Genomic DNA, 42,459 nt, shown 5'->3' on the forward strand with positions numbered 1-42,459 from the left:
CCTTGACGCGAACCTGCTCGGGTCACTGAGCGCCCCCCCCCCCCCGGGGGCCACCGCTACCCGCCGCCGGACCCGGGTCCGGCGGCGCTTCCCGTGGCGTCCGGCGGCTCACTGCACCGGTTCGGCGGGCTCCACCGGGGCTTCCCAGACCACCAGCATCAGCGCGCCCTTCTCGGTGCGCGGGGCGTGCACACTGCCCGGTGGCAGGACCAGCATCGAGTGCGCCGGGTGGACGCCGTCCTCGGTGATCAGCTCGCCCTCGAGGACCTGGATGATCTCGTAGCCGGTGTGCCGGTGCGGGGCGGCGGCGGCCCCCGGGTGGTAGCGGACGAGCGAGGCCGCCGGGCCGCCGGGGCCGGTCTGCTCGGTGGTGTAGAGCGGGAACACCTCCACACCGACCCGCCCGTCGGCGGTCAGCGGCGTGAACTTGAGCCTGCGCTCCAGCTCCCGCGGCCGGTCGAGCCCCTCGATCACCAGGGAGGCCGTGCTCTGGGTCGGCTTGCTCGTCATGCCGTCAACTCCTCGTCCGTGTCAGGCGATGTGCTGCGTATCCGGTCGCGCACCTCTTGGCGGCGCACCTTTCCCGAGGTCGTCCGGGGCAGTTCGGCGGTGAACTCGACCCCGGCCGGACGGCCCACGGGCGACAGCGTCCTGGCGCAGTGGGCCAGCAGCTCGGCGGCCAGCTCGGGGCCCGCTGTGCGGCCGGGGGCCGGGACCACCACGGCGAGCGGCAGCAGGCCCGCGGTCGCGTCCGGCACCGGGACGACGGCCAGGTCGGCGACGGCCGGATGGCTGCGCAGAGCCGCCTCCGCCTCGTACGGGGAGACCCGGTGGCCGTAGGACTTGAACACGTCGTCGCGGCGGCCAAGTACCTTGATCCAGCCGTCGGGGGAGCGCTCCGCAAGGTCCCCGGTCGCGTACCAGCCGCGCCCCAGGGCCTGTTCGGTGCGCTCGGGATCGTCCAGGTACCCCGCCATCACTCCCACGGGCCGCTCGCCGTCGAGCTCCACGCAGATCTCCCCGCTGTCACCCGGCTCCCCGGTGCGCGGGTCGCGCAGGCTGATCCGGTAGCCGGGCAGCGGGGTGCCGAGCAGCCCGGGCCTGGGCTCGGTCCCCGGTGCGGTGCCGATCAGCGCGGTCGTCTCGGTCTGCCCGTAGCCGTCCCGCACGCGCACGCCCCAGCTGTGCAGCACCTCCTGGGCCAGCCCCGCGGCCAGCGGCTCACCGGCGCTCGTCGCCTCCCTCAACGCCGGCCGGGCCGAGTCGAGATGGGGCCGCAGCTGCTGCCACACACTGGGCGGTGCGCAGAAGCTGGTCGCGCCCTGGTCCCGCAGGATCCGGGGGACCGCGGCCGCGTCGAGCGGCCCTTGGGGCAGCGCGACGACGGTGGCCTCGGCGTTCCACGGGACGAAGAGGCTGGACCAGGAGTGCTTGGCCCACCCCGGCGAGGAGACGTTGACGTGCAGGTCCCCGGGGAGCAGCCCGTTCCAGTAGAGGCCGGACAGATGCCCGACCGGGTAACTGGTGTGGGTGTGCGCCACGAGCTTGGGCGCCGAGGTGGTGCCCGAGGTGAAGTAGCAGAACGCCACGTCGTCGGCGGGGGTGGGCCGGTCGGGGACGAACCGGGCCGTCTCCCGGTCGCTGTCGCGGTAGTCGATCCAGCCGGGCACGTCGCCGGGGACAGCGATCCGTGCCCCCGGCACGTCCGTGCCCGCGAACGCCTGCACCGCGTCCGCCCGGCACACCAGGTGCCGGATGCGCCCGCGCCGCACCCGGTCAGCGGCCTCCGCCGCCGTCAGTTCCGGGTGGCAGGGCACCACCACGGCGCCGATCTTCAGCGCGGCGAGCAGCACCTCCCACAGTTCCCGCTGCGTGCCCAGCACCACCATCAGCCGGTCCCCACGCGCCACGCCAAGGCGGGTCAGCCACACCGCGACCGCGTCGGAGCGCAGCGACAGCTCCTCGTAGCTGATGTTCTGCGCGCCGCCCGCCCGGTCGAGCAGCCGCAGCGCGGGCGCGGTGTTCCTGGCCGCCACCACGTCGAACCACTCCAGCGCCCAGTTGAAATGGGCCGGGCGCGGCCAGCGGAACGTGGCCACGGCCGCCCCGGGGTCGCCCCGGTGGCGCAGCAGCAGGTCGCGCGCGGCCCGGAAGGCGTCGGACGCGGCGGTGTGCCGGGCCGCGCCGTGTGCGTCGCTCGTCAGCGCACCGGTCATCAGTGCTCGCCTCCCCGCTCGGCGTCCAGCAGGGTGCGCCACCGCTCACCGAGCACGAGGCCGCCGAGCCGCACGCCCCGCTCGGCCCCGGCCAGGGCGTCCTCGGCGATCGCGTCGGCGTCGGCGACGAACTCGCCCCGCACCCCGGGCCGTCCGCTGCCCACCTGGGTGAACCAGCGAGTGAACTCGCTGGGGATGCCAAGGACGTACAAGCCGGTCTCGGCCTGGCCGTCGGCGCCCACCGGGTGGTACGGCGACGCCGTGACGTCGACCCCGCCGGTGGCGAACTCGGTGCCGTCGGGGCCCCGGTTGACGTACGCCGTGAGCAGTCCGGCGTCACGCAGCCTGGCGGACAGACCGGTGTGCGAGCGCCGCAGGTCCGGCTCGGGTATCCGGGCGTCGATCACCGAGTCGATGAGCCTGCGGCTGCCGGCGACGTGCGGGGACTCCACGAAGAACCGGCCGGCGTCGGGGGCCGCGCCGAACCGGGCACCGGGGCCGATGATGTGCAGCACGCCCGCCTCCACCAGGGCGATTACCTGGCGCACCCGGACCGCGGGCGGCCCGGTGGTCAGCCGGGACGCGAGGGGGACGAAGTCCCGCAAGAAGTCATCCCGGTGGGAGTCGGGGGTGAGCCCGGAGAAGTCCACGGCGGTACGCATCACCCCGCGCACGTCGCGGATGGTGTCCAGGCACGCCTTGACCGGTCCGTCCTCGTTGCCTTCGGCCGCGAGCCGCAGGTCCTGGTGGAGGAACGCGGTCAGCGCCTGCCGGAACTCCCCGGCGTCGGCGAAGGACCGCCCCCGGAACGGCAGGGCCCACGCCTCCAGGTCGAGCGGCTCCAGGTTCTCCAGACCGCACCGGGCCGCCACCCGGGCCACGGCCTGCTGGGGCGCGGCACCCGCCGCTGTCGCCTGGCGTGCCGCTTCCGTGGCCCGGCCCAGGAACCGCGCGGCGATGTCGGGACCGTAGGCGCGGCGCAACTCGGCGGCGCAGCGCACCAGTTCCACCTCGGCAAGCAGCCAGGGCAGCACATCGCGGCGGAAGTCCAGCCTGCCCTTGCGCCGGGCCTCGCGCATCCGCTCGTGGGTGAACAGCCGTGGCCGGTAGGAGTGCCGGGGGGCCTTCTGGTTGAGGCCCCGGGCGAACAGCGGGGCACCGCTGCGGGAACCCGCGGTGATCACCGGTTCCCGCCCGCTGGGCAGATAGCGCAGTTCGCCCGCGGGGCCTTCGGTGAATCTTCCGCCGCGTCCCACCGTGAGGGCGGCGGTCACGTCGTAGAAGGAGAGGCCGAGCCCCAGGACGCCGACGTCCGCGCCCGCCGGGATGCTCTCCAGCGGCATGTCGATCGCCGAGTCGCCCCGTATGTAGCGCAGACGCGGGCGCCGCTGCGCGAAGTCGGCCAGTGCCTGCTGGTCGGGCCGCAGGCCGGGCAGCGGGTGACCGGTCGTCAGGACCACCCGGTCGGCCCGCAGATGGCGGCCGTCGTTCAGGGAGAGCAGGAACCGGCCGTCGGCCTCCTTGGCGAGCGTCTCGACGCGGATGCCCGCGAAGCGGTGCAGGCGCAGCACCTCGGGGGGCAGGGTCTCCTCGATCCGGTCGAGGGCATGGCTCAGGTACTGCCCGTAGAGGGCGCGCGGCGCACAGACGCCGGGGTCCGCGGCCACCGGGTCGACGGTCCGCCACCACTCGTACAGGGAGGGGCCCGCACCCGCCCGGTCCCGGCCGCCGTCGGGCGGTCCGGAGAAGATGGTGACCTCGCCCGCCACGGTGTTCATCAGCGACCACCGGGGCTGGTCCGTGCGCCAGATCCGCCCGGGACCCACCTGGGCCGCGTCCACCGCGTACACCTCGACGGGACGGTCCGCGGGCCGCTCGGCGAGCCGCGCCACCAGCCGTTCCAGCACGGAGGTGCCGCGCGGCCCGGTGCCCACCAGGGCGATCCGGTAGGGCGCCGGGGGCAGTTCCTGGGGCGGCTCGTGCGGCTGCTCCTCCCAGTCGGACGCCGGTGCGGCGTCGAGCGCCAGCAGGTCGTGCCGGTCCGCGGTGTAGCGGAGCATCTGGAGCAGCCGCCCGGACGTGACCTTGCCTCCCACCGCCAGGCGGCTGGACGGGGGAAGCGGCAGGCGGCCCGTCTTGGTCCAGCAGAGCCGTCCCTCGCCGTCGACGCCGGCCTGGGTCAGCCCCCGGTTGTCCTCGTGCAGGCAGAACGGCACGTCGAGCACGCCCGAACGGAACGCCCTGATCAGCGCGGTGCCCACGTCGTCGTGATGGTCGAGGGTCGCCTCGATCAGCGCACGTGCCTCGCTGAGCACCTCGCCGGGGTCGACCTCCCGGGCCCAGGGCACCTGGCTCTCGCCGCGGGCCTGCGCCGCGACGCGCGCGGCGGAACGCAGGGCGGCGACGTTCTCGGCGACCGTGGGCAGCCTGATGGCCTCGACCGGTGTCTTCACGATCAGCCGCTGGGCGCCGCCCCTGACGGCGAGCTCCGCGCTCCGGTCCATCAGGAGCTGCGCGCCCTGGGGGCTGCCGGGGAAGACCCCCATGTAGGCGTAGAGCACGATGTGGTGGTCGATTCCGGCGGGCAGCCACTCGTCGGCGAGCAAGCGCAGCGCGGCGAGCGCCTCGACGTCCTGCCGGGCGTCCGTCTGCTGCGCATAGCTGAACGACACGCTCTGAACGCCCTGTTGGGCGAAGAACAGCCCCTCGAGCAGGCTCACCGCGATGAGCATGGACGGCGGGCACAGCTGCCCCATCAGGCAGCCGCCGAAGGTCTCCAGGTGAGCCCGGAGCTTGCGGCTGCGGGTGAGTGCGGCGAATTCGGCGCTGCTCTCGCGCCAGTTGGCGACCGACTCGGCCAGCGGTGTCCTGCCGTAGGGCAGGCAGTACGAGACCGGGCCGCCCTCGCTCGCGGTGAGCCCCGCCTCTGCCATCGTGCGGAAGATGGCCAGGGGGACGGCGGATCCGTGCCGGACCTGGACGGGCCGCCCGGCGGCGGCCGAGGCGACCTCGGCGGCGATGTCCGGGCCGTGCACCACGATCGGGAATCCGTTCAGCTTGCTGCCCGAGGCCAGCGCGGCGCGTGCGTGGTCGTGTTCGCCGACCCGGGTGTAGGCGTCCAGCGTGATGGTGCCGACCGTGCGGTGCGGGACGGCGCCCACGGCGCGCAGCCCCGCCGCCATCGTGTCCGGTTCGGCCATCCCCATCCGGGGCTGGACCACCAGTTCGTTCGCGGCAGCGGCCCGGCGCACGTAGGTGCCGAGATCGGCGGAGAGCGACGCCGGCAGATTCGGCTCGGTCATGCCTGCCGGCCCTCTGTGGTCCGGTGCGCTCGGGGGAGCGCGTCGGACGACTGCTCGGGTGCGGCGGAGAGGGCCGCCGTGCGGGCTGCGGGCAGAGCGGCGATCAGGCGGCCGAAGACGGCGGTGTCGGCGGTGTCGGAGAAGACCGCGTCGAATCCCGCCTCGATGAGCGACTCGGACGTGGAGTCGCTGGTCTCGCCGATGGTCCCCAGCTTGCCCCCGATGATCACGGGGATGTCCCGGGCCACGGGGTCGGCGCGCAGCTTACGGATCGCACGGGCGCCGTCGAGCTCTCCGTGTCCGTTCACGGTGCTGATGACGACCGCGTCGGGACGGACCCTGCGCGCCGAGTCGATCAGCAGCTGGTCCGGTACGCAGGGCCCGAGGTTGACGACTTCGTGGCCCGATTCCTCCAGGAGAAGCTGCAGAAAGACCAGATTCCAGGTGTGGGCGTCCGAGGAGACCGTCGACAGCAGGATGCGCCGCCGTCCGTCTCGTTGAGCCACTGTCCTCATACCGTGTTCATCTCTCTCTCGTAAGGACCAGGGCGGCATGGGGAAGGGTCAGCGCAGGGTGACCAGTTGCCACATGCCCTCGAACGCGCGCTTGGTCAAGGTGGTGCGGTTGCTGATGAAGCTGGTCATCAGGTAGCGGCCGGGCTTCAGGGAGAGCGAGAGGACCGCGGAGGCGCCGGGGGAGATCGGGGTGAGTCCGGTGGGCATGCCGGTGAAGGGGAAGAGGGGCGGCTCCTTGCCCTGGCGCAGCGCCTCCATGCAGGCCGTGACGGTCTCGGTGGTGGCTTCGGCGGTCGCCTTGTAGAGCATCACTTCGTTCAGCTGCGCGGAGTGGTTGACGACCTGGAAGGTGCCCTTGGCGGTCAGGACCGACGCGGTCAGGAAGCGGCCGTCGGGACCGTCGTCGTAGGGGGCGATGACCTGCGTCGGGGACCACGGCTGGAGGGGCCGGCGCTCGGGCGGGCCGACCCGCAGTGTGCGCGTCCCGATCTCGGGGCTTGCGGGATCGACCGTCGTGTAGTTGATGAGGTGGTAGGTGCCGGGGGCCAGGATCCATGACACGGAGACGGTGCCGCTGGCGGAGGTGACCGCCACCCCGCCGAAGTAGTGGGCCTCGGAGTCGATCTGCGCGAGCGCGGCCCGGCGTGTCGCCGGGTCCGTGGCGGTCGCCGCCGTCTTGTAGTGGACCAGGAAGGTGTCCAGGTCGGTGTCGGGGCGCAGCCGGATGAGGCCGAGCGGCTGTTGCTTGGGCTCGGTGGTGGAGGCCGAGAGGGTGACAGGACCCGCCGGCACCGTCTGCGTGCTCAGTTCGATGCCCGTCGCGGAGGCGACGGCCTGGATGGTCGGTCCGGCGGGCAAGCGCTGCTGCCGGGGTGTCGCCGATGCCGTGGCCGTGGGGACGAGAACGGCCGCTGCCGTCAGTCCGGCCAGCATCCCGCGGCGCGCGAGACGGCCGTTCCCAACGGCCGACGAGTCCGGGTGGCTTGGGGTCGCGTGCATGACGGGTTCCTCCTCGGTCCCGGAAGCGAAGGCCGGGACGGTGCACCGCACCGCGGGCGGTGCGAATTGGATTGATCCGAGGCTCGGCATGCTCCGCAGGGCGACTCAAGAATGGCTGCAGTGTGTATCGAAGGCGCGGGCAACCGCGGGTGACGGCGGGGCTGCCCGGCGGGCGGGGCCGCGGTGCGACAGGGAATGCAGGGGCACTCGAGTGGTGGTGGGCACGCTGCTCAGGGCCGGTGAGTCTCCGGCCCCATGCCCGAGCAGGAGGCCTTCCCATGACCACCCGTACCGCTGTCATCACCGGCTCGAGCAGCGGGATCGGAGCCGCCACCGCGCGCAGGCTCGCCGCGCAGGGGTACCGCGTGGTGCTCACCGGGCGCCGCAAGGACCGCCTGGACGCGCTCGCCGAAGAGCTGACCGGGCAGGGGCACGAGGCGCTGGCCCACCCCCTCGACGTCACGGACCGGGCCCAGGCCGAGGCCTTCGCGGCCGCGGTCGGCGCGGTCGACGTGCTGGTCAACAACGCGGGCGGGGCGATCGGCACGGAGACCGTCGCCGAGGCCGACCCCGCCGACTGGGCGGCCATGTTCGAGGTGAACGTGCTCGGCGTCCTGAACGTCACCCAGGCGCTGTTGCCCGCGCTGAGGGCCTCGGGCGACGGCACGGTCGTCGTGCTCTCCTCCACCGCGGGGCACACGGCGTACGAGGGCGGAGGCGGCTACGCGGCGGCCAAGCACGGTGCGCACGCGCTCGCCGCCACCCTGCGCCTGGAGCTGTGCGGGCAGCCGGTGCGCGTGGTCGAGATCGCGCCGGGCCTGGTGCGGACCGAGGAGTTCGCGCTCAACCGCTTCCGCGGCGACGGGCGCAAGGCGGCCCAGGTGTACGAGGGCGTGGCCGATCCGCTCACCGCGGCCGACATCGCCGACACGGTGGCCTGGGCCGTGACCCGCCCCGCGCACGTCAACGTCGATCTGCTGGTGGTACGGCCCAGGGCCCAGGCGGCGCAGCACAAGATTCACCGGACCCCGTCACCGGCTGCACCGTCGCTCTAGCGATCACCGAGCGCACTCCGGGTGAATGCGGCGTACAGACAGGCATGGGGAGACAGGCGGCGGCTTCGGCGGCCGGGCGGAGGAGACACGGTGCTGACGCGCAGACAGATATTCAAGGCGGGAGCCGCCACGGGACTTCTGGCGGTCGGATCCGGCGCCGCGCTCGCTCTCGGTACGACGGGGACGGGGTCCAAGGCGGTCGCGGCTGAGCAGGTGTTCCGTGTGCCGCTGCGGGTGCCGCGCGCGCTGCGTCCGGCCCGCACCACGGGCCGTCCCATCGCCGGGTTCAAGAATTACGACTACTACCGGCTGGCGACGCGCGAGGTGGAGACGACCATCCTGCCCGGTACCACCACCAGGATGCGCACCTTCAACGGGGAGCTGACCCCCCTCATCCGGGCCACCCGGGGGCGCCCGGTGGTCATCGAGCAGATCAACGAGCTGGACGTGCCGTTCTCCATGCACCTGCACGGCGGACACGTGCCGGCCCGGTACGACGGCCACCCCGACAACGAGAACGCGCCGGGCATGAACCGGGCGTTCATCTACCCCAATACGCAGCGGGCGTCGACGATGTGGATCCACGACCACTCGCACGAGGCGCACGCCGAGAACATCTACCGGGGTGTCGCCGCAGGCTATGTGCTGACCGACGAGTTCGAGGAGCGGCTCCCGCTTCCCAAGGGCAAGTACGACGTCCCGCTGTATCTGCGGGACGCCAAGTTCGAGGCCGACGGAACACTCGTCTACGACATGGAAGGCTTCGAGGACCGGCCGACCGTCCTGGTGAACGGCGCCCCGCGCCCGTTCTTCGAGGTGGCGGCGCGCAAGTACCGGTTCCGGCTGACCAACACCTCCAACGAGCGCGCCTTCGTGCTCCAGCTGGGGGAGAGCCACGAGATGACGCACATCGCCTCCGACGGCGGTCTGCTGCCCGCCCCGGTAGCGTCCAAGACGGTGGAGATCTGGCCGGCCGAGCGGCAGGAGGTCGTGATCGACTTCTCGCGCTTCCCGGTCGGCTCGAAGGTCGTGCTGCGCAACCTGATCGCCTTTCCCGGCGAGGCCCCCGAGATCATGCGGTTCGACGTGGTGCGGACCGCGGACGACCCGAGCCGGGTTCCCGATGTGCTGCGCCCCGCCCCTGACCTGGGCAAGGCCACCGTGGAGCGCAACTTCGTCATGTCCTTCGACCCGGCCACGGGCCACCACCTCATCAACAACAAGCACTTCGACGTCAACCGGGTGGACCTGAGGCCCAAGATCGGTGACACGGAGATCTGGACGATCGAGAACACGGACACCCGGTTCGGCATCCCACACTCCCTCCACACGCACCTCGAGCACTTCCTGGTGGTGGACCGGGACGGCCGGGCACCCGCGCCGGGCGAGGCCGGGCTGAAGGACACCATCACGGTGATGCCGGGCAAGAAGGCCCGAGTGAAGATCAAATTCACCGACTACACCGGCAGGTTCATGTACCACTGTCACCTGATGGGCCACCTGACCATGGGCATGATGGGGCAGATGGAAGTGGAGAACTGACATGGCGGACGACACCGGTGGTGAACTGCGCTTCCCCTTCCAGCCCGACCAGCTCTTCGACCCGCCACAGGAGTTCGCCACGCTGCGGGAGACCGCTCCGGTGGCCCGCGTGCAGCTGCCGACCGGGTACGAGGCCTGGCTGGTCACCCGGTACGAGGACGTGCGCACCGTCCTCTCCGACCAGCGCCTGAGCCGGGCGGCCACCACACGGGAGGGCTCCGTGCGTCTGGGCCCGGCCAGGCCCGAGCCCGACTCGCTCATGGCGATGGACCCGCCCGACCACACCCGGCTGCGCCGGCTGCTGGTGCCCGCCTTCTCCAGCCGCCGCATCGAGCGGCTCAAGCCGAGGATCGCCCGGACGACCGAGGCGCTGCTGGACGCGATGGAGGAGACGGGTTCGCCCGCGGACCTCGTCACCCACCTGTCCATGCCGCTGCCCATCATCACGATCTGTGAACTGCTGGGCGTGCCCCCGGCCGACCAGGACTCCTTCCGTGCCTGGACGGACGCGGCCCTCACGCTGGAGCCCGGGGCGGGCGAGGCGGTGGCCCAGGCCAGGGAGCGGCTCGCGGACTATCTGCGGGACCTGGTCGCCGAGAAGGCGCGGCGGCCGCCGAAGGACCCGGACTCCGCCGATCTGCTCTGCGCGCTCATCTCGGCCCGGGACGACGACCGGCTGAGCGCCGCCGAACTGGTCACCGTCGCCGGGACGTTGATCACCGCCGGGTATCACACAGTGGCGCACTCCCTGGCCAACTCGGTGCTTGCGCTGCTGCGCCACCCCGAACAGCTGGAACCGCTGCGCGGCGGCGAGCTGTTTCCGGCCGCGGCCGTGGACGAGCTGCTGCGCTGGACGCCGGGACCGGTCAGCGGCGGCACCATTCGGATCGCGACCGAGGAGTTCAAGATCGGTTCCACGGTCGTGCGTCCGGGGGACGGCGTCATCCCGTCCACGGCCTCGGCCAACCGGGACGCCGCCGTGTTCCCCGAGCCGGACCGGCTCGATCTGGGCCGCACGGCCAATCGGCACATCGCGTTCGGCCCCGGTATCCACCACTGCCTGGGGGCGCCCCTGGCCCGGGCCGAGCTCCAGGTGGCGCTCACCGTGCTGCTGCGGCGCTTTCCCGCGCTGAGGCTCGCCGTCGCCGAGGGCGAGGTGGTCTGGGGCAGGGGAATGATCAGGGGCGTCAGCTCGCTTCCCGTCGCCTGGTGAGGGCGGACCCGCCCGCCCGCGCCGGCGGCCGGGCCAGCAGCTGCCGGGTCGTCTCCCGCAGGATGTCGTCGACCCGGCCGGTGAATCCGGCGACGAGGGCGAGCTGTTCGTCGTCGTATGCCTCCGGCGCGGTGCGCATGACCTCCCTCGTCGGCGCGAACGCCTGGGCCGGCTCCTGCTCCCTGAGGCCGGTGGAGAGACGATGACCCGGCGCCGGCCGCCGAGGTGCCCATACCGGTGATCTCGGCAAGCGGTCGGCCGTTGCCCGCTGCGGGCCAGGCGGGCCAGGCGGGCCAGGCGGACCGTCGACGCCGTCGACGCCGTCCTGGCCACGCTCGCGAGCGGCATCGGCTGCGCCGTGCTCCCGGCCGCCTTCGCGGCCCGTCCGCCGGCGGCGTCCGCGCCGCCTCCTGAAACCACAGCCATCCGGGTCTTCATTCCCCCGCGGACCCGGGTGGCTGTGCCCTGTTCGCCTGCTGCGCGCAGCGCTGCTCCGGCGCGGTGTCAAGGTCCTCTCGAGCGCCTCCCGAGCCTCCGGTGTGAATCTCTGCCGCAACCGACGGCCGAGTGGCTGCGGCACGAGGAGGCTTGAATGACCAAGGAACGAGCGGGGCGCGTACGGGCCACGCGCGGAGCGCTGCTGGGTTCCGCGCTGGCGCTCGTCGCGGCCACCGCCGCGCCCGCGCCCGCCGCGGAGAAAACCGGAAAGGCCGCCGCGTCGGCCGAGGAGACCCTGCTGGTCAGTGTGGGCCGGGGCGGTGCACCGGCCAACGGCCCCAGCGAGCGGGCCTCGATCAGTGGTGACGGCCGCCTCGCCGTCTTCGCGTCGCACGCCAGCAACCTGGTGAGCGGGGACCGCAACGACTGCAGCGACATCTTCCTGCGCGATCTCGACGCGGCCAGGACGACCCGTGTCAACACCGGGATGCACGGCGACGAGTCCAACGGCTGCACCAGCATCGACCCGATCATCTCCAACGACGGGCGTTACGTCGTCTACGCGGCCGACTCGACCAACCTGGCCCCCGGCGCCCGTGGCGGCAAGTCCCAGATCTTCCGGGCCGACCTGCGGACCGGGAAGACCGTCCTGGTCTCCCGGGACAAGGACGGCAAGGAGGGCGACAACGACAGCATGCGGCCGACCGTCAGCGAGGACGGCCGCTACGTCGCCTTCACCACCGCGGCCACCAACATCCTGGGCGGCGACACGCCTGACACCTGGGACAGCGTGGTGCGCGACATGCGGACCGGAACCGTGGTGCGCACGAGCAGGAGCTCCGAGGGCACCCCGGGCAACGCAGCCACCGACGGTACCCAGATCAGCGCCGACGGCCGCTTCATCACCCTCTTCTCCAACGCCACCAATCTGGTGGAAGGGGACACCAACGGCAAGGTCGACGAGTTCCTGCACGACGTCCGCACCGGCCGCACCACCCGGCTGAGCGTCAACGCCGCGGGCGTCGAGTCCGACCAGATCACCATCGGCGGCACCATCAGCGACGACAACCGCTACGTGGTGCTCAACTCGCACGCCACCAACCTGACCGCGGAGAGCCCGTCCACCGGGCAGAACCACGCGTACCTGCAGGACCTTGAGGAGGGCACGCTGACTCTCCTGGACAAGGGGGCCGACGGCGTCCCCGCGCCCGGCGGCACGTTCTGGGCCAGTATCAGCGGCGACTCCAAGCACGCACCGATGTCGTCCGCGGGCCCCAACCTGGTCCCCGGTGACACCAACAAGGTGCGTGACATCTTCGTCGCCGACCTGCCCGAGGGCGGTCTGCGCCGTATCAGCGTGGGCAACGAGGGCCAGGAGGCCGACGAGGCCAGCTACTTCCCGGACTCCGACTTCACCGCGCGCTCCGTCGTCTTCACCTCCTACGCGACCAATCTGGTCGCCGGTGACACCAACAAGCAGCCCGACATCTTCGTCCGGCGCCCGCAGTCGTGACCCCAACCCGCCCCCGTACACCGTCGACACAGAAAGGACCCACCATGGGGATCGCCCTCCGCAGCAGGCGCTCGGCCTCGTTCGCCGGCGTGGCCGCGCTGCTCCTGGCCGGAGTCGCCGTCGGAGTGACCCAAGGCGCTTCGGACTCCCAGGCCGCCGAGAGCGCCACACCGGGAACCGTCGTGCACAAGCAGGACGCGCACGGCGAGGTCCGGGTCGCGGACCCGTCCGTACGCGACAAACGCCAACTCGTCGATGCGGCCAAGAAGGAGCGCAAGGAGCGTCAGAAGGCCGCCGCCTCCCAGGAGACCGCAGCCGGTACGGCAGCCGGCACGACGGGCGGCGGCACGGGCGAGACGACGGGTGGTACGGCCGGTGGCGGCACGGGCGGCGACAGCGGCGGGGGCGGCGACAGCGGCGGCCACGGCGACCAGTCCGGCTTCCCGACCCGTGACCAGTGGCTTGACTCCTCCAAGTCGGGCCGAGTCTCGCCCGCGGGCGGGGCCCCCGGGGAGATCTCCGCGGCCGGGTCCAGCTTCGTCAAGGTCCCGTTCATGGAGTACTACGCCATCTTCACCGACACCAAGTCCGATGTGGCCTGGCTCGGTGGCCGCCCGTTCAACGCGGACAGCATCAAGCACACCGACACGTGGCGCATCGGCTCGGTCGGCGCTCCGTTCTTCGTGGTCGGGGCCCCGGAGGGCGCCGCGGTCAAGAGCACCGGCAGCTCGGCGGAGGCGAGCTGGAGCACCGACGTGGAGCGGAACTGGTACAGCCAGCACTCCTATGACCAGGTCGCGTTCTACCCGCCCAACGAGGCCGACTACTCCAATGTGTTCCGCATCAGCCACTCGGTGTCCGGGACCTTCCAGTTCGGCTCGTCCTTCTTCACCGTGACGAGCCAGGACAGGGCCTACAGCTGATGGGGACGGATTCTCCTGGCCCGCACCGCTTCCGGAAGGCAGCGGTGCGGGCCTGCTGCGTCGCCCTGCTGGTGGCCGTCACGGGCTGCGGTTCCGGTGGACCCTCCGGGGTGCGGGACGCCGGTGCGGGTGCGCCGCGCGTCGACGCGCGGCAACTGCTGCTTGACTCCTGGGTGAGCGAGGGGAAGCGCGGCTACTTCGTGGACGGCGCCCAGTCCACGGCGGGTTCGCCCTTCTCGCTGTACGAGACGACCTGGCGGCTGCGCACAGCCAAGCTCGCGGGCTCCCGCGGCGTGCACGTCGAACCGGACCGGATGCGGCCGTGGGCCTCCGCGGCGGAGCAGGGCCTCCTGGAGTCCTCGGGCCTTCCCGCGATCGCCCAGATCGAGTTCGCCGTCCAGGCCCAGCTCGCCGCGGGCGGCAGCCCCGACCGGGCACGCGTCGCCCGCTCCCTGGAAGGGCTGCGCAGCGGCGATGGCTACCGCACGGCGAGGTCGGCCAAGGCGGCCGACCAGGGCAGCACCGCGGTGGCCGTGCGGGTGCTGGCCCGGCTCAAACTGCCCGTGCCCGCGCAGGTGCGGACCCGGGCGGCGGGCCTGCTGGCCTCCCTGACCCCGGCCGGTGTCACCCGGGACCCGGGTGCCGCGATCTCGGTCCTGCAGACCGCGGGCGCCTTGCGCCTCACCCCGCCCCCGCGGACGGCGGCGCTCGCCGCGGCCGCCCACCGGGCCCTGGCCCAGCGCGGCATGGACGCCGTCAGGCTCGCCTCGGAGGACGCGCTGCGCACGGCGGCGGGCCAACTCGGCGCTCCGCTGCCGGCGTTCGACCCGGCGTCCTGCGCGGCGGCGGTACGGCCCGACGGCGGTGTGGCACTGCCCGGCGGCACGGCCGGCGATCCGCAGGCCACCTATCTGGCCCTGCGCCTGGGCTGTGCGGGTGCCAAGGCGCCCGCGCCCGGAGCGCACTCCCGCATGGGCTGGCCCGGGAAGGAGGCGCGGGAGACCGCGCTCGGCTCCTCGGCCGCCGCGATGGCGGTCGCCGGGCGCACCGGGTACACCGAGCCGTTCGCGGCGGGGCTGGCCCGCCAGGTGCGCGAGGTCTGGCTGCCGGCGGCCTCCCGCCACAAGGCCCCCTACGACACCGCGCAGTTGGCGGTCCGGGTGAACCTGCGCCAGCTCGCCCGGACGCTGGGCGCCCCCCTCGTCCGCACGGTCGACGCCGGGCTGCCCGCGCCGACGGCGGCCTCTGTCCCCGCCGCCGACGAGGCCCGGCTGCTGCTGAGCGCCCTCGACCTGGGGGCGTCAGCCCGGGGCCGGGACCGGCTGTGTGCGCCGAGTTCGGCGCTGCGTACCGTCAAGTCCCGTTCGGGCAAAGGCGGTTCGGGCAAGGGGGGTTCGGCCGGTGGAGGTTCGCTGACCCGTGCCGCGCGCCTGGCGGCCGTCGCCGGCGCGTGCGACGACGCGCGGCTGCGGCAGCGGGCGGTACGGGAGTCGGGGGCGTCCCGGGTCGGTGAGGGCGTGTACTCCAGCGGCAAGGGCGCCTCCTTCGAGTCCTCGGTGGCCGGGGTGTGGATCACGCGCCCGGGCACGGACGTCGAGGCGGCCTGGCGGCGGGCGGGGCTCTGTGCGGGGGACCGCTGCGCGGAGAGCGGGGACCGGCTGAAGTCGGCCGACCACACCCCGCTGCGCACGCTCGCGGTGCTGCTCGCCGTCCGGGCGGGGGCGTACGACGGGCTCTTCCCGATCGCGTTCTGAGTGCGCGTCAAAGCACCCCGGGCGGCCGCTGAAGCGGCCGCCCGGGGTGCTTTGACGTTGCGGGCTTGACGGGCCGAAAAAGTCTCTCTAAATTAGAGAAGCGCGAAGATAGAGAGAATTTGCTCGAGAAGGGACAGTCATGTGCGCCACCACGGTCAACCCGGCAGAACTCGACGTCCGCACCCTGATGCAGGAGCTCAGCGACCGCTGGGACCACGCGGACGGCGAGGGTTACGGAGCGCTCTTCGCCCCCGACGCCACCTACGTCCAGTTCAACGGGACGCTGCTCAGGGGCCGCCAGGAGATCGCGGACCTGCACAGCCTGATGTTCCGCACCATGCTGTACGGGACGAGGCTGGTCACCCACGAGATCGAGAGCGTCCACGTGCTCCGCGACGACGTCGTGGTGGTGGTCGCCACCGGGGCCGCGCTCTACCCCTGGCAGCCCAGGGTCGTGCCCAAGCGGCTCTCGCGGCAGACGCTCACGCTGGTCAGGAAGGACGGCCACTGGCTCGTGGAGACCTTCCACAACGGCCGCATCAAGCCGTTCCCGACCAGCGGGCCGCTGTTCTCGGTGGGTGCCAAGGCCGTCAGGATGCGTGTCGACAGAACGCGGCGGGCCGCCTGAGAGCGACCGCCGCACGACGGAGCGGCCCCGGCAGGGCAGTACGCTGCTGTTCTCGGTCACCTGACAGGAAGGGCAGCTCCGACATGCGTCTTGACGGTGCGGCGGACAGTGCGGACGGCCCCGGACCCGGGCTGCTGGCGCTGGCGACGGCGCTGCGGGTCCAGGCCGCCAGGACCGTCCTGTTCCAGTCGGCGGTGGCCCAGGCCGTGGGGCTCAACGCCACCGACTTCAACTGTCTGAGCCTGCTGGACCTGGAAGGGCCCACGACCCCGGGACACCTTGCCGAACAGGTCGGTCTCAGCCGCGGCGGCGCCATCACCACGGTGATCGACCGGCTCCAGAAGGCCGGATTCGTCCGGCGCAGGCCCGACCCGGTGGACCGCAGGCGCGTCATCGTCGAGGCCGTGCCCGAGGCCTTCGCCTCACAGGTCGACGTCCTGCTTACCGACTACCGGGCGGCGTTCGGCGAGCTCCTGCTCGGGCTCACCGAGGAGCAGCTCGAGCTGCTCGTGGAGATCACCGACCGGAGCAACGAGATCTTCCACACCGAGACCCAGCGGCTTCAGGCCAAGTAGCCGCCGCGCCCCTCCACCGCCCGACCCGGACTCAAGCAGGAAACGGCACCCTCGGCGACCGGCAGTTCCTCTGCCGTTCCCAGCGAACGAGGTGACCGGGACCATGCTGTCCGCTCATTACTCCATCCCTCTTCCCGCCGACTACGACATGACCCGGATACGCGACCGGGTGGCGGCCAAGGCCGCGCCCTGGGACACCAGGGCAGGACTGCTGCTGAAGGCCTTCTGCGTCACCGAGGCCGAAAGCGGTGACGGACACAACAGCTACGCGCCGTTCTACGTGTGGGCCGACACCGCCGAGTTCAGCTCCTTCCTCACCGGAGCCGAGTACGCCGGACTGTGCTCCGCGTTCGGCCCGGTGCCCGTGCGGACGGGCGCCGTGATCCAGCTGAGCATCGGTACGGGACCCGTCGCACACCTGGTGGCCGAGTCCGAGGAACTGGGGCCCGTGACGGATCTGCGCGCGGTGGCCGAACTCGAGCAGGAACGGCACCGCGCCGCCCTGCGGGACCCGGCGGTCCACTCGCACATCACTGAGCTCGACCCGGTGACCATGACGGTCACCCGGCGCACTCTGCTGCGCGCGGGACAGGACGCCCCCGAGCCCAAGAGCGGGGCCCGGGTGCTGCGTGTGCTGCACCTGTCCCTGCCCCCCACCCCTACGAACTGACGCCCAGTCAGCTCTGCTCGCGCTCGAGCACGCCTCAGGCGATGCTCGAGAACGCTGTGGATCCCTGGGTGAGTGACCCAGACAAGGAGCGCACGGTGACCTATACGCCCGCCCACACGCAGGAGAATCGCCCGGCGCCGCCGCCTCCACCCCGCAGAAGCGTCCTTGAGCGCACCGCCGGCTTCGCCCAGCGCCACCGGTGGACGGCGCTGGTGCTGTGGCTGGTGATCCTCGTCGGTGTCTGGGCGGGCGCGTCGGCAGCCGGTGACCGCTACCGTGACGACTTCTCACTGCCGGGCACCGAGAGCCAGCAGGCGCTGGACGTCATGAAGGAACACGGGTCCGCCGACGCGGGCGACTCCGTGGACATCGTGCTGCACGACAAGGACGGTCTCACCGCGGCGACCGTGAAGCAGCGGGTGACCGGCATGCTGGCCGAGGTGGCCGACCTGCCCAGGGTCGCCCAGGTGCGCAGCCTTTACCAGGACCAGTCCGCCCTCTCCAAGGACGGCACGATCGGTTACGCCACGGTCGTCCTGGACGGCAAGGCCGAGGACATGGAGAAGGCCGACACCCAGCGCATCCTGGACACCGCCCGCACGGCGCAGTCGGACGGTCTGCAGGTCGAACTCGGCGGCGACGCGGCCAGGAAGCTGGCCGAGCAGGAGAGCGGCGCGGCGGAGGGCGCCGGCATGCTCGCCGCACTGGTGATCCTCGGCATCATGTTCGGCACGGTCATCGCGGCCGGACTGCCGGTCATCACCGCGGTGTTCGCGGTCGGCAGCACCCTCGGCGCCATCATCGTCCTCTCGCACACCTTCACCATCGCCAGCTACACCCCGTACATCATGATCCTGGTGGGCTTGGGCGTCGGCATCGACTACGCACTGCTGATCTTCGCCCGCTACCGGGCCGAACTGGTCAAGGGCGCCTCACCGGAGGATGCCTCGCGGCGCGCGCTCGACCTGGCCGGACGCACCGTCTTCTTCGCGGGGTGCACCGTCATCGTCGCCCTGCTGGGCCTGGTGGCCCTGGGGCTCGGTTCCCTGCAGGGCACCGCCGTGGCGCTCGCGCTCACCGTGCTGGTCACCATGCTGGCCTCGCTCACCCTGCTGCCCTCCCTCCTTGCGATCTTCGGCAAGCGCTTCGCCCGCCAGTTCACGGCCAAGGCCCAGAAGCGGACCGACAAGGGCAAGCCCGCCCCGGGCACCGGCTGGCGCCGCTGGGCCGGGTTCGTCCAGCGCCGGCCGCTGGCCGTCCTGGTGCTGGCCGTCGCCGCGCTCGGCGCCCTTGCCGCCCCCGCCCTGGACATGCGGCTCGGCTTCGCCGACGCGGGCAACGACCCGGCGAAGTCCACCAGCCGAAGCGCCTACGACCTGCTGGCCGAGGGCTTCGGCCCCGGCTTCAACGGCCCGCTGGTCGTGGTGGCCGAAGGCAAGGACGAGGCTGCCCAGGCACTGACCGTGAAGCTCAACGACACCAAGGGCATCGCGGCCGCCACCGGCCCCATCCCCGCAAAGGACAAGGGCGCGTTCACCGTGATCGCGTTCCCCGACTTTGCTCCGCAGGACGGCGAGACCTCCGACCTGGTGCACGTGCTGCGCGACGACGTCCTTCCGGCGCTCGGCGAGCGGACCGGCGCCGAGTACCTGGTCGGCGGATCGACCTCGGCCGTCGTGGACTACTCCGACACCGTCGCCAAGCGGATGCCGCTGTTCATCGCGATCGTGGTGGGACTCTCGCTGATCCTCCTGGTCATGGTGTTCCGCTCGGTGCTTGTTCCGCTCAAGGCCGCGCTGCTGAACCTGCTGAGCATCGGAGCCGCACTCGGTGCGATGACGCTCGTCTTCCAGAAGGGCATGTTCGGCATCGAGTCAGGACCGATCGAAGCCTTCCTGCCGATCATGGTCTTCGCGATCGTCTTCGGCCTGTCCATGGACTACGAGATCTTCCTCGTCACCCGGATCCGCGAGGAGTGGGACCGTACGAACGAGCACGGCACCGCCATCCGCGAAGGACTGGCGCACACCGGCGGAGTCATCATCGCCGCCGGCGCCATCATGGTCGCGGTCTTCGGGGCCTTCATGCTCAACGGCGACCGCATGCTGCAGCAGTTCGGCTTCGGGATGGCCGTCGCCGTCTTCGTCGACGCCGTCATCATCCGCCTGATGATCGTCCCCGCCGCGCTGCAGCTGATGGGGCGGGGGGCCTGGTGGATCCCGGCAGGCCTGGACCGGATGCTGCCGAAGCTGAACCTCGAGAAGCACTGACCCCCGAAACGGGAGTCCGGGCGCCCCTGACGGCGTCCGGACTCCGTCCTGCGGCCCTCGCACCGGCCCATCCATACGCTCGGCTGCACAAGGAGAGACCCTCGTGGACGACGTGCTCACCCTCGCACGGCTCCAATTCGCCCTCACCGCCATCGCGCACTACCTGTTCGTCTCGCTCACCCTCGGTCTGGTCACCTTCCTCGTCGTCATGCAGACGCGCTGGGCGATCACCGGCAAGGAGAAGCACCGCGCCCAGACCAGGTTCTGGGGGCAGCTCTATCTGATCAACTACGCCCTGGGAATCGGCACCGGCATCGTGATGGAGTTCCAGTTCGGGCTGAACTGGAGCGGCCTCACCCATGCCGCGGGCAACGTCTTCGGCGCACCCCTCGCGGTCGAGACTCTGGTGGCGTTCTTCGCCGAGTCCACGCTGCTCGGCCTGTGGATCTTCGGCTGGGACCGGTTGGGCCGCACCGCGCACACCGTACTGATCTGGCTGGTGGCCCTCACCGCGTACGCCTCGGTCTTCTTCGTCATGGCCGCCAACGGATTTCTCCAGTACCCCGCGGGCACGCGGACGGTCGACGGCGAAATGGTGCCGGTCAATGCCGCCACCCTCTTCCAGAACTCCAACGCGAGCTCCGCGATGGCGCACGTCCTGACCGGCGCGCTGACCACCGGAGCCTTCTTCGTCGTCGCGGTCAGCGCCTGGCACCTGCGACGGCGCACCGCACACACGGAGTTCTTCTGGTCGTCGATGAAGCTGGCCCTCCCCGTCGCCGCGGCCATGGCCATGATCACCGGCGTCATGGGCGCCAGCCTGTTCCAGGTGGTGGCCGACCAGGCCCCGACCAAATTCGGTGCGGGGGACAAGGGCGCGGTGGCCCAGGCCAAGGAGTTCACCGAGAAGTTCGGGCCCGACAACTACTACGGTCCCGACTACGTCAAGTCCGCGGAGAGCTTCATGATCTCCAGCTGGGGCGTGATGATGGGCGTCACCCTCATCGCCCTGCTGTTCCTGATCAAACGGAACCTGATCCGCCGCCGCATCCTGCTGTGGCTGCTCAGCGCTTCCGTGGTCCTGCCCTACCTCGCCAGCACCGCCGGATGGATCTTCCGTGAGTCCGGGCGCCAGCCCTGGGCCATCTACGGAGTGCTCAAGACCGAGGAAGCGATCACCCCCGGACTGACCGTCGGCGGCGCGCTCGCCTCACTCCTCGTCTTCGGCGTACTCGTCGCGGCCCTCACGCTCATCGACTGGGCCCTGCTGCTGCGTTTCGCCCGGCGGGGACCGGACGCGGCACACCTCGGGAGGGCCCCCAGCCCGGCCGAAAAGCCCGCAGACGAAGCCACGTTGACCTACTGAAAGGCGCACACCATGTGGGACAACATCTGGTACGCCCTGCTGGCACTGCTGGTGACGGGCTATCTCGTGCTCGACGGCATCACCATCGGCAGCGGGATCGTGGGCCGCCTCGTCGCCCGCACCGACGCCGAGCGCCGCACCCTCGACGCGGCCACCGGGCCGTTCTTCCTCGGCAACGAGGTCTGGCTGGTGGCCGCCGCGGGCATCACGCTCGGCGGATTCCCCGGCCTGGAGTCCACCGTCGTGAGCGGCATGGCCCCGCTGGTCGTCGTGGCTGTCGCCGCGCTGCTGCTGCGGCACGCCGCGATCCAGTTCCGCCGCCGCGTGCCGTCCCCCGGCTGGCGGCGGCGCTGGGACGCCGTGGTGCAGACCGCCTGCGTGGCGCTGGCCCTCATGTGGGGCGCCCTGGGCGGCGCGGTGCTCGGCGCGCTCCCCGTCAAGGACGGGCACCTGAGCCCTTCCCTCGACCTGTTGCTGCGCCCCGTACCGGTGGCCTCCGCGCTGACCGCCGTCGCCGTCCTGGCACTGCACGGCGCCGTGTTCCTGGCCCGCAGGACGACGGGCCCGGTCGCCGAACGGGCCGCGAAGCTGACCTCCTGGCTGGGCACCGCGGCGGCGGGGCTCGGACTGCTCACGCTCTTGACTGCCGCCCTCGACGCCAGGACCCGGGACGGAGTGCCCAACGCGCTGCCTGCCGTGCTGGTCGCCGTGGCCGCGATGGCCGCCGCGCTGCTGGCGGCACGCCTCGTGGCGTCCAACAGCGCGGGCGCCCCGCTGTTCAGCGGCCTGGCCGCGTGCCTTCCCGTCCTGGCGATCGGCCTCGGCCGCTTTCCCCAGACGGTGGTGAGCACGTACCAGGGAGAGAACCTCTCGCTCGCACAGGCCGCCGCACACCCCGACACCCTGAGCCTGGTCGGCCCCGTGATGCTGCTGGTGCTGCCGGTGCTGCTCGCCTTCCAGGCCATGCAGTGGTGGGCGTTTCGCACCCGGACCGACGAGCGGTCCCCGGTGTACTTCTGAGCCCCGAGGCGGTCTTGAGGCGGCCTTGAGCCGTCCTCGGTGCACCCGTACGAACCTCGCTCCCTGCCCCGGAGACGTACGGAGGAACCATGACGATCGCCCCGGTCCGGCCCGAGGCCGCCCAGCAGTCCGCAGAGACCGGGCTGCTGGGACGGCCGCGCTGGTTCAACACCCTGTTCGGCACCGACGTGTGGGAGCGGTTCAGCTTCTACGGGATGACGGCGATCCTGGTCCTGTACGCCACGCAGGACAAGTCCGGCGGCGGCCTGGGCATGAGCAAGGCCGACGCCACGCTCCTCTTCGGTCTCTACATGGCCTCGGTGTTCATCACCTCCGTGCCCGGCGGCTGGCTGGGCGACCGCATCCTCGGCTCCTACCGGGCGGTGCTCCACGGCGGGGTGACCATCGGGCTCGGCCACCTCTGCCTCGCCGTTCCCCACCCCGGGTTCTTCTACCCCGGTCTGCTGCTGATCGCGGCGGGCACCGGGCTCCTCAAGCCCAACATGGCCAGCCTCCTCAGCGCGTTCTACCGCCCCGACGACCGCGCGGGCAGGGACGCGGGCTTCTCGATCTTCTACATGAGCGTCCAGGTCAGCGCACTCCTCGCACCGATCGTGGTGGGAGTCGTCGGTGAACGCGTCAACTGGCACCTGGGCTTTGGCCTCGCGGCGGCCGGAATGGCCGCCGGCCTGCTGCAGTACGTCCGCGGCTCCCGCCACTTCGGCGACGTCGGCCGGGTGCCCGAGCGGGCGGCCACCCCCCTGCAGCGCGACCGGGTGCGGCGCGCGTCCCTGACCGGCGGCGCGCTGCTCGTGCTCGTGTACGGCACGGACGCGGCCCTGGGCTCGTTCCGGATCGGCCATGTCATGGCGCTCATAGGCCTGTTGTGCGTCGTCCTGCCCGTCTACTGCTTCACCCGTCTCCTCCGCAACCCGCTGCTGAGCGCCGACGAGCGGACCCGGGTCAAGACGTACATCTGGCTCTTCGCCGCCTCGGCGGTCTTCTGGGCGATGTTCCTGCAGGGCGGCTCCGTGTTCACTCTGTTCGCCAAGGAGTCCACCGACCGCGAGGTGTTCGGCACCACCATCCCCGCCAGCTGGTTCCATGCCGCGATCCCGCTCTTCGTCCTGATCACCGCCCCCTTCTTCGCCTGGCTGTGGACGCATGCCGGATCCCGCGTCGCCACCGCCGTGAAGTACGCCATCGGCATGTCCTGCACCGGCACCGCCTACCTGGTGATGTCCCTGGCGGCCCTGTCCGCCTCGGGCGGCGAACGGGTCTCCCCACTCTGGCTGATCGTGGCCTACCTGCTCCTTGCGGCGGGCGAGGTGTCCTTCGCGCCGGTCGGCATGAGCGCCACCACGGCCATCGCCCCCGCGACGTTCGTCAGCCAGATGGTGTCCCTGTTCTGGCTGTCCGGCGCACTGGGCGGAGGTCTTGGCGGCAACGCACTGAAGATCTCCGGCGACGACGTCCCCGGCCCCGGCTACTTCCTCACGCTCGGCCTCGTGGTGCTCGCCGTCGGCGCGGGCCTGCTCCTGGCCCGGCGGCCGCTCACCCGGCGCCTGGGCGTCTGACCCATCAGCCCAGGTGGGGGAAGAGGCGGACCGTGTTCTCCCGCAAGGTGGCGGGCCCGACGCCCAGAAAACGCGGATCGGCGAGGTTCTTCGTCAGCGCCCCCACCGAGTGCGGCGGCACGAACGGGTAGTCGGAGCCGACCAGGATGCGCTCCGTGCCCACCAGGTCGCGGACAAGGCGCAGCCCGTGGCCCGCACCGCAGCTGGCCGTGTCGAAGTAGATCCGCTTCAGGAAGTCGACGGAAGTCTCCTGCGCGGCGCCCGGCGTCGTCCGGCGCACGTTCTCGATCCGCTGGACGATGGCCGGCGCGGTGCCGCCCGCGTGGGCCACGATCAGCGAGACATCGCGATGGCGGCTGAGCGTGCCCTGCACGATCATCTGTGACAGCGCCCTGGCTGTGTCGAACACGAACTCGCCGTACCAGCCCGGCAGCCCCAGCCCGGGGGCAGGGTTCACCGGCGGCTCGGCCGGATGCAGATAGGCGACCGCCCGGCGCCGGTCCAGCTCGGCGAACACCGGCTCGAAAGCGGGATCGCCGAGGTACCGGCCGGCCACATTGGTGTAGAGCCCCACACCGTCCAGGCGGTGCACGTCGAAGATCCGGTCGATCTCGGCGAGAGCGGCGTCGACGTCGGGCAGGGGCAGCACCCCGAACCCGCCGAAGCGGCCGGGGTGTTCCTTGATCAGCTGGGCCAGGTGGTCGTTGCACCGGGTGGCAAGATCGGCCGCCGCCGCCCGATCCCCGAAGTACACCCCCGGCGGGGCGATCGAGAGCAGCGCGCGCTCGATCCCGGCGCCGTCGAGCATCGCCAGGCTCTCCCCGGGCGTCCACGGCGGTATCGGCGCGCCGCCGGAGAGCACATGACCTGCCCGCTCGGCGAGGTCGCGGTAGAACTCGGGGATGAAGTGGTGATGCACATCGATATGCCGTACCTGGCTCATCGGATCGGTCCCTTCCTGTAATCAGGCGAGCGGCCGATTCTTGTGGCACCGGATCGAGGATCACTCGTACGCGAGCTCAGCTCGTGCGCTGGCCTCAGGCCAGCGGCCGGGCCAGCGTGTAGACCGTGCGCAGCACCAGAACCCCGGAGAGCAGCAGCAGGTGGTAGCCGATCAAGGCGTACAGCCCAAGACCGGTGGCGACCTCGGGCCCGCCCTTCGAGCCGAGGAGCAGCAGCACCCCGGCGATGCCGAAGAAGACCGCGAGGAACGCCAGCAGCACCCGGCTGAGCAGCTCGCCTATCACGCGCTGGTCCCGCGGGTCGGCGAGCAGCCGGACGTTGACTCCCAGCCGGCCCTCCTCCAGCGCCCCGCTGATCCGGTCCAGACGCCGCGGCAGCCGGCGCAGCACCGGCAGCAGCGCGACCAGCTCGTCGCGCGCCGTCTCGCCCGCCGTCCCGGGGCTCAGCTGCCGGGCGAACTGCGTTGCGGCGTACGCACGGGACGCCTCCACGATGTCGAAGCCGTCCGAAAGGCGGGTCAGGGTGCCCTCCATCGTGGCCAGTGCCCGGAACACGGCCGCGATCTCCGGTGGGACGGCCAGCCTGAAGTCCGTCATCAGCCGGAACAGTTCGGTGAACATCACCGCGTCCTGGGCACCGCCATGGACGAGGTAGCGGGCGCTGAAGTGCCCCAGCGCCCGCCGCAGCCGCTGCTCGTCGACCTGCTCCGGCCGGTTGGTCACCTCGAGCAGTGCATCGCACAGCGCGGTGGGATCCCCCCGGTCGACCGCCAGGAACAACCCGGCCATGGAGGCCCTCAACCCCGTGTCGATGCGGCCCACCGAACCGAAATCCAGCATCGCAGGGGTGCCGTCGGGCAGCACCATGATGTTTCCGGGGTGGGGGTCGGCGTGGAACACCCCGTCCTGCATGATCTGGTTGAGCAGCGCCGTGAGCAGCGTGCTGGCCAGTTTCTCCCCGAGCTCCGCGGTGCCGGGCGCCACCCGGCCCAGGGGCACACCGTCGATACGGCTCATCACCAGCACCCGTGCGGTGCCCAGCTGTTCGAACACCTGCGGCACGGTGACGCTCCAGTCGCCGCGCGCCTCGGCCGCCATCCGCACGGCTGTCATGTTCCGTGCCTCGATGCGGAAGTCGAGCTCTTCGCACAGCGCGACCGCGAACCCCCGGGCCAGGTCGGTCAGGCCCAGGCTCCGGCCCCAGTTGGTACGGCTCTGCAGCGTGGCCGCCAGCCTGTTCACGATGTCCAGATCCCGCTCGACGAGCTCCTGGATGCCGGGCCGCTGGATCTTGACGACGACCCGGGTCCCGTCGTGGAGGACAGCGGCGTGCACCTGCGCGATGGAGGCTGCGGCGAGCGGCAGCCGGTCGAACTCCGCGAAGACCTGCCCCGGGTCCGCCCCCAGCTCGGCGATCAGCGTCTCCTGGACCTGTGGCCAGGGAGCGGGCGCGACCTGGTCCTGCAGCCGGCTCAGCTCTTCCACATACGGCTGCGGCAGCAGATCCCGCCGGGTCGACATCAGCTGGCCGAGCTTCACGAAGGTGACCCCGCCGGCCTGCAGGGCCTGCCGCAACTCCTGCGCAAGGAGTTGGTGGGGCGCCGCGTTCTCGACGGCTCTGCGCCCCCGCAAGTACGGTCCAAGACCGTGCCGCCCGGCGATCCGGGCGATGTGCGTATAGCGGCGCCCCCGTGCGATCCGCCCCCTGACCCCGCGTATCAGGTCCAGCGGTCCGCTCCCCGGAGGCAGCAGCGCCCGCAGTGAGACGAGCGTGACCATGGCCGTCAGCAGCCCTATCCCGATCATCAGCGACAGCAGTACGTGCCGACGATCCGAATTCTGCAGCTGGGGCCCGAGCAGGGTTCCCGAGACGGAGACCCCGACGACGCCTGCCACCAGGAGCCGCAGCGGCCCGGCCTTGATGCCCAGGAGGCGGCGTCCCAGGAAGGCCGGGAGGAGAACGATGGCTAGCGTCCCGGTGAGTCCGGCGATGATCCACATAGCGCAAGTGTCGCTACTCCCGCTCGAGTATCCCTCGAGCGGCCTGGACCGTGCCCCCGATCGTCTCGAGCGGTTCTCGAGTGGGCCAGGGCAGATTGAGGAGGAGCATCGCCCGACCGGTGTTCCTCAGCGCGCGCACCAGAGCCGCACGGAGAGAAGGGTGCCGAGGCCGATGAGTGTCGAGAGGGTGCACAGCACGGCGCACGAAGTAACCATCGAGGCCCCGGCGGGCGTGGTCTACGCTCTGCTCACCGACTCCCCGCGCTGGCCCCTCCATCTCAGGACCACCGCCCATGTCGAGCGGCTGGAATTCGACGGCAGGCGTGAGCGCACGAGGGTGTGGTCCACCGCCGGCGGGCGGGTGGATTCCTGGACTTCGCTGCGCACGCTCGCGCCCGAGCTGCTCCAGGTGGAGTTCCGACAGGAGCAACCGACGGCTCCCGAGCACCCTTTGAGCGGCGTCTGGAGCGTCGTACCGCTCGCCGCGCAGCGCTCACGGCTGACGCTGCGGTACCACTTCACCACCTCGGCCGGCGACCCGGCCGCCGTGCTGGAGAGCCTGCGCAGGACCGCCGAACTCTGGCCCAGGCTGGACGAGCTGGCGCTGTCCTTCGACGATGCGGTGCGGATCGAGGGCCCGGCCGAGCCGGTCTACGACTTCCTCTACCGCGTCCAGGACTGGCCGGGCCGTGTGCCCGGCGTGATCCGGGCCGATGTGGTGGAGGACGAGCCGGGGGTGCAGGCCGTGACCATGGACACCATGGAACCTGACGGCTCCGTGCAGACCACTCGGTCGGTACGGATCTGCTTCCCGCACGCCGGACTCATCGTCCACAAGCAGCTGACGGCCTCCGGGCTGCTGAGCGCCCACACGGGGGAGTGGTCGCTCGTCCCCGACGAGAGGGGTGTGACCGTCAGCGCCCGCCAGGAAGTCCTGCTGTGCCCGCAAACCATCGAACAGGTGCGGGGAGAGGGCGCCGGCACGGCAGGGGCCCGCCGCCATGTGCGCGAGACCCTCAAAGGCGCCGGCGCCCGCGTCCTGGCCCTGGCCAAGAAGCACGCGGAGTCGGCGGTGCGGGTGCGGTGAGCGGTCCGGCGTTCCGCATGCGGCGGCTCGGCAAGGTCGCAGGGGCAGGCGCGAGCCGCCCGGGTTCGAGCGGTCTTCGAAAGTTCCTCCAGCGCGGCCGCACACGGTGATGCCCCACGGACCGTACCGCCCGGCGACAGGAGGCCACACGGTGCAAAGGCCCGCGTACCCGCAGATCCCGCTCGACGGCCTGCCGCGCTGGGCGGCTGTCCGAGATCCCGGTGGTGCCGCCATCACCACCGAGTCCGGCACCTGCACCTTCGCGGAACTGGACCAGCAGACCGACCGCGTCGCCCGCTACGTTCGGCGAACGGTCGCCGGTACAGGGTCTGTTGTCGGGGTCGTCGGCGCCCCCGCCCCGGCCTTCGCCGCCGCCTACTACGGTGCGAGCCGCAGCGGGCACACCTTCGCACTGATCAGCCCGCGGCTCGGGGAAGCACCCCTGCAGCAGATCTTCACGGCCGCCGAGATCGAGATCGCGTTCGTTCCCGCCGCCACCGCCGCGCTGCTGAGCGCACTGCGCGGCCGGCTGCCGCGGCTCCACACCGTCGTCGTCATCGACACAGGCCACCGGGCCGTCCCCGCGGGGACGATCACGCTGCCGTTCGCCCTGGAGGGCATCGCGGACGACCCCGTGGTGGTCGGCAGCGACCTCGACGCGGTGACCTGCGTGCGGTTTCGTGCGGGGCGGACCGGGCGGCCCGAGGGCGTGCGGCTCACCCACCGCAGCCTCGTCGCCCACGCCCGCAAGGCCGCCCTCGCACACCGGCTCGGCCCCGAGTCCGTGATCCTCAACCGCCTCCCGGACTACGGCGACACTCACCTCAACCCCGCTGTGTACGCGGGGGCGTCACAAGTGCTGTGCCGGGAGTCCGGCCCGGTGGCCTCCTTCGCCGTCGCCGCCCGGGTGGAGGCCACCCACCGCTTCGGGTTTGCTGTTCGCGAAGCCGTCCAGGGCGACTTGAGGAAACCGGCACTCCCTGCCCGGCGCCAGTAGCGTGGAACACGACGGCGATGCAGGGACGCGAGGTGAGGACCCGCCATCGGTACTCGGGTCTCCACGCTCGCAGAGGAGGGGGAGAGCCGATGACAACCGAGCACCCCTCGGCCACATCCCTGACGGTGATCCTCGACCCGCAGAGCCCCGCACTGGAACTCTTCGGGCCGCTCGAGACCACCGTCCTGGAGGCCGCACTCGACCGCATCGCCGCCCGATGCCCCGGGCCACAGCCCGAGCGGCCCGTACTGCGAGCCGTCGATGCCTCCCACCACACCCTCAGGATCCCCCGGGAGACCGGCAAGTCGCCCTCGTATCCGGCAGGGTTCCTCGCCGACCTGCTCACCGGCACGCCCCCGGCTCCGGCACAGGACGATCCGGCCGCAGCGCACCGGCTCGGCGGCGAGACCGCACCGGCCCACGGGCCGCTGACGCGCACCCTCGCGCTGACCCCGCTCCAGCGCGAACTGCTCGCCGACGCCGTGGCTCACCCGGCCCACCACATCGAGCAGTTGTCCTGGCGCTGGCACGGCCCCCTGGACACCCGCCGGTTCACCGCTGCCTGGCAATCCGTCTTCGACCACGAGACGGTGCTGCGCACCGCCTTCGCCTGGGACCCGCACCCCCGGGCCGTGCTCTTCGACCGATCGGCCCCCGATGTCGTACGCCACCCCTACGGATCCGTGCCCACAGGAGCCGACGATGCCCACCACACCGAGCTCACCCGGCTCATGGACCGCGAACGCGACCGCGGCTTCGACCTGCGCCGCCCCGCACTGCTGCGTGCCGACCTCCTGGCGGGCGAGCCCCAGGACACCGGCTACACCCCGCCCACCGATGTGGTGCTCACCTACCATCGGGCGCTGCTCGACAACTGGAGCGTGCGCGTCCTGCTCCAGGAGTTCTACCGCGCCTACCTCGCGGGAGGCGCGCTCTCCGGCGGCGAGCGCCGCCCCGACCTGAGGGACTACACGAGCTGGCTGAACGGCCAGGACCCCTCGAGCGCCCGGCACTTCTGGTCGGCGGGTCCGCGGCGCTCCCTCGCCGGACTGCCGCGCGCACGGCCCGGAGAGACGACGGGAAAGGCCGGCACGGGCCGCAGCCGCGCTCGGCTGACCTGTGAAGAGACGACCAGGCTCGTCGAGTGGGCGGCACGCTGGGGCACCACCGAGAGCAGCGCCCTGCAGGCGGTGTGGGCGATGCTGCTGTACCGGGCGTCCGCCACCTTGCCCGGCCCCGCCCCGGTCGGCTTCGGCGTGAGCGTGTCCGGGCGCGGCATCCCTCTGGAAGGCAGCGAGCGCATCCCGGGCCCCTTCGCCAACGCGCTGCCGATGGTCGTCGGTGTCGACCCGGCGTCCACCGTGCCACGGCTGCTGCGGTCGTTGCGCGACCGCGCACTGGACATGGCGTCGTACGAGTGGGTCTCGGCCGGCCAGATCCACCAGTGGCTCGGCAGGGCGGCGGGCGCCGAACTCGCCCCAACCCTGCTGGTGTTCGAGCACAGACTGCGCCACGCCGACGGCCTCGCTCCCGCGCTCGCCGCGCAGGGCATTCACGTCGAGGACCCCTGTCCGCTGGCCGGGCGGAGCGCGTTCTCGGTCGGGGTCGTCGCCCACCACGCCGGCGACGGCGGCCTGGTGCTCACCTCGGTGCACGACCGGGTCCGCATCGAGGACGACAAGGCGGCGGCGATGCTCGCACAGAGCGCCCGCCTGCTGCGCGAGCTCCCGCACACGGCGGGCGAGAGGACCACCGTGGCAGAGGTCCTCTCCACCCTCAGCGGAGCGGACGTGCCCCGGATCCACGGCCTGCCAGAGCACTTGGGTGCTGCGTCGAGCCCTCTCGTTCAGCTCCGCGCGGCCATGGTGCCGGGCGCGGGCACGGTCTGTCTCGTCACCCCGCCCGGGGCGCCGGGACTGTGTCACACGGGGCTCGCCGGGCTGTACGGCGGACCGCAGGCGCTGGCCTCGATCAGGCCCACGGCGGACAACACCGAGGAGTACGCCAAGGTGCTGCGCTCGCTGCTCGACACGGGCGATCCGCTGGTGCTCGGCGGCTTCTCGGGCGCGGGAGCCATCGCGTACGAGATCGCCCGGCAGATCGCGGCGGGCGGCGTGAGACCCCCACTGGTGGTCCTCGGCGGAAGCTGCGACGACGCCTGCCAGAACGCGGGCGAGGGGGGCGTACGTGATCTCGCCCGGACGATCGAGGCGGCGGCCCGGGCCTGAGGACGTGTGGGACACGTCAGCCGCTGAGTTCGGTCCTCGATCACTCAGACGCGGATCCGGCCCCGGTCGAGCGTGACGATCTGGTCGGCGCCGGTGAGGCCCTCTCGTTCATGAGTGACCAGGAGAGTGGTGCGGCCACGAGTGGCGTCGAGGATGTCGGCGAGCACGGCCGCCGCCGTGTCGGGGTCGAGTCCCTCGGTGGGCTCGTCCAGGACGAGGACCGGCGGATCGGCGAGCAGCGCGCGGGCCAGCAGCAACCGGCTGCGCTGGCCGCCCGACGCCTCGGCGCCGTCCTGGCCGATGAGTGTGTCGAAGCCGTCGGGCAGCGACTGGATCCAGTCCAGGATCCGGGCCCTGCGGGCCGCGTCGTGCAGTTCGGCGGCGGTGGCGCCCGGCCGGGCCAGGAGCAGGTTGGCTCGGATCGTGGCGTGGAAGAGGTGGGCGTCCTGCGTCATGCCGGTGATCGCGCGCCGCGCGTCGCGTCCTGCACAGTCGCGCAGCTCGCGTCCGGCGACGCGGATGCTCCCGGCCTGGTAGGAGACGAACCGCATGAGCGCCGCAATCAGGGTCGACTTGCCCGAGCCGCTGGCACCGAGCAGCACGGTGCGCTGTCCGGGCGGCAGGTGCAGGCTCAGCCGGTCCAGGGCCGGTGGCCCTTCCGGGTGGTGACGTACCGTGAGGTCTTCGATGTGCACGCCGAGCGGCCCGTCGACGGTCAGCACGGCGGGGACGTCCGGCTCGGTGACCGGGGCCGGGGTGTCGAAGAGGTCGGCAAGACGGCGCGCGCGGGCGCGCACCTCGGCGAGGCGGAACGCGGCGGCGGGCAGCGGCTCGAGGGCCTCGAAGGAGACCAGGACGAGGACCGCGAGAACCGTGAGGTACACGACGGGCAGACGCCCGTCCGCGTGGGCGCGCAGCGCGCTCCAGGTGACGGCGAGCAGGGCCGTGCCCTGGAGCAGAAGCAGCACGGCGGAGGCCAGCGAGGTGGTCCGGGCCCGGCGCCGCTCGAGGCGGGCGATCCGGGAGGCGCTGCGGCGGGCGCGCCCGGCAGCGCGGTCCTGGGCGCCGTACGCGGCCAGGTCCGCCGCACCCTGCGTCAAGTCCACTACGTTCGCGGCGAGTTCGGCCCGTATCGCCGCCTGTGCCCGCCCGGTGCGGTGGGACACGATGAGCACCACCGCGGGGACGAGCAGGGCGGCCACGGCGAGATGCAGCGCGAGCAGGAGGCCGGCCTGGGGCAGCAGCACCGTGGCCGTCGTGGTGGCGGCGGCACAGACCGTGCCGACGGCCGTGACCGGCAGCATGATGCGCAGCAGCAGGTCCTGGGCGGCATCGACGTCGTCGACGAGACGGGTCAGCAGGTCGCCGCTGCGAAAGGCGGGCGTGCCCGCGGGAGCGAGCGGCACCAGGGCCCCGTACACCCGGCTGCGGAAGCCCGCGACGGCCCGCAGGACACCGTCGTGGCCCAGGAGCCGGTCGCTGTAGCGCAGGGCTCCGCGCCCCAGCGCCAGGGCGCGTACGGCGACGATCGCCAGGCTCACCGAGGCGATCGGCGGATGCTGCGCGGCCCGCGAGATCAGCCATGACGCGGTGGCCATGAGCGCGGCCGCGGCCAGCTCGCTGCCGGCCGCGGCGAGGGCGGCGGGCAGCAGCCTGCGCCAGTAGGGCACGAGGTGGCGCGCGAGGCGCAGGGTCGGGCGGGGCCCGCCCGACGGCCGGCCGGGGGAGGCGGCCGCCGGGCGGGAGCTTGTGCGGCTCTGGGCCGCCACGTGCAGGGTCATGAGGACACCGGCCCTTCCGTGGGCACCAGTTGGGGAGTCTGGAGGCGACCGGCCCGCACCGTGACGATCCGGTCGGCGTAGGGCAGCAGACTCGTGCGGTGGGCCACCACGATCGCGGTACGGCCGCGCATCAGGCGCGCGGTGGCGCGGGTGACGGCGGCCTCGCTCTCGCGGTCGAGGTGCGCGGTGGGCTCGTCGAGCAGCAGCACGGGGGAGTCCTTGAGGAAGGCGCGGGCGAGCGCGATGCGTTGGCGCTGACCTGCGGACAGGCCCGCGCCGTGCTCGCCGAGCGGCGTGTCGAAGCCCCGGGGCAGCGCCTCGACGAAGTGGTCGGCGTACGCGTCCCTGGCCGCCTGGCGCACCTCGGCCTCGCTCGCGTCGGGGCGCCCGAGGCGGATGTTGTCCGCGACGGACGCCGCGAACAGGTGCGGACGCTGGGGCACCCACGCCAGGCGGGTGCGCCAGTCGTCGGGGTCCAGGCACGTCAGATCGGTGCCGCCGACCGTGATGCGGCCCGCCGACGGCGTCACGAAGCCGAGGAGCAGGGCGAGCAGCGTGGACTTGCCCGCGCCGCTGGGGCCGACCAGGGCGATGTGTTCACCGGGGGAGACATGGAGCGAGACGTGGTCGAGGGCGGGGGCGTCGCGGCCCGGAAAGCGGACGGTGACGTCGTCGAAGTGCACGAGGGCGGTACAGGCGTCGGGCGTCGGGGCACGGCGGCCGGCCGTGTGCTCGGCATCCGCCCCGTGTCCGTGCTCATGTCCGTGCTCGTGCTCGTGCTCGTCGAGGGTCGCGAAGACCTGCTCGGCCACCGTGATGCCCTCTGCGCTCTCGTGGAAGGCGGCGCCCATCGCCCGCAGCGGCAGGTAGGCCTCGGGGGCGAGGAACAGCACGATCAGGGCGGTCCGCAGGTCCACCGTGCCGTGCAGCAGCCGAAGGCCGATGGGCACGGCCACCAGCGCCACGGAGAGCGTCGCGACCGTCTCCAGGACGAGCGAGGAGAGGAACGCGAGCCGCAGGGTGCGCATCGTGGCTCGCCGGTGGGCCTGGGCCATCTCGCCGATCCGCTGGGCCTGGTACTCCTCGCGGCCGAACGCGCGCAGCGTCGGCAGCCCGGCCACGACGTCCAGGAAATGACCGCCGAGCCGGGCGAGCAGGCGCCACTGCCGGGCGGTGCGCCGGGCCGTGTGCATGCCGACGAGCGCGCCGAAGACGGGGATCAGCGGCAGGGTCACGACGATGATCAGCGCCGATGGCCAGTCGGTCACGAACAGCCAGCCGAGGACCGTCACGGGCACCACGGCGGCGGCCGTCATCGCGGGCAGGGAGCCGACGACGTAGGGATCGAGGGCATCGAGTCCGCGCAGCAGCAGGGTGGCCGTCGCGCCATGGCTGCGCGCCGCCAGGCGCAGCGGTGCGGTGCGGCTGAGCCGGTCCGTGAGCCGGTAGCGCAGCTCGCGCTTGGCGCCGGCCGCGGCGCGGTGCGCGAGCACACCGCGTGCCCAGGCGAGCAGGGCGCGCCCGGCCACGACGGCGCCCAGCGCGACGGGCAGCCACAAGGCGACCGGGTCCCCGGCGAAGCCGTCCGCGAGGACGGTCGCCAGCAGGGCCGCCTGGGCCACGACGAGCCCCGCGGCGAGGAAGGCCATGGCCGCGGAGCGCGTCAAGTGGCGCCGCAGCACCGGCAGTTCCCGCACCAGACGGCGTTCGACCGGTTTCATGCGCGATCCCCTCAGAAGTAGCCGAGACGGCGGCGCCTCATCCGTCCCCCGAAGGCCCACCAGCTCCACGCCTGGCCGCCCTGAAACTCCGGGAGCCACCTGCCCGGCCCGCTCCACGACAACGATGCGATGGATCGACAAAGACCTGGCCCCCGCACAGACTGCACAGCCCCGCTCCGGGGATCCTTGAGCGAGGCTGGAGTCTGAGCGGCGACCGGAACGAGATCCTTGACACCGCCTACGGCGACCACTACCTGGTCGTGTTGTGGCCGGGCGGCCGGGCGGCCGGTGGCCGGCACAGGCACAGTGACACCGAGGACCTTCTCGCTCCCGGATGCATGCACCCCAGCGACCCGGGACGGCATCCGTACGCTAGCTTTACGGTCAATGCACGCTATTTGTACGGATGCTGGATAGGGTGCGGGTCAGGAGGTGCTCTATGTCCGAGTTGTTCGACCGGATCGATGCTCTGGTCGCATCCCGCGCTCCGCTGCCGCCGCCCCAGGAGCGCAAGCGGCTGCGGCAGGCTCACGGTCTGACGCTGGAGCAGGTTGCCGCCGCCCTGCAGGTGCGCCGCGCGACCGTCAGCGGCTGGGAGTCCAGCAAAACCCGGACGGAGCCACGCGGGCCGGAACGCGAGGCTTACGCACGCCTGCTGGAGCAGCTCACGAAGCTCTACCCCACCCCCGCCGGCACGGCCGGACCCGACCCGGACGCGGCACCGTCTGAGGCGATCACCCGCGTGCCCGCGCCGGAAACGCAATCTGCCTGCACGCAGGATGTGCCGGACACCGAAGCCGTCCAGGACACCCAGAGCGCCACCACCACGACAGGATCCGCCCCGACCGCCGCGCCGGCACATACCGCCAGGCCCGCCCCGACGTCGCGTCGCCCGGGCGCGAAGAGAGCCGCGGCCAAGCCCGCCGCTGACCCGGCCGCCGTCGATGCGCGCTTTGCGAACGGCCCGCTCGCGGTCATCGACGCCGACCAGGACGGCCAGGTGTCGGCGTACTGCGTCGGCGGCCTGGTCCTGGACGTGCCCGCCAAGTCGGTCCCGGCACTGGTCGACTGGACACTGACCGAAGCCCGCCTCGGCCAGGCCCGGCTGCACCGCAACGGCCGCGACGCCGACCCGATCCTCGTCCTGACCCCGTCCGCGCTCGAGCGCTACGGCCTGCCCGCCGCCCTCTCCGATCAGGAGCAGCGCCACGGACGGCTCGCGGACAGCCACAAGGTGGTCAAGCAGATCGCCAAGGCAGGCCTCCAGCTCACCCAGCGCGGCCTCGGACCGTGGGCCCGCGTCTACCGCGAACCCGAGGGCTCCAGACGCCGCTGCGTCCAACTGTGCATCCTGCCCTGGAACGCACTGGATACCAGGGAATGGGACCGCAGGGACGACCCGCAGCTGCCGACGATGCACCCGGCCGACCTCGCCCGCTACCTGGGCCTGTACGCGGCGCGGGTGATGACGCCGCGCGGCACCACCGCGACGACCGGCCTGGAACTGATGGTCGCGCTGCGCCCGCCCACCCGCGCGCAGAAGGACGAGGCGAGCGGCGAGTTCACGCGGGCCTTCAACGACGACGCGCTCACCGCGCTGTATCCGGTGGTGGAGTGCGAGGTTCCCGACGAACACCCCGTCCTCAAGGGGAAGTTCGCCCGCCACCACCTGCGCACCCCGGCCGAAATGCTGATGGAGGAGCCCTACGACTGGTGCCGGCCGCTGACCGATGACGAGTGCATGAACCAGTTCCTGGTCACGGTCGACATCAACATGTCGTTCGCCGCGGCCGCCAACGGACTCACCGTCGGCCTGAACGGCCCGACCCACCTGAGGGACAACCCCACATTCGACGCGACGCTGCCCGGCTCGTGGCTGGTCGACCTGTCCCACGTCGACCTGTCCCGCGTATCGATCAACGACCGCACCGTCGACGGCGACCGGCTGCCCAGCCCGTTCACGCCGAAGGGCGACCGGCCCCAGGGCCCGGCCTGGTACGCCACCCCGACCGTCGCCTACGCGATGGAGCTCGGCTTCGACGTCGCCCCGACCGAGGCACACGTGCGCACCCAGAAGGGCCGCTACCTGGACGGCTGGTACAAGCGGCTGCGCGACGCGTACGTCGCCACGATGGCCGACCTCGGCATCACCACCGACCTCGGCGGCCAGGACTTCCTCGACGCGATGGCCCGCTCCGGGCAGAGTGACCCGACGATGGCGCTGCTGGCGACCGCGATCAAGGCGACGGCCAAGGGCGGCATCGGCAAGCTGCGCCAGCGCAGCCGCGGCCAAGTCCCCTACTACGAGCCCTACCCGGCACTCAACCGGGAGACGTGGCGCCCCGACATCCGGGCCGCCGTGCTCGCCAACCAGCGCATCGGCCTGCACCGCAAGCTGCTGAAGACGGCGGCCGCCGCCGACCTGTACCCGGTCTCCATCGGCACCGACGCCATCGTCTACCCCTCGCCCGGCCCGTCCCCGCTGGACGTCCTGCCGCACACGCCCGAAGGCAAGCCCGTCCCGGGCACGTTCCGGCTCGGCATCTCGCCCGGAATGGTCAAGCACCAGGGCACCCAGACCGTCCTGTGGGCGGAAGAACAGTTCGAGGAGCGCGGCGGCGTGTTCAACATCGCCAACCTCATCAAGAGCGACCAGAGCGCCGGAGAAGGGGAGTAGCAGACCATGGCCGACTCACTCGGGGAGGGCCTGGACCGCGCGCTGGAGGGGGCGTTCACCCGCCGCATCCCGCAGTCCGCGCAGGCGCAGATGAAGTACCTGGTCAAGCAGCTCAAGGGCACCAAGGCCGCCGCCCAGGTGCTCGGGATCTCCCAGCGCACGGTGGAGCGGTACGTGGCGGGCAAGCTCAAACGGCCCCGCAAGGACCTCCGCGGCCGCCTGGAGCGCGAGGTCAAGAAGCGCTGGCAGCCGCAGATCCGCGCCAAGGCGAGGAAGAAGGCCGCGTCCACGGACGGCCTGGTCCTCTCCACCCGCGCCCGCTTCGGATTCACCGCCGCCGCGGGCACAACCGACGACGCCCGGATCCGCGACATCACCCAAGCCCTGACCCCCGAGTGGGCCGACCGCCTGTTCACCGCCCACGAACAGGGCGCAGGCGAACAACAGCTCCAGCAGATCACGGCCGACGGCCTCGCCCAGATGTACTTCCGCGCCAACAACTCCCGGGCCCACGGCCTCGGAGTGGAGTTCACCGACATGGAGCAGCTCAACATCGAACTTTGATCACCCGGATCCGGTGGCGGGCAACCGGGTCAGGTTGCCGGAGACCCGTCCACCCCGGGGTACCACAGCCGAGAACTCGCCGTACCGGACGGCGGACTCCTCGTCCTGTCAGTCGCTGCCCGTCACTGGGACCCTGCGGCCACCAGCATTGCGGTGATGGGTTCGAGCTCGGCGACCAGCTCGTCGAGCTCGGCGGGAGACAGCGCGCCGTACGGCGGGGCGGCGAGCTCGTCGGTAAGGGTCTCGATGCGTTGCTTGGTCTCGAGGCCAACGTCGGTGAACCGGCCGTCGGTGTCGACGAGCCCGCGCTCGCACAAGCCGTCCATGACCGCCGCCAGCCGCTCCTTGGGCAGGTGATGGATGCGCCCGAAGGACTCCGGCGGGTGGATGCCCATATCCAGCGCTGAGAGCACATGGGCCTCTGTGCCGCCGATGCGCGCGCCGACGAGAGCGGCGATGTGCCCGTCACCGCGGTGCTCACGCAGCATGGTCGCCGAATGCCACAGCCGGGCGACCGGGTCGCTTGGCACCGCAAGGGTGCGCATCCCGGCGTACATCACCCGGCCCTCCGTGGGCGCGCTCGTCGCGGCTTTGGTGGTCAGGTCGGCGGCGCGCACCAGGCCCGGAGAGCCGGCCAGCTCCTCGCCGAGGATCCGCCGCAGGGAGGCCACGCTGCCCCGCTCACGCGCAGCGACGGACGCCTCGGGCGGAATCGTCTCCCACGCGCTCGGAATGTGCCGCGCGGCCTCCCCATCGGCGAAGTTGTAGAAAGCCGCGTGCACGACCTGCGCCGGCACCTGCCCCAGCGGCGCGGCGCGGCTGGCGAAGTAGCCGTCCCAGTAGGTGCGATGGCCGAGCGCGGCCAGCTCCTCGTTGGACTCGTCGGCGAGATAGGTGACCAGGCAGATCGGCTCCAGGAGCTCGAACATGCGGCGGGCGCTGTGAGTCATGGCCGACATCATGCCTGCGGTCACGCCCCGTGAAGCAGTACGGGCCGCTGCCAGTTGCACATCCGGCTATGACTGACGACAACACACAGCAGGCCGCCCGGACACGCACCAAGATCATGGACGGCCTCGGGTTCTGGCACACATTTCGTGAGAGCAGCGTGAGCGTGGCGGCCGTGGTGACGATGATGTCCGCCTATGCCCATCGCATGCCGATCTTGGCGAGCTGTTCCACGCGCTCGGAGGAGAGGGCCGCGGCCCTGCTGCGCTGGTTGCCGATCCAAGCCCCCAGCCTGATCTCCCGCTCCTCCTGACTCTCCTCACCATCGCTGTCGACCATGATCGTCTCGATGTGCTTGCGGGGGACCTTCAGGTGGCCTTTGCGTTCGTAGAACTGCTTGGCGGCCGCATAGTTGAGCGCCCATTTGTCGGCTTGCGTGCGGCGCGCGGGCGGCTTCTCGTCCTCGGGTGCGGGTTCGACCCCGAGGACGTGTTCCAGCATCCACTGCTGCACGCTGGTGAGCTTGTCCCAGCCCAAGCGCTGGCTGTGAACCCAGCGTCCGAGGTCCTCGCTCTGGTGCATGACGTCGCCCGGCGACGTGGGCAGCGGCCGGCCGGCCTCCAGGTGGAGCCGGACGAGGTGGAAGCAGCGTTGCCAGGTGACCGGCCATGCCGGGCACCAGGAGGGGTCGATGTCCTCCAGCTGCTCGCGCCGCGTATCCGACAGTGCCCCCGCCGACGACTCCACCGGCAGGCCCTGGGTACACCGCTGCTCGATCTCGGCGGCCTTGCGTGCGGCGGCCCGCGCGTTCTTCAGAAAGATCCCCACCTTCGCTCCCTGGAAGGTGGCATCGAGTGGGGCCAGGAGGTGGCCGTGTTCGGTGGCCCATCCGCCTGCGGCGGAAAGGCCCTCCTCCCAGGCGACGTCGAAGTGCGACCAGACCATGCCCAGCTTCTCCAGCTGAGCGATGCGCTCGGCGTCCATGTGCCCTCGGGCATAGAACCGCCGGTTGTCGGCGGTCCACTGTCCGAGAGGGAACGCGGCGAGCGAGGCCGGCCACCCCTCGGCCTCCACCGCCTGGTCCTCCCCGCCGGGCACCCGGTAGGTGAACGGGACACGCAGGTCGCCGTGCAGCCGGTGGTAGATGACGGCGGCCTCCACGCCGCGCCGCCAGTGCTCGTGTTCGGGGTGGAGGACGCGCAGGTTGATGAACGCCGCGAGGGCGGCCGGGTCACGTGGCGTGGAGAACTTCAACAGGGCCTTGGCGGGGGCGCTGACACCTCCGGAGCCCTCGCCGCTCCCCATGTCGTTCTTCCCGCTGTCGTCCTTGGCTACGGGCTGGTAGCGGCTGGGGACCTGTTGCTCCGCGAGGGTCTCCACGATCCTGGCGTCGTGCGCCCGCAGCGCCTCCAACAGCTTGGCCAACCCGCCGAACGCCCGGGACGTGAGCATGCTGTCCGCCGTCTCGCCCGGCCCGAGCAACACCGGCACCACGAGCGAGGCCATCTTGCCCTCGCCGGGCTGCATCCGCAGAGCTCGGCCCACGGCCTGGACCAGGTCCGGCATAGAGCCGCGCACGTCCGCCCAGTACACGGAGTCACACCGGAATGTATCCACGCCTTCCCCCAGGACCTTTACGGAGCTCAGGTAGCCCTTTTCCACCACGGTGCCGTCGCTTGCGATTCCGTCGGCGAACTCCCCGAGCAGCCGACGGCGGTGGAGCGGCTTGTGCTCTCCGCACAGCCAGTCCGCCCAGACCGTGGCCGGGTACAGCTCCGGGTCAGCGGCGTGCAACTGCGCGGCGACGTCGGGAAGGCCGGCCGCGAATGCCTCGGCCTCCTTCACCATGTGGTGGAAGACCAGCGTCCTGCGGAAGTTCTCCTCCGAGGACGCCTTCACCAGAGCGGTCTGCAGAGCGGCGAGCCGCGCCCCGCGAACTTCAGCCGAGCGGCCCTCCGCGCCCAGGAGCCGTACGGCCTGGAACTGCGTATCGGTCACGTCCACGCATACGACCTGGTAGGGGGCGCAGATTCCCCGGTCGATGGCCTCCGAGAGCGTCAGGGTGAACGCCCGGCTGCCGAAGGGCCCGTTGGGGTCGTCTTCCATGCTGGCGACGAGCTCGCCGGGTGCGCCGGCCTGGTTCTCGTCCTCGAGCTGCCACAGGCGGGGCGTGGCGGTCATGTAGAGGCGGCGCAGGGAGGGGATCTTCTGGTTGTCGTGGACGACCGCCCACGGCTTTCCGATCCTGCCGGATGTCCGGTGCGCCTCATCGACCACGATCAGGTCCCAGCCCGGAAGGCCTGCCTTGTGCGCGCCCTCCAGCGTACCCAGCCCGAGGGAGGCGTACGTGGCGAACACGGTGACCTTGTCGAACGGCCGCACCCAGTCGACCAGTTCCTCCACGTCAGTGGTGTTGGGGAAGGGCACCTCCTCGCTGCGCAGCGAGGAGACCCCGATCATCGGCCCCCGGCGGTCTCCCTCGCGCCATGCGGCCTCGGTCTGCGCGAGCAGGTCCAGTGAAGGCACGAGCACCAGCACACGGCCCGCGTGGAGCTCCTCCGCGCTACGGACCGCGACCCGGGTCTTCCCGGACCCGGTCGCCATGATCACCTGCGTGCGGAGCCCTCGCTCGGGCACACGTGATCTTGCAGGAAATTCGAGGGCACGGAGCACCGCGTCAATGGCTTCTCGCTGGGCAGCCTCGCGCTGATCAGCACGCTCGGTCGGCATGTACATCTGCCCTTCTGCTGGATCTCCCGGCGGACTGATAGGCCCCCTGGTGGGCTAACTTGAGGCTTCGCACGAATCTGGATTGAGATCAAAATCGGCAACGATCGCGTGCCATGGTGGAGGGTTCAGGGGCTCAGTGCTGGAGCTCTCTCAGTCCAGAGTCTATCCGTATACCATTTTGAAGCAAGTAGAGCTCTCGGATTACTGATGGGGTGGGGAACGTACATGCAGACAGGTGGCATCGGTGTTGCGGCCGACCGTGAGTGGATCATCAAGAATGCGAAGGGGAAGAAGTTCGCGTACGACTCGGCGGATGAAGCGTTCGAGGAGCTGGAGGAGTACGGCGAGGGCGCAGTAGTGCTCACCCGGCTTGTGTACCGAGGCATGTTCAGGACCAAGCCGGCAGAAGACTGGCAGCCGGTAGAGCGCCCCGCATCCTGACCTCTCCACCTCGGGCCCGTGCCTACGGCCGGGCTGGCACGCCCTGCCCCTCAACTGAGGGGCAGGGCGGTTGTTTCGGCTGGACGGGAGGAGGGGAAATGGCTGACTAGCTGTCGGGTGTCTCAAGGTTCCGTTCGAATGTCGGAGAAGCTGAGTCCGTTCTAATCTAGGCCGCGGTGTGATGAGGGTCCTTCTCTACGCAGGTGCCATCGTGATGGCTGCAGCGGCCGCATTGGGCATCATCTGGGTTGTAGGAAACATCGATCTCCCTGAGCCTGATCCCGCAAGTTCAACCCAGCCTTACGATCCTCATTTCAATGACCCCTTCTGGCCCCCAGCACCTCCAGTGGCACCTCCTGTGCCTCCGGGTCCACCTCCGGTCTACCGCTGACTGGGCATCAACTGCCCAGCACCTCAGCCCTGACCGCCTGCCACCGCCCCTCTTTTGCTGCCACTCGGGCCGCTAGGCCCGTGGGTGGGCCGCGCGGAGCGTGGCACGCCTGGTGCGCGAAGCGCACGGGGTGGCTGTAGCGCAGCGGAGGCCACCGGGTCGGCCGGAGGCCGGCTGTGCCTCGCAACGCGAGGCACCTTGCCCTCGGTTGGTGGTGCGCGCGCAGCGCGTGCCACCTGGCGGTGAGCGAAGCGAACCGCATCCGCTCACGCGGAGCGGGAGCGGCCGGGGTGCGCAGCACCCCGGCTCGCTTCTTCGGGCGCAGCCCGAAGGGTGTCTCTTATACACAAATGAC

General features: G+C 71.6%; 31 protein-coding genes. 19 read left to right on the forward strand and 12 right to left on the reverse strand.

Translation table 11 applies throughout. The features are described 5' to 3' along the window. Nucleotides 1-108: 108 nt before the first annotated feature. The 5 genes from ACWFRJ_RS43845 to ACWFRJ_RS43865 are packed head-to-tail and all read right to left on the reverse strand — an operon-like array spanning nt 109 to nt 7,032. The gene (locus tag ACWFRJ_RS43845) at nt 109-510 is read right to left on the reverse strand and encodes a cupin domain-containing protein (protein ID WP_453544562.1); all 402 of its coding nucleotides are present in this window, start codon (nt 508-510) and stop codon (nt 109-111) included. Further along, nucleotides 507-2,216 (reverse strand): acyl-CoA synthetase, encoded by a 1,710-nt coding sequence (locus ACWFRJ_RS43850; RefSeq protein WP_453544564.1) that lies wholly within the window; start codon nt 2,214-2,216, stop codon nt 507-509. Before ACWFRJ_RS43850 ends, ACWFRJ_RS43845 begins: the two co-directional genes overlap by 4 nt. After that, on the reverse strand, nt 2,216-5,518 hold the full coding sequence (locus ACWFRJ_RS43855) for an FAD/NAD(P)-binding protein (RefSeq protein WP_453544566.1): 3,303 nt from the start codon (nt 5,516-5,518) through the stop codon (nt 2,216-2,218). Before ACWFRJ_RS43855 ends, ACWFRJ_RS43850 begins: the two co-directional genes overlap by 1 nt. Further along, on the reverse strand, nt 5,515-6,033 hold the full coding sequence (locus ACWFRJ_RS43860) for a cobalamin B12-binding domain-containing protein (protein ID WP_453544568.1): 519 nt from the start codon (nt 6,031-6,033) through the stop codon (nt 5,515-5,517). Before ACWFRJ_RS43860 ends, ACWFRJ_RS43855 begins: the two co-directional genes overlap by 4 nt. 48 nt (nt 6,034-6,081) lie before the next feature. Next, entirely contained in the window at nt 6,082-7,032 is a 951-nt protein-coding gene (locus tag ACWFRJ_RS43865; protein ID WP_453544570.1) for a hypothetical protein, read from the reverse strand. Nucleotides 7,033-7,310: 278 nt separating this feature from the next. Between ACWFRJ_RS43865 and ACWFRJ_RS43870 the strand changes: the two genes are divergently transcribed. The 3 genes from ACWFRJ_RS43870 (at nt 7,311) to ACWFRJ_RS43880 (ending at nt 10,842) form a co-directional block, all read left to right on the forward strand. Beyond that, a complete protein-coding gene (locus ACWFRJ_RS43870) occupies nt 7,311-8,087 on the forward strand; it encodes an SDR family NAD(P)-dependent oxidoreductase (protein ID WP_453544571.1) in 777 nt (258 codons plus the stop codon). Between the two features lie 90 nt (nt 8,088-8,177). Continuing rightward, nucleotides 8,178-9,629, forward strand: a complete 1,452-nt coding sequence (locus tag ACWFRJ_RS43875) for a multicopper oxidase family protein (RefSeq protein ID WP_453544573.1) — start codon at nt 8,178-8,180, stop codon at nt 9,627-9,629. Nucleotide 9,630: 1 nt separating this feature from the next. Further along, nucleotides 9,631-10,842, forward strand: coding sequence for a cytochrome P450 (locus ACWFRJ_RS43880; RefSeq protein WP_453544575.1), 1,212 nt, complete (start codon nt 9,631-9,633; stop codon nt 10,840-10,842). Here ACWFRJ_RS43880 and ACWFRJ_RS43885 read toward each other — a convergent pair. After that, on the reverse strand, nt 10,817-10,981 hold the full coding sequence (locus tag ACWFRJ_RS43885; protein ID WP_453544577.1) for a hypothetical protein: 165 nt from the start codon (nt 10,979-10,981) through the stop codon (nt 10,817-10,819). The genes ACWFRJ_RS43880 and ACWFRJ_RS43885 overlap by 26 nt on opposite strands. A gap of 453 nt (nt 10,982-11,434) precedes the next feature. Between ACWFRJ_RS43885 and ACWFRJ_RS43890 the strand changes: the two genes are divergently transcribed. The 10 genes from ACWFRJ_RS43890 to ACWFRJ_RS43935 all read left to right on the forward strand — a co-directional run bounded on the left by ACWFRJ_RS43890 (nt 11,435) and on the right by ACWFRJ_RS43935 (nt 23,576). Continuing rightward, the gene (locus ACWFRJ_RS43890; RefSeq protein ID WP_453544579.1) at nt 11,435-12,793 is read left to right on the forward strand and encodes a TolB family protein; all 1,359 of its coding nucleotides are present in this window, start codon (nt 11,435-11,437) and stop codon (nt 12,791-12,793) included. 44 nt (nt 12,794-12,837) lie between these two features. Continuing rightward, nucleotides 12,838-13,716, forward strand: coding sequence for a hypothetical protein (locus ACWFRJ_RS43895; RefSeq protein WP_453544581.1), 879 nt, complete (start codon nt 12,838-12,840; stop codon nt 13,714-13,716). Beyond that, on the forward strand, nt 13,716-15,470 hold the full coding sequence (locus tag ACWFRJ_RS43900; RefSeq protein ID WP_453544583.1) for a hypothetical protein: 1,755 nt from the start codon (nt 13,716-13,718) through the stop codon (nt 15,468-15,470). Before ACWFRJ_RS43895 ends, ACWFRJ_RS43900 begins: the two co-directional genes overlap by 1 nt. A gap of 139 nt (nt 15,471-15,609) precedes the next feature. Then, a complete protein-coding gene (locus ACWFRJ_RS43905) occupies nt 15,610-16,098 on the forward strand; it encodes an SgcJ/EcaC family oxidoreductase (RefSeq protein WP_453544585.1) in 489 nt (162 codons plus the stop codon). A gap of 83 nt (nt 16,099-16,181) precedes the next feature. Then, nucleotides 16,182-16,673, forward strand: coding sequence for a MarR family winged helix-turn-helix transcriptional regulator (locus ACWFRJ_RS43910; RefSeq protein ID WP_453544587.1), 492 nt, complete (start codon nt 16,182-16,184; stop codon nt 16,671-16,673). A 103-nt stretch (nt 16,674-16,776) separates the two neighbouring features. After that, nucleotides 16,777-17,343: a DUF4865 family protein gene (locus ACWFRJ_RS43915; RefSeq protein WP_453544589.1), complete on the forward strand. Its 567-nt coding sequence runs from the start codon at nt 16,777-16,779 to the stop codon at nt 17,341-17,343. Between the two features lie 95 nt (nt 17,344-17,438). After that, complete coding sequence (locus ACWFRJ_RS43920) at nt 17,439-19,613, forward strand: MMPL family transporter (RefSeq protein WP_453544621.1); 2,175 nt, start codon at nt 17,439-17,441, stop codon at nt 19,611-19,613. Nucleotides 19,614-19,716: 103 nt separating this feature from the next. Then, the gene (locus tag ACWFRJ_RS43925; RefSeq protein WP_453544591.1) at nt 19,717-20,979 is read left to right on the forward strand and encodes a cytochrome ubiquinol oxidase subunit I; all 1,263 of its coding nucleotides are present in this window, start codon (nt 19,717-19,719) and stop codon (nt 20,977-20,979) included. A gap of 12 nt (nt 20,980-20,991) precedes the next feature. Then, nucleotides 20,992-21,999 carry a cytochrome d ubiquinol oxidase subunit II gene (locus ACWFRJ_RS43930; protein WP_453544593.1) on the forward strand — a complete coding sequence of 336 codons (1,008 nt, stop codon included), beginning with the start codon at nt 20,992-20,994 and terminating at the stop codon, nt 21,997-21,999. 89 nt (nt 22,000-22,088) lie between these two features. Then, complete coding sequence (locus tag ACWFRJ_RS43935) at nt 22,089-23,576, forward strand: peptide MFS transporter (protein ID WP_453544595.1); 1,488 nt, start codon at nt 22,089-22,091, stop codon at nt 23,574-23,576. 4 nt (nt 23,577-23,580) lie between these two features. Here ACWFRJ_RS43935 and ACWFRJ_RS43940 read toward each other — a convergent pair whose 3' ends face one another. Next, complete coding sequence (locus ACWFRJ_RS43940) at nt 23,581-24,519, reverse strand: amidohydrolase family protein (protein WP_453544597.1); 939 nt, start codon at nt 24,517-24,519, stop codon at nt 23,581-23,583. 94 nt (nt 24,520-24,613) lie between these two features. After that, nucleotides 24,614-26,539: an ABC1 kinase family protein gene (locus ACWFRJ_RS43945; protein WP_453544599.1), complete on the reverse strand. Its 1,926-nt coding sequence runs from the start codon at nt 26,537-26,539 to the stop codon at nt 24,614-24,616. A gap of 172 nt (nt 26,540-26,711) precedes the next feature. Here ACWFRJ_RS43945 and ACWFRJ_RS43950 point away from each other — a divergent pair, with 172 nt between their 5' ends. From ACWFRJ_RS43950 to ACWFRJ_RS43960, 3 genes are all read left to right on the forward strand, one after another. Further along, entirely contained in the window at nt 26,712-27,626 is a 915-nt protein-coding gene (locus ACWFRJ_RS43950) for an aromatase/cyclase (RefSeq protein WP_453544601.1), read from the forward strand. A 151-nt stretch (nt 27,627-27,777) separates the two neighbouring features. Further along, a complete protein-coding gene (locus ACWFRJ_RS43955) occupies nt 27,778-28,623 on the forward strand; it encodes an AMP-binding protein (protein ID WP_453544603.1) in 846 nt (281 codons plus the stop codon). An 89-nt stretch (nt 28,624-28,712) separates the two neighbouring features. After that, nucleotides 28,713-30,851: a condensation domain-containing protein gene (locus ACWFRJ_RS43960; protein WP_453544605.1), complete on the forward strand. Its 2,139-nt coding sequence runs from the start codon at nt 28,713-28,715 to the stop codon at nt 30,849-30,851. A 44-nt stretch (nt 30,852-30,895) separates the two neighbouring features. On the opposite strand, the gene cydC is transcribed toward ACWFRJ_RS43960, so the two are convergent. Together cydC and cydD are read right to left on the reverse strand one after the other, a co-directional pair. Further along, a complete protein-coding gene (gene cydC / locus ACWFRJ_RS43965; protein WP_453544607.1) occupies nt 30,896-32,632 on the reverse strand; it encodes a thiol reductant ABC exporter subunit CydC in 1,737 nt (578 codons plus the stop codon). After that, on the reverse strand, nt 32,629-34,353 hold the full coding sequence (gene cydD, locus ACWFRJ_RS43970; RefSeq protein WP_453544609.1) for a thiol reductant ABC exporter subunit CydD: 1,725 nt from the start codon (nt 34,351-34,353) through the stop codon (nt 32,629-32,631). Before cydD ends, cydC begins: the two co-directional genes overlap by 4 nt. A 439-nt stretch (nt 34,354-34,792) precedes the next feature. Here cydD and tap point away from each other — a divergent pair, with 439 nt between their 5' ends. Both tap and tpg read left to right on the forward strand, forming a co-directional pair. Beyond that, the gene (tap, locus tag ACWFRJ_RS43975; RefSeq protein ID WP_453544611.1) at nt 34,793-37,030 is read left to right on the forward strand and encodes a telomere-associated protein Tap; all 2,238 of its coding nucleotides are present in this window, start codon (nt 34,793-34,795) and stop codon (nt 37,028-37,030) included. A gap of 6 nt (nt 37,031-37,036) precedes the next feature. Then, nucleotides 37,037-37,594 (forward strand): telomere-protecting terminal protein Tpg, encoded by a 558-nt coding sequence (tpg, locus tag ACWFRJ_RS43980; protein WP_453544613.1) that lies wholly within the window; start codon nt 37,037-37,039, stop codon nt 37,592-37,594. Between the two features lie 122 nt (nt 37,595-37,716). Here tpg and ACWFRJ_RS43985 read toward each other — a convergent pair whose 3' ends face one another. Both ACWFRJ_RS43985 and ACWFRJ_RS43990 read right to left on the reverse strand, forming a co-directional pair. After that, the gene (locus ACWFRJ_RS43985; protein ID WP_453544615.1) at nt 37,717-38,544 is read right to left on the reverse strand and encodes an SCO6745 family protein; all 828 of its coding nucleotides are present in this window, start codon (nt 38,542-38,544) and stop codon (nt 37,717-37,719) included. Nucleotides 38,545-38,737: 193 nt separating this feature from the next. After that, a complete protein-coding gene (locus tag ACWFRJ_RS43990) occupies nt 38,738-41,278 on the reverse strand; it encodes a Helicase associated domain protein (protein WP_453544617.1) in 2,541 nt (846 codons plus the stop codon). A gap of 219 nt (nt 41,279-41,497) precedes the next feature. Between ACWFRJ_RS43990 and ACWFRJ_RS43995 the strand changes: the two genes are divergently transcribed. Further along, the gene (locus tag ACWFRJ_RS43995) at nt 41,498-41,713 is read left to right on the forward strand and encodes a hypothetical protein (protein WP_453544619.1); all 216 of its coding nucleotides are present in this window, start codon (nt 41,498-41,500) and stop codon (nt 41,711-41,713) included. The last annotated feature ends 746 nt before the right edge of the window (nt 41,714-42,459 follow it).

It is taken from the genome of Streptomyces sp. NPDC055239, from assembly GCF_053606205.1.

Coding starts and splice junctions, on each gene's coding strand:
- ACWFRJ_RS43845 (WP_453544562.1), bottom strand. CDS start 510: ATGACGAGCAAGCCGACCCAGAGCACGGCCTCCCTGGTGATCGAGGGG.
- ACWFRJ_RS43850 (WP_453544564.1), bottom strand. CDS start 2,216: ATGACCGGTGCGCTGACGAGCGACGCACACGGCGCGGCCCGGCACACC.
- ACWFRJ_RS43855 (WP_453544566.1), bottom strand. CDS start 5,518: ATGACCGAGCCGAATCTGCCGGCGTCGCTCTCCGCCGATCTCGGCACC.
- ACWFRJ_RS43860 (WP_453544568.1), bottom strand. CDS start 6,033: ATGAGGACAGTGGCTCAACGAGACGGACGGCGGCGCATCCTGCTGTCG.
- ACWFRJ_RS43865 (WP_453544570.1), bottom strand. CDS start 7,032: ATGCACGCGACCCCAAGCCACCCGGACTCGTCGGCCGTTGGGAACGGC.
- ACWFRJ_RS43870 (WP_453544571.1), top strand. CDS start 7,311: ATGACCACCCGTACCGCTGTCATCACCGGCTCGAGCAGCGGGATCGGA.
- ACWFRJ_RS43880 (WP_453544575.1), top strand. CDS start 9,631: ATGGCGGACGACACCGGTGGTGAACTGCGCTTCCCCTTCCAGCCCGAC.
- ACWFRJ_RS43885 (WP_453544577.1), bottom strand. CDS start 10,981: ATGCGCACCGCGCCGGAGGCATACGACGACGAACAGCTCGCCCTCGTC.
- ACWFRJ_RS43890 (WP_453544579.1), top strand. CDS start 11,435: ATGACCAAGGAACGAGCGGGGCGCGTACGGGCCACGCGCGGAGCGCTG.
- ACWFRJ_RS43895 (WP_453544581.1), top strand. CDS start 12,838: ATGGGGATCGCCCTCCGCAGCAGGCGCTCGGCCTCGTTCGCCGGCGTG.
- ACWFRJ_RS43900 (WP_453544583.1), top strand. CDS start 13,716: ATGGGGACGGATTCTCCTGGCCCGCACCGCTTCCGGAAGGCAGCGGTG.
- ACWFRJ_RS43905 (WP_453544585.1), top strand. CDS start 15,610: ATGTGCGCCACCACGGTCAACCCGGCAGAACTCGACGTCCGCACCCTG.
- ACWFRJ_RS43910 (WP_453544587.1), top strand. CDS start 16,182: ATGCGTCTTGACGGTGCGGCGGACAGTGCGGACGGCCCCGGACCCGGG.
- ACWFRJ_RS43915 (WP_453544589.1), top strand. CDS start 16,777: ATGCTGTCCGCTCATTACTCCATCCCTCTTCCCGCCGACTACGACATG.
- ACWFRJ_RS43930 (WP_453544593.1), top strand. CDS start 20,992: ATGTGGGACAACATCTGGTACGCCCTGCTGGCACTGCTGGTGACGGGC.
- ACWFRJ_RS43935 (WP_453544595.1), top strand. CDS start 22,089: ATGACGATCGCCCCGGTCCGGCCCGAGGCCGCCCAGCAGTCCGCAGAG.
- ACWFRJ_RS43940 (WP_453544597.1), bottom strand. CDS start 24,519: ATGAGCCAGGTACGGCATATCGATGTGCATCACCACTTCATCCCCGAG.
- ACWFRJ_RS43945 (WP_453544599.1), bottom strand. CDS start 26,539: ATGTGGATCATCGCCGGACTCACCGGGACGCTAGCCATCGTTCTCCTC.
- ACWFRJ_RS43950 (WP_453544601.1), top strand. CDS start 26,712: ATGAGTGTCGAGAGGGTGCACAGCACGGCGCACGAAGTAACCATCGAG.
- ACWFRJ_RS43960 (WP_453544605.1), top strand. CDS start 28,713: ATGACAACCGAGCACCCCTCGGCCACATCCCTGACGGTGATCCTCGAC.
- cydC (WP_453544607.1), bottom strand. CDS start 32,632: ATGACCCTGCACGTGGCGGCCCAGAGCCGCACAAGCTCCCGCCCGGCG.
- cydD (WP_453544609.1), bottom strand. CDS start 34,353: ATGAAACCGGTCGAACGCCGTCTGGTGCGGGAACTGCCGGTGCTGCGG.
- tap (WP_453544611.1), top strand. CDS start 34,793: ATGTCCGAGTTGTTCGACCGGATCGATGCTCTGGTCGCATCCCGCGCT.
- tpg (WP_453544613.1), top strand. CDS start 37,037: ATGGCCGACTCACTCGGGGAGGGCCTGGACCGCGCGCTGGAGGGGGCG.
- ACWFRJ_RS43985 (WP_453544615.1), bottom strand. CDS start 38,544: ATGACTCACAGCGCCCGCCGCATGTTCGAGCTCCTGGAGCCGATCTGC.
- ACWFRJ_RS43990 (WP_453544617.1), bottom strand. CDS start 41,278: ATGTACATGCCGACCGAGCGTGCTGATCAGCGCGAGGCTGCCCAGCGA.
- ACWFRJ_RS43995 (WP_453544619.1), top strand. CDS start 41,498: ATGCAGACAGGTGGCATCGGTGTTGCGGCCGACCGTGAGTGGATCATC.